We start from the raw sequence: 56478 nt of genomic DNA, 5'->3' as shown, positions 1-56478 counted from the left end.
CGGCGCACGGGGCGCTCGACACCCTCGACGAGGCCGAGAGCGCCACGCTGTACGGCCTGCTGGCCCGCCTGCGCCCGTCGATGGAGAAGGGCTAGTCTCGACCTCCGTGGACACCCTTCAGACGATCGACGACGTGCCCGTCCTGATGTGCGGGGCCGAGGGCGAGACCATCGCGGGTGAACGCGAGGCCCTGGACTGCATCGGCAACGCCTCGTACCAGGGCGCCGAATGGGCCGTCATCCCCGTCGAACGCTTCGACGAGTCGTTCTTCCGGCTGAGCACCCGGGTCGCGGGCGACATCATCCAGAAGTTCGTCCAGTACCGGGTGGGTGTCGTCGTCCTCGGCGACATCTCGCGTCATACGGCGGCCAGTGCGGCGCTGCGGGACTTCGTCCGGGAGTGCAACCGGGGCCGCCAGACGTGGTTCCTCGCCGACACCGAGGAACTGCGCGAGCGGCTGACCAGGGCCGGTACCGGGGCCGGGGCGTGAACGGCGGCGGCGACGTCCGCGTCCTGCGCGCGGCCGGCCGCCCCGCCACGGTGTGGAAGAACGGCGGGGGAGTCACCCGGGAGATCGCCGCGTGGCCCGTCGGGGCCGGCACGGATTCCTTCCGCTGGCGGGCGAGCCTGGCCGAGGTGGCCGGGGACGGCCCCTTCTCGGCCTTCCCCGGCATCGACCGCACCCTCACGCTCGCCGAGGGCACGGGCATGGACCTCGTGGTGGGCGGCGTGCACCGGCTCGTGGACGAACGCTTCGCGCCGCAGGACTTCGCGGGGGACGAGCCGACCGACTGCCGGCTCATCTCCGGCCCGGTCGTGAACTTCAACGTGATGTACCGCCGCGGCGCGGCGACGGCGGAGACCGCCGTCGTCCGGGGCCGGCTCACCGTGGCCGCCGAACCCGGCGAGACCCTGCTGGTGGTCGCCCTGGACGGCGCGGCGGCGCTCGATGCCGCGTGGGGCCCGGGCCATGCGCTGGGCCAGTACGACGCCGCCCTGGTCCGGGGAGCTTTCACCGGCCTCGTCCGCACCGACGGACGCGCCGCCGTGGTGCGACTGCGCTGAGCGCTGTCCCGTAATCCCCGGCGGGCGCACGACGACAGTTACGGCACGGGACTGCGGCGCCCCAGGGGGCGTCTCGCCGACATGCCGGGCTCGCGGCTCAGCGGACGCCGAGCTTGATCCACTTCGCGGTGCTGGGCACGCCCTTCGCGTCGAGCAGGAAGAGCATGTAGTAGCCGGGCGGGGCGTCGGCCGCGCCGGGCGGGGTCCGCAGCCCGATCCGGTCGTCCCGGACGCCGGTGAGCCGCAGGTCCAAGTGCCGCTGGCTGGTGTTCACCGAGTGGGTGACGGTGGTCGGGGCCAGTAGGACGGCGCGCTTGACGTCCTTCGCCGTCGAGCTGGACACCTGGAAGACCGCGTCGTACCGGAGGTCGCCCGCCGGGACCCGGTCGAGAGCCGGACGGGCGCCCCGGTGCAGGTAGGCCGGCTCGTACAGTTCGATGCTGCCGTCCATCCCGTCCTTGATGTCGGGGTCGTTGGCGATCTGCTGGAGTTCGTCGCCGGTGACCATCATCCGGCCGTCCGGGAGGACCAGGGCATTGGAGTGGTAGCCGCGCGGCAGCCGTTGGGCGGGTCCCAGCCGCCAGTGGCCCCGCGCGTCGCGCACCTCGATCTGCCGGTACTTCAGGTCCGCCTCCGGATTGAACGGGCCGTGGCCGTAGTCCCGGGTGTCCAGGGCGCCGTTCACCGTCAGCAGCGTGCCGTCCGGCAGGATCAGGGTGCCGTCCTGGGTCCGGCCGAAGGCCCTCGGCTCCTCGGTGGTCCAGCGCCCGCCGGACAGCCGGTAGGTGTGCGGGTCGCGCGGATCGCCGCCGAGGACCAGGACGGAGTCAGGACCCCGGAAGCCGGCCGGCAGTGGCACGGCCGAGCCGTAGCCGCGGAAGTCGGCGGGCCGCCGCGGCAGGTCGCTGCGTACGTCCCTGACCGGGTCGAAGAGCCACTGCTGGTCGGCGTCGCGGCCGAGGCCGTAGATCATCCCGTCGCGCAGCGAGAAGAGGTGCGGGTAGTCGTTGCGGAAGGGGGCGTCCGCGCGGAGGGGCTCGGCGGGGACGCCGGCCGGGATGTCGTACGGCCGCCAGGGCACGCGGTGTCCGAGCGCGGGGAAGCGCTCGACCACCGGGGTGGGGGTGCCCGTGCCGCGTTCCGACTGGCCGGACATGATGATCTGCCGGCCGTCGGCCCCGGTCACGACGGAGGGGTACCAGCGGCCGACGGCCATGTCGCGGTTGCGGAACCACTTCTCGGTCCACGGGTCGAAGACGAAGGACAGCTTGGCGCCGCTGCCGCCCTTGCCGCCAACGTTGCCGCCGAAGACCCCGACCATCCCGTTGGGCAGGTACGAGTGCCCGGCGCAGAAGAACGGCGCGGGGCGGGGGGAGTAGGTGCCGTCGGGCATCAGCACCACCGGCGGCGGCACGTTCTTGAAGGCCCGGGCCCCGGTCCCCCGGGCGGGGTCCCAGAGCCACGCGCGGCCGGCGTTGGCCCGGCCCACGGTGTTCGTCGGCCCGGTCTCCTTCGTGGGGTCGGCCTCGACGCGTTCGAAGGAGAACAGCAGGACCTTGCCCGTGGGCAGCAGGGCCAGGTGGACGCCGAAGTCGGGTGACGGGAAGAACTGCGCGAAGCGGCCGAAGCGGGCCGCGTCGAAACCGGCGTTGGCCTCGCGCTGGGACTTCTCCAGCGCGGCCAGGCCGGCCGTCCGCTTCGCCTGCGGATACCCCTGGGTGCCCTTGGCGGCTTGGCGCAGCCGGGCGTGGGCGCGTGCGTGGTCCTCGCCGAGCACGGCGGCCTCGTCGCCGGCGTGGTGGACCGCGGCACGCGCCGGTGCGGGCCCGGCCGCCGGTACGGCCAGGGCCGCGGCGAGGGCCAGCACCGACAGGACGGCGGACCGGGACGCGAGGGACATGGGACTCCTCACCGCAGGCGGGCCCGCGCCGAGGCCGGCGCCGGAGCCCGCTGATGACTTGAAGGAACCCGGCGATATTAGGACAAAGCGAAAGCCTGGGCAGGTGTGACCGGCCCGATCGCCGCTTTCTGGAGGTGTCTTGGGGCCGTTCGGCCGGTCGATATGAGGTGATTTATCGTTTCTGCGGTGAATCGTGTCGACCGTCAAGGTGAGACCGCGCACCCGTCGGCCGGTGCCGCCCCCGGCGGACCGCTATCCATGTCGGTGTGATCAAGTCGCTCCGTACCGGATTCACCGCAGCCGCCGTGACCGCAACGCTCGTCACGCTCAGCCCCTCCGCGGGGGCCTCCGCATCGGCCTCGGCCCCCGTCGACCGGGTGACCGTGGACGTCGCCACGGTCAACGGATCGGGCTGCCGTCCCGGCAGTGCCGCCGTCGCCGTGTCACCCGACAACTCGGCCTTCACCGTCACCTACAGCGAGTACCTGGCCCAGGCCGGCGGCGGCGTCCCCGCCGTCGAGGGCCGCAAGAACTGTCTGCTGTCCCTCGTCGTGCACGTCCCGCAGGGCTACACCTACGCCATCGCGCAGGTCGACTACCGGGGCTTCGGAAGCCTCCAGCCGGGCGCGATCGGCACGCAGAAGGCCAGCTACTACTTCCAGGGCATGAGCCAGACCGCCTACCGGACCCACCGGTTCGACGGCGCCCTCGACGACAACTGGCAGGCCACCGACACCACCGGCATCGAGGCCCTGGCCTGGTCGCCCTGCGGCGAGCAGCGCAACTTCAACATCAACACCGAACTGCGTACGGAGGTGGGCACCTCCGACCCGTCGAAGACCAGCTTCATGGCCCTCGACTCCACGGACGGGAGCATCAACAGCGTCTACCACTTCTCCTGGAAGCAGTGCCCCGCGCGCTGACCGGGCGGGACCGGGGCCCGCGCCCGTCGCGCGGGCCCCGCGTCAGGCCGACGCGCGCCGCACCAGAGCCGTCTCGGTTATCACCGGACCCGGCACGTTCCGGCCCTCGCGGCCGTCGCCCAGCCGCTCCATCAGCAGCCGCGCCATCATCCGCCCCATGCCCTCGACGTCCTGACGCACCGTCGTCAGCGGCGGGTCGGCGCTCTCCGCCACCGGCTCGGCGTCGTCGAAGCCCACCACCGCCACGTCACCGGGCACCGTCCGGCCGCGCTCCCGCAGCACGCGCAGCGCACCGGTCGCCATCAGGTCGTTGCCGGCGAACACCGCGTCGATCGAGGGGTCCCGGTCCAGCAGTTCGGCCATGGCGTGCGCCCCGCCCGCCGCGGTGAAGTCCCCCACGGCGACCAGCTCGGGCCCGGCGGCGGGCAGCACGTCGTGGTAGCCGCTCAGCCGGTCGGCCGCCGAAGTCTGGTCGAGCGGGCCGCAGATGTGCGCGATCCGCTGCCGCCCCTGCGCCAGCAGGTGCCGTACGGCCTCCCGGGCGCCCTCGCGGTTGTCCGCGTCGACGTACGTCACCCTGTCCGGCTCGCCGGGCCCGGAGGTCCAGCCGGGGCGGCCGCCGTAGACCATGGGCATGCCGAGGCGGCGGGCGATGGCGGGCAGCGGATCATCGGTGTGCAGGGAGAAGGCGAGCGCCCCGTCGACGTGGCCGCCGGCCAGGTAGCGCTCGATGCGGTCGTAGTCGCAGTGGTCCTCCACCAGCAGCAGCACCAGCTGGGTGTCGTGTGCGGTCAACTCCTTGCTGATGCCGCGTATCTGACGGGAGAAGAAGGGGTCCGAGAAGACCCGGGCCTCGGGCTCGGGGATGATCACCGCGACGGCGCCGGTGCGCCGGGTGACCAGCGTGCGCGCCGCGTGGTTCGGGATGTAACCCAGTTCCTGGATCGCCGTCTGCACCCGGTCGGCCAGATGCGGGCGGACCCCGTCGCCGCCGTTGACCACGCGGGAGACCGTGGCCCTCGACACGCCCGCGAGCGCCGCGACGGCCTCCAGAGTGGGGCGGCTGCCGGAACGCGGTTCGGGCACGTGATTTCCTCCATGGTCAACGGGCGGGCCCGGCACGATCCGAAAGAGTCGGCCCGGCCGAACAGAAGGGTAACGGGTGATCACCGCAAGGCGTCAGGAGGGCAGCGGTGTGTGGTCCGCCGGCACGCTCTCCTCGGCGGAGACCGGCGCGGGCGGGGTGCCGTCGCCGAAGGGCCGGCCGCCGAGCGCCTCGCGGCCGTGGGGTTCGAGCCAGCCGGACAGGTCCGGGCCGGCCGGCACGATCCCGGTCGGGTTGATGTCGTCGTGGACCAGGTAGTAGTGCCGCTTGATGTGGTCGAAGTCCACGGTGTCGCCGAAGCCGGGCGTCTGGAACAGGTCCCGCGCGTACGCCCACAGCACCGGCGTCTCGGACAGCTTCCGCCGGTTGCACTTGAAGTGGCCGTGGTAGACGGCGTCGAAGCGCACCAGGGTGGTGAACAGCCGGACGTCCGCCTCGGTGATGGTGTCGCCCACCAGGTAGCGGGACGCCGCGAGCCGCTCGGCGAGCCGGTCCAGGCGCGCGAACAGACGCTCGTACGCCGACGCGTAGGCCTCCGGGGACCCGGCGAAACCGGCTCGGTAGATGCCGTTGTTCACCTCCTCGTAGACCACCTCGTTCACGGCGTCGATCTCCGGCCGCAGCGCCGGCGGGTAGAGGTCGGGGGCTCCCTCACGGTGGTACGCCGTCCACTCCAGCGACAGGTCGAGCGTGATCCGCGCGAAGTCGTTGGTGACCACCTGCCCGGTCGGCACGTCGACGATCGCCGGCACCGTGATGCCCCGGTCGTAGTCGGGGTCGCGGGCGAGGTAGGCCTCCTGGAGCCGCTCGATGCCGAGCACGGGGTCGCGGCCGCCCGGGTCCAGGTCGAACGTCCAGCTGCGGTCGTCGTGCGTCGGGCCCGCCACCGCCATCGGCAGCGCCTCCTCCAGACCGAGGAGCCGCCGTACGACGACGGCCCGGCTCGCCCACGGGCAGGCCCGGGCCACCACCAGCCGGTAGCGGCCGGGCTCCACGGGGAACCCGTCGCGCCCGTCGGCGGTGATCCGGGTGGTGAGGTAGCGGCTGTCCCGCGCGTACCCCTTGCCGGGGCTCACGTACCTCATGCCCGCCCCTACATGTGGGACTGGCCGTAGTAGTGGCCGAACCGGTCCATGAAGTTCGGCTCGCCGGCGTACTTGGCCTCGTCGTAGTCGGGCGCGTTCTTGATCTGTTCCTTGGTCAGGCCGAGGTAGACCTTCTCCTCGGCCGTGTCGATGCGTTCGATGGTGCCCGCCGGCAGGAGGACGTGCTTGCCGAAGATCCAGACGCCCGTGTCGACGACGATGTGGGAGGCCCGGAAGTCGGCGGAGTGCTTGTCGACCTTGCCGATGTGGCCGTCGGTGGCCTCGACCTTGTAGCCGACGAGATCGATGCCGCTGTGGTGGCCGGCGTCCTCGTGGTAGCCCCAGATGTCCTTCTCGGTCACGGCTCTCGCCTCTCTGTACCCGTACGTGTGCCGGTGCCTGCGCCCGCCCCGGGAGCCGGACGGGAGTGGCACTCAGGCACCTCCCCGCAAAAGACCGGCTCACGCCCAGGATGCCGGAGCGGTCGCGCTCCCGCACGGGCCCGGCCCGCCACGGCCCGCGCATGCGGTGCGGCGGCCCGGGTAGGCGCTCCGCAGGCCCGCAGGCCCGCAGGCCCGCAGGCCCGACCGGCGGGACAGCCCATCGCCCTCCGCAGAGAGGAGCCGACACGATGACGCAGCAGGCACCGGCGGAGAAGAACGCCGACCGCAGAGCCGAACGGCGAGGTGAGGGCGCTCGTGTCGTGGTCGTCGGCGCCACGGGGAACGTCGGGACCAGTGTCGTCCTCGCCCTCGCCGAGGACCCCTCCGTCGAGTCCGTGCTCGGCCTGGCCCGCAGGATGCCCCTGTGGCGGCCGCCGAAGACGCACTGGCACGCCGTGAACGTGGAACCGGGCGGCGGGGACCTGGCCGCGCTCTTCACCGGGGCCGACGCCGTCATCCACCTCGCGTGGAAGTTCCAGCCCACCCACCACCCCGCCGAGACCTGGCGCACCAACGTCCTGGGCAGCATCCGCGTCTTCGAAGCCGTGGCCGCCGCGGGCGTGCCCGCCCTCGTGCACGCGTCGTCGGTCGGCGCCTACTCACCGGGACCGAAGGACCGCACGGTCGACGAGTCCTGGCCCACCCACGGCTGGCCGCAGGCCGCCTACACCCGGGAGAAGGCCTATCTCGAACGGGTCCTCGACACCTACGAACGGGCCCACCCCGACATCCGGGTCGTGCGGATGCGGCCGGGCTTCCTCTTCAAGCGGCAGTCCGCCTCCGAGCAGCGCCGCATCTTCGCGGGCCGGCTGCTCCCGAGCCGGTTCCTGCGCCCCGATCTGCTCCCCGCCGTGCCCGACCTGGCCGGGCTGCGCTTCCAGGCCCTGCACACCGACGACGCGGCCGCCGCCTACCGGGCCGCCGCCGCCCTCCCGGTCCGGGGGCCCTTCAACCTGGCGGCCGATCCGCCGCTGGACGCGGAGGTCCTCTCCGGCGTCCTCGACGCCCGCAGCCTGCCCGTGCCGACGGCCCCCGTGCGGGCCGCACTCGCCGCGGCGTGGCGGCTGCACCTGGTCCCGGCATCACCTGACCTGTTCGACGCCGTCCTGCGGCTCCCGCTGATGGACTCCACCCGGGCGCGGCGCGAGCTGTCCTGGGAACCCCGGCACACCTCGGTCCAGGCCATCGAGGAGTTCCTCGAGGGCCTCCGTACGGGCGCGGGCATGGACACCGCCCCGCTCGCCTCGGACCCGGAGCCCACCCGCCGCTTCGCCCGGTCCCGCGGGCGGATCTGAGACGCCGGGGTCAAGGCCGGGGCCGGCCGGGGCCGGGCCGGCGGGCCGGTCAGGTCGGATCGGTCGGAATCGGGCCGAGCCGCTCAGGTCGGGCCGGTCCTCGGCAGGCCGCGAAGGTGGCCGCGGCGCCACACGGCCTGCGCGGCGTGGGGTGTCGCGGCCCGGCCGCGCGCCTCCCGGGCGAAGAGCTGTGACGCACAGGCGCTGCGCATGGCCTCCAGGGCGCGGATCTGCTGCTCGGACCGCCCGATGAGCTCCTCGACCAGGGAGACGTCGATACGGGGGTCGGTGCGCGCCAGGCTCCGCAGCGACCGCCAGCAGGCCGCCTTGCCCTCCACGCCCAGGCGCATCGCTTCGAGTTCCAGGACGTCGCTGAGCGGGGACCGGGACAGGACGCGGCCGTTCAGTTTGAGCCGGCCCGCCTTCTCCGCGATCCGGCCGAAGGCGGCCCTGGTCCGCATGACGGGCACGTCGAGATCGGCCATCAGGGTGAGCAGGCTCCGCCGGTCCTGGGCCACCTGCTCGCCCAGCGACTCCAGCGAGGTGCCGAGGGCGCCGCCCCGATGGGCCTCTGCGGCCCGGCGGAGCAGCTCGACGACACCGTTCGCGCCCGTCAGGTGGTCATTGAGGTAGATGGCCAGGAACGTGGGCGCGCGGCCCGTGGGCGGCCTGAGGTTCCGGTTCACGCCGGCCTCCTCAGGGCGCTCGCCGGGGGGTGGCCGGCCGGTCGTCGTCCGGCCCCGTCCAGCGGGTGTCCGGTCCGGGCCCGCCGGATTCCACCGGCCGGTCGAGGCGGCTCGCCTCATCCGTGTCCGCGGCCCGGGTGGTCCCCTCGTCCTTGCGCGCCTTCCGGGCACGCGGCCCGGCGTGCGGAGCCCGGCGTCGGGCTTCGTCGTCGTCGTGGTGCAGCGGTACTCCGCCTGCGCCGCCCTGGTCGTCCATGGCAGTTCCTTCCGTCTCTTCTCACACGCTTGCGGTCGTCATCGCCAGGCTGTCGACCACGTCGCTCAGCCTTCCGCGCCGGAGATGGGCGGCGCGCTGTCGGTCCGCCCCGCCGCCCTCTGAGCGCAGCCGGTCGAGCAGGGTGTCCACCAGGTGGAGGTCGCCGGCCGCGGCCAGTCCCGGAGCGGCTCGCTCGCGCAGCAGATCCACCATGTCCCACACCGGCACACGGGCTCCGCCGACCGGATCGAGGCCTTCGCCGCTCAGCCCGTGCACGGCGGCGAGCCGGTGGGCCTCCCGCAGCCGCCCGCACTCCAGGAACGGTGGTGGCCTGCCCTCCTCGCCCTCGGGCAGCAGTACGCCGGCGAGCCCGCGGACGAGCGCGGCCAGCAGGACGACGGTGTCGAGGCGGGCGTTCACGTCGGCGACGCGGATCTCCAGCGTCGGCACGTGCTCGGACGGGCGGGCGTACCAGTAGATCATCCGCCGGTCCAGCAGGGCCCCGCACTGCACCAGGTCGTGGGCGATGCGCTCGTACGAGGCCTCGTCGAGGAAGGGAGCGGGGCCCACCGTGGGCCAGCGGGCGTGTTCCACCGCCCGCCAGCTGGCATGGCCGGTGTCCCTGCCCCGGTCGAAGGGGGAATTGGCGCTGAGGGCCTGGAGGGTGGGCAGCCAGGGCCGGATCCGGTTGGCCAGGTCCAGGGCCTCCGCCCGGGAGGCCACGCCGATGTGGACATGGCAGCCGCAGACCGGCTGGTCGTAGCCCCCCACGGCCGACGCGAAGCGGACCGCCATCCGCCGGTAGCGTTCGTCCGGGGTGATCGTCAGCGGGTGCTCCGGCGGTATCACCGCGGTGCCGGTGCCGACGAGCAGGCAGTCCTGCGCATCCGCCGCCCGGACCAGCTCGGCCCGCAGCCACGCCAGCTCGGCCCGCAGCACGGCCGTGCTCGACGTCGGACTCGTGCACGACTCGACCTGGGCGGTGAAGAACTCCGCCTGGACCAGCGGACCGAGTTTGCCCGAAGCCGCCTCGATGACCCGTGCCGCGCGGCCCACCGGGGCCCTGCTGCGGCGGTCGACGAGCAGGAACTCCTCCTCCACGCCCATGGTCGGCACGACGGCCGCGGCGCAGCTGCCGCTTCCCCGTCCGAAGGGCGCAACCGTCCGGCTCCCGCGACGGGGCGCCGACGTGGACACGGCCAGAGACATCGGGGGTCCTTTCGGTGAGGGTGGCCCGCCGGCAACCGGTTGCGACCGGCCGGCCGAGGCGGTGTTGCCGTCCTTCCAGGCCCTCCTCCTGTGCTTCACCTACCCGCCGGATCCCCCCTCACTCAGGGGCACCGGCCACAGCTGGAACTCCGGCTAGAACTCCGGAATGAATGGGAGGTAGTCCGCGTCCGGACCGGACGGGAGGACCGCGTAGCTGCTCTCGGGGAGCTCGTTCCACACTCCTGGCAGGTCGCCGAGCGGCTCGGAGACCACGATGCGGGTGTCGTCGGACACCTCCCTGAGGTAGTCGATCTCCGGGTAGAGGTGCCGGACCGTGTCGGCCCTGCTGCTGTAGTAGAGGGAGCGCGACTTCCCCTGGCTGGAGTACCGGAAGGCCCAGACGCGCTCGCCGTCGCTCACCGCCACCGTCATCTGCAGCGGCTCCGCCACGCCGTGCTCCTTGCCGAGCCGCTCCACGAGTCCCGCCATCCTCGCCACCGCACCCGGAACGTCCTGGTCGAGCCCGTAGGTGACCGCGAGGTAGAACATCACCTCGGAGTCCGTGGACCCCTCGATGCACGAGAACAGGGCCGGGTCGACGGCCATGCACAGATCGCGCTGGAGCCGGGCGAAGTCCCCGATCGCCCCGTTGTGCATCCACAGCCAGCGACCGTGCCGGAACGGGTGGCAGTTCGTCTGCTGGACGGCCGAACCGGTCGAGGCCCGGACGTGCGCGAAGAACAGGGGCGAGCGGACGTGCGCGGCCAGCTCCTGGAGGTTCCGGTTGTTCCAGGCGGGGCCGATGTCACGGAAGACCGCGGGCGTGCCGTTTCCGTCCGCGCTGTACCAGCCGAGCCCGAAACCGTCGCCGTTGGTCGATTCCACGCCCATCCGGGAACGGAGGCTCTGGTTGATCAGCGAGTGCTCGGGGCGGTAGAGCACGGTGTCGAGCAGGACGGGCGTACCCGAGTAGGCGAGCCACCGACACATGCGCACCATCCCTTTCGCCGCTTGCTCCGAGGGTAACTCCGCGGGCCGTGCCCTTCCCGCGGGGTCGCGGGCGCTCCGGGCCCGCAGTCGGGCGCGTACCCCGCCACCGCCGTGCCATCCTCAAGATATGACGCACGACGTCGTGCCTCCCGACGAAGGTGCCTCACCCGAGGTACTGGCGTTGGCCAAGGTGGTGGCCAGGCTGCGAGCGGAAATCGCGGACCTGCAGGGCATCGCCGCGTCCACCGCCGTCGTGGAGCGCGCCAAGGGCGTGCTGATGGCCCGGACGGGTACATCCGCCGACGCGGCCTACGAGACGCTGCTCGCGCGCGGGACCCGGTGGGGCAGGACCCTCATGGAGGAGTGCTGGCTCACCCTGGGCCAGGTCCGGTCCAGGCCGACGCCCGCGCCCGCCACGTCGGCCGCGGGCGGGACAGGGCGGCGGGAACCGGCGGAGCCGGCCACCGGGACCGGGACCGGGAGCGACGCCGTCGCCGCGCCGGCCGACGACTGCCTGCGCGCACTGCTGCCCCGGCTGGCCGAGGGCCTCGCCGAGACGGACTGCGAGGACGGCATCGCGGAGCTGCTGCGCGTCGTTCTGGGCGCGCCGCTGGGCGTGGACGGCGTGATGATCTACACCGTGACGTCCACCGGCAGCCTGGAGCTGACGGGCCACGCGGGCATCACCGGGTCACTGGCCGATCAATGGCGCCACGTTCCCCCGCTCAGCGGCGTCGCCGCCCTCGAAGCCATTGCCGCGGGGCAGGCCGTATGGCTGGAGGACCCGGCGGCGGACGCCCGCCGCTACCTGCTGATCGGTGAGGCCGCCGGACAGTGGCCGTCCCGCGCCTGGATCCCCGTACCGACCGGTGGACGCGTGCGGAGCGCCGTCGGCTTCTTGCGGAACCGTCCGGGCCCCTTCGACCCCGACACCCGTACCGTGCTGCGCCGGGCCGTCCGGCTGTGCGCAGCCCCGCTGCGCAACGGCGGGCCCGCCGACGCGGGCGCGGCGGCCGTTGCCGTCCCCGACGTCGCATCCGTCCAGACGGTCCTGGACGCGCTGTCCGGGCCCGCGGTGCTGCTCACCCCGCTGCGGTCGCCGACGGGGGAGATCGAGGACTACCGGATCGACGCGGCCACGCCGGAATCCGTGGACGTGGGGGGACGCCGGGGCAAGGAACTCGTGGGTCGACGGGTCCTGGAGACGTACCCCACCGTGGCCGGCACCGCGCTGTGGGAAGGCTACGAGGACACCCTGGCCACCGGGGCCGTGTACGAGGGCGAGCCCTTCACCTATCACGAAGTGGGTGCCGGGTTCCCCCAGGAGTCCGTGTACTCGGTCCGGGCGACGCGGCTGGGAGGGCGCCTGATCGTCTCCTGGGTCCGCCACGACATCAGTGAGCGCGAAGCCCGAAGGCTGACCGACATGCAGCGCCTGGGCAACCTGGGCTGGGCCGGCTGGCAGCTGACGACGGGCGAGGTCGTCTGGTCCGACCAGGTCTACGCCATTTTCGAGCGGGATCCCGCGCTGGGCCCGATCGGGCTGGAGGAGCTGGCCCAGTACGTCCTGCCCGATGACCGCACGCGCACGGCCGCGGTCGTCCACCGGCTGCTGCGACTGGGGCAGCGGGCCGTAGACCACCCGTTCCGGATCACCACGGCCGAGGGCGTCCGGCACGTACGGATGGTCGTCGAGGCCCGCGCGGACGTCGGCGGGAGCCCGGTCGAGGTGCACGGGTTCTTCCAGGACGTCACCGCGCTGCGCGACGCGGAACTCGCCCTGCGCGAGAGCGAGCGGGCCGTCCTGGTCCAGTCCGGCATGCTGCAGGCCGAGCGCGCGCTCGCCGCCCGGCTCCAGGCGACCCTGCTGCCGATACCGGGGCAGTCGGTGGAGCTCGCGGGGCTGTGCGTCGACGTGGCCTACGTCCCGTCGGACAGCGGAGTGAACGTCGGAGGCGACTGGTACAGCGCCGTCGAACTGCCCGACAGGAGTGCCCTCTTCGTCGTCGGGGACGTGGCCGGCCACGGCCTGCCGGCCGTCGGGACCATGGCCCAGCTGAGGTTCACCGCCAAGGGCATGGCCACCACCGGATCGGCCCTCATCGAGGTCCTGCGCCGGCTCAACCATCTGCTGCTGCACTCGGATTCGGAGCCGTCCGCCACCGCGACCATGGTCATCGGCCGCTACCAGCCGGACGTTCGCCGCCTGACCTGGGCGCGGGCCGGACACCTGCCGCCGCTGCTGATCCGGGACGGCCGGGCCGATTTCCTGCCCCAGCCCGACGGCTGCCTCCTGGGCGCCGCCCGCGACTCCGTGTACGGACAGGCCGTCATCGACCTCCGGCCCGGTGACCACCTCCTGCTCTACACCGACGGGCTCGTGGAGCAGCCGGGCGAGGACATAGACCTCGGACTGGGCCGCCTGGCCGAAACCGCCCTGCGGCTGCTGCGGGACGGCGTGGACGGCGAGCTCGCCCGCACACTGGCGGCGCAGCGGGCGGGCAACCTCGACGACATCTGTGTAGTGGACATACACGTCCCGGACGACGCCGAGTGAGGTACGGCGTCGTCCGGGACGTGGTGCTCGGACGTGGTGCTCAGGGGGTGTCCGGTGGTGGTTCCAGGTGTCGACTCACCAGTCGATGTGTCGATTCAGGTGTTGAGGAGCCGGTTGAAGAACGAGCGGTAGTGCTGCAGCGAGACCCGCAGGTCCTCCGTCGCCACCTGCTCACCGCGCCCCCACTGGCCCTCCAGGCCCTGCTTGCGCGTGGAGAAGCTGCCGGCCAGCGCCTGCATGACCTCCGCCACCAGGGTGTCCGCGGACCTCACGGCGTCCTGCGGGTCGTCGACGAACCGGCCCTGGATCTCGCTCCACTTCCTGCGGTACTCCTCGGTCTCCGTCGCGCCGAGCAGCGGCTCCTCCGTGTCGGCGTCGGCCGGACCCCTGGCGTCGGGCCGGTCGGTCGCGGTCGACTCGTCCGCCCCTGCCGCCTCGTCCGCCCCTGTCATCTCTGCCGTCCCTGTCGTCCCGGACGGGTCCTCCGTCCACTCGGAGGTGGCCTCACCCGGGTACGCCGGCGCCTGCCGTTCCTCGGCCGCGCCCGAATTCAGGATGTCTTCCGTGGTCGGACCGGATTCGGTGTCCCGGGCCTCCTGGTCTCCAGGCATACGCATGTCAACGACTCCTCTGATCCGTCAGAAGCTCTTCGAACAGGGCGCGGTAGTGCACCATCGCCCCGCGCAGTTCCTCCGTCGTCGCCCGGCCTCCGCCGCTGCGCACCTTGACGTCGTGCGCGGCCCGGTAGTGGTCGAGGGTGCGCCCGTGCTCGACGGACAGGTCGCGCAGCCGGTCCTCGTATCCCGCAGTGGGGTATCCGCGCTCGTCCAGCAGCCTGGACACGAGCTCGTCCGCTTCCGCCACGGAGTTCTCCGGGCGGTCCACGAAGTGCTCCTGGACCTCGCTCCAGGCCTCGGCGTACTCGCGCCGCCGCTCGGCGGGGAGTTCCTTGATGTCCAGCTGGTCGTGCCGCTGCTCACGGGCCCGCAGGTCGCGCTCGGCGGCCCTCGCGCCGCCCTCCTCCTGCACGGTGCGCTCGTACTCGGGGCCGAACCGTTCGCGCAGGTGCCGTCGCCGTGCTGACAGCCACAGCGTCGCGATGAGCGCGAGCACCACGACCGCCGCGATGACGATCACCACTACGAGTGTGGTTGTAGACATGTCCGCACTCCATTTCCGGGGCCTTCGCCTGTGTGTCTCGCGGCTGCCCGCGCTGCCGCCCGCCAAACCAGGGGCAGCCGTGGCGCGGCCGGGGCCGGGCCCGCCCGGCCCCGGCGGCCCGGCGTGCCCGCCCGGTGCCCGCGGGGCACCCTGGAGGCATGGTCCGAGCCAACGACCAGGTCGAGGCGATGCTCCAGGAGTACGCGGACCTCATCGCGATCCGGGGCGGGGAGGCATTCAAGGCGCGCGCCTACGAAAAGGCCGCCCGCGCCGTCGGGGGCCACCCGCAGGACGTCGCCGCCCTGGACGCCGAGGAGCTGCGCGAGATCCCGGGCGTCGGCCGGTCGGTCGCCGACAAGATCGTCGACTACCTGCGGACCGGCCGCATGTCCGTCGTCGACGAGGCCAGGGCCGCCGTGCCGTCCGGAGTGCGCGAGCTGATCGCCATCCCCGGACTCGGACCGCGCAAGGCCATGGTCCTGTACGACGAGCTGGGCATCACCTCCGTCGACCAGCTGCTCGAAGCCGTCCACCAGGAACGGCTGCGCGACCTCAAGGGCTTCGGCGAGCGGACCGAGGACAACATCCTGCACGGCATCGCACTGCTGCAGAAGGCGGGCGAGGGCCGGATCCTCGTCGGCGCCGCCATGGACGCCGCCGAACAGCTCGTCGCCGAGCTGTCCGCCGTCCGCGGCTGCGTCCGGTGCACGTACGCCGGATCACTGCGCCGCATGCGGGAGACCATCGGCGACCTCGACATCCTGGTGGCGGCGCGCCGGTCGGCGCCGTTCATGGAAGCCCTCACGTCCCTCCCGTACATCGCCGAGGTCATCGCGCGCGGCGAGAAGAAGACCTCCGTACGGACCGCCACGGGCCTCCAGGTGGACCTGCGGGTCCTCCCGCCCGCCTCCTGGGGCGCCGGCCTGCAGTACTTCACCGGGTCCAAGGCGCACAACATCCGCACCCGCGAACTCGCCGTGCGCCAGGGCCTGAAGCTCTCCGAGTACGGGCTCTTCGACGCCGAGAGCGGCGAGAGCGTCACCTCGGAGGCCGAGGAGGCCGTCTACGAACGCCTCGGCCTGCCCTGGATACCCCCGACGCTGCGCGAGGACCGCGGCGAGATCGCGGCCGGTTTGCGCGGCGAACTCCCGGACCTCCTCACGGAGAAGGACATCCGCGGCGACCTGCACACCCACACCGACCTCACGGACGGACTCGCCCCGCTGGAGGACATGGTCGCCGCCGCTGCCGCCCGGGGATACGCGTACTACGCGGTCACCGACCACGCCCCGGACCTCGCCATGCAGCGCATGACCAGCGAGAAGATCCTCGCCCAGCGCGAGCGGGTGCGGGAACTCGACGGCAGGCACCGCAGGATGCGGCTGCTGCACGGCACGGAACTCAACATCGGCCCGGACGGCTCGCTGGACTGGCCCGACGACTTCCTCGCCGGCTTCGACATCTGCGTGGCCTCGGTCCACTCGCACTTCAACCAGAGCCGGCGGGAACTGACCCGCCGCCTGATCCGCGCCTGCGAGAACCCGCACGTCGCCGTGATCGGCCACCCCACGACCCGCCGGATCGGCAAACGGCCGGGCATCGACGCCGACTTCGACGCCGTCTTCGAGGCGTGCGCCCGATCGGGCACCGCTCTGGAGATCAACGCCCACCCCGAGCGGCTCGACCTGTGCGACGAGGACATTCTGCGGGCCAAGCGGTACGGCGTGAAGTTCGCGGTGAACTCCGACGCCCACGCCACCACGCACCTGCCCTACATGCGGTACGGGGTGGGAACGGCTCAGCGCGGCTGGCTGACGGCGGACGACGTCGTCAACGCCTGGCCGCTGACGAGACTGCGCCGCTTCCTGGCCGGGAAGAGCACGTGAGCACCTGTCCTGCGGGCGCGACCGGCCCTGCACCGGCCGCGCCCGGGATCAGCTCGTGTCAGTGGCCGAAGTCGAACCAGTTGACGTTCACGAAGTCGGCCGGCTGGCCGCTGGTGAAAGTCAGGTAGACGTCGTGCGTGCCCGTGACCGCCGTGATGTTCGCCGGTACCGTGCGCCAGCTCTGCCATCCGCCGGTGTTCGCGACCGAGAAGCTGCCGACGGGTGCCGAGGTCCGGCTGTCGAGCCGTACTTCGACGAGCCCGCTGACCCCGGCGGCGGCGCCACTGGCGACCCGGCCGTGGAACTGCCTCGCCGGCGCGGAGCCGAAGTCCACGCCCCGGAAGAGGGCCCAGTCGCCGTTGCCGAGGGCCGCGAGGTTCCGGCCGCCGCCCGAGTCGGTGGAGGCTTCCGTGGCCACGCCCGACTGGCCGTCGTAGGACTCGGCCTGGATCGCGGCGTACGCGTCGCGGTTGCCGGACGGCGGGGTGGTGGGCGGCGTGGTCGGGGGAGTGGTGGGCGGTGTCGTGCCGCCGGTCGACCGCAGTACGGACACGTAGTCGACGACCATGGCGTGGCCCGGCTCGGTGCCGGCGTCGGGCCCGCCACCGAAGGCGTCGGGGAAGCCGCCGCCCATCGCGACGTTCAGGATGATGAAGTAGCCGTGGTTCGTGGCGTTGGTCCAGGTCGTCGCGTCCACCTGATCGGCTCGCACGGTGTGGAAGTTGGCCCCGTCGACGTAGAAGCGCATCTGCTCGACCGCCGTCGAGCGGTCCCACTCGACGGCGTAGGTGTGGAAGCCGGCCTGGCAGCTCGCCCCGGGGCAGACGCGCTGGCCGCCGATGCCGGACGTCTCGTTGCAGGGGCCGCCCGGGCTCGTGCCGCAATGCACGGTCGCCCAGACGGTGTTGAGGCCCTGGACGTTCTCCATGATGTCGATCTCGCCGACTCCCGGCCAGTTCCACCAGTTCCCGCGGTACGGGGTGCCGAGCATCCAGAAGGCGGGCCAGTAGCCCTTGGCGGCGGGTCCCGTGACGTTCGGCATCTGGATGCGCGCCTCGGCGCGGAGCGTACCTCCCGCCGGGGGCTGGAAATCGCCCCGCCGGGTCTCGACACGGCCGGACGTCCAACGGCCCGCCGGATCCCGCCGCGGCGTGATGCGCAGGTGCCCCGCGCCGTCGAGGGAGACGTTGGAGGGGTCGGCGGTCATCGTCTCGATCTCGCCGGTGCCGAAATTGGCCGGTCCGCCGGGGTAACTGGTGCCGGTGGTGTACTGCCAGTCGGTGGTGTTCACCCCCGAGCCGGCGGCCCCGTCGAACTCGTCCAGGAACACCTGGGTCCAGCCCGCCGGTGCGGGGGGAGCCGCGGCGTTCGCGGGCAGCACGACGCCCGCGGCGGCGGCCGCCACCAGGGCCGTCGTGCCGATCGCGGCCAGCACGGCCCGCCGTACGGTCGCTCGTTTCCTGCCGGATGTCTCGCGCATGGGTGCCCTCTCTGAAGCGCGCTGCAAGGCGCGGTGTGGGGGGGAGGTAGAGCCGGGTCCACCGTTCTGAGAGCGCTCTCAGAACGGTGGCCACTGTGCTCTGCGCCCCCCGCGACCGTCAAGGGCCGCAACCGTCAAGAGGCCTGTCAGGCAACGGAATTGCCGGCGCCGGCTCCCCGACGAGTCGGACTCGGCGGGGAGCCGGCGGGCGGTCAGCCGAAGTGGCCGAAGAGGTCGACGACGACGTGGGTGGAGCCCCAGCCGAGGTTGGCGATCTCGACCTTGCCGTCGCCGCCCACGGGTACCGTCACCAGGTTGGCCACGGTCCCTCCGGTCGTCCAGTTGAGGTTGGAGGAGTCGGGGCGGGTGGTGCCGGAGGGCCAGGCGGTCAGGTGTCCGTCTGACTTCGGGTCGGTGACCGTAACGTTCAGCACGACCGCCTTGGCCCGGCGGAGTTCACCGTTTCCGGACAGGTCGAGCACGGTGTTCCCGCGGGCGGGGACCGCCCCGGTGGTCCGGGTGTCGAGTACCCGCTTGGGGCCGGCGGTGTGGAAGGTGGCGCCGGCCTGGTCGCCGGAGTAGTAGCCGAAGACGTCGGCGATCAGGTGGGCGGTGCCCCAGCTCGCGTTGAACAGCTTCACCGTCCCGTCGGCGCCGACCGGGACCACCACGTGGTTGGGCACGGTCTGGCCCGCCGTCCAGTTGAGGCTGGAGGAGTCGGGGCGGGCGCTGCCCGACGGCCACACCGTCAGGTGCCCGGCGTCCTTCGCGTCCGTCACCGTCACGTTCAGCACCACGGCCTTGACGCCGGACTGCGGAACGCCGCCGCGGCCCGCGACCTGCAGCGACACCTCACTGCGGGCGGCCACCGGAGTGGTTCCCGGCCGGCCCACCCCCGCGCGGGAGTCCAGCAGACGGGCCGGCCCCGCCGCGGTGAAAGTGCTGCCCGAGGCGTCCGGAGCGTAGTAGCCGAAGATGTCGGCGATCAGGTGCGCCGTGCCCCAGCCGGCGTTGCGGAGGTTGACCTTGCCGTCGGCCCCCACCGGCACCACGACCTGGTTCGGCACGGTCCGCCCGGTCGTCCAGTTGAGGTTGGAGGAGTCGGGGCGGGTGGTGCCGGAGGGCCAGACGGTCAGGTGTCCGTCGGACTTCGGGTCGGTGACCGTCACGTTCAGCACGACCGCCTTGACACCGGACTGCGGAACCCCGGACCGGCCCGCGACCTGCAGCGACACCTCGCCGCCGGCCGGCACCGGTGCGGTCCCGGCCCGGCCGAGTCCCGCCCGGGTGTCGAGCAGCCGCGCCGGGGACAGCGTGGTGAGGCGGTCACCGGCCTGCGCGGCCGCGATGCCGTTGTTGGCCACGTGGATGCGCTGCCCGTCGGCGTCGGTCCACACGATGTTCGAGCCGGTCCGGTCCACGGCCCAGGACCGGTTCGCGTGGCGCTGGCCCTTCCACTCCTCGCCCTGGGCCAGGGTGCGGACCTGCACGGTGTTCTCGCCGCCGGACGCCTTGATGCCGTCGTGGAAGTCGAGCAGCAGCAGCCGGCCGCCGGCCAGGTCCTGGCGTACCAGGTAACCGTCGCCGAGAAGCGACTCCCGGCCCCAGACGCTGTTGGTCCAGCCAGTGCTCATCACCGGCACCGATAGGGTCTGGCGGGTCGCTGTGTCGTACACCCCGCTGGTGCGCACCGTGCCCTGACTGTCCTGGCAGGCCCAGGAGACGTAGCGGCCGACAGCCTCCAACAGGGTGGCCGGGCAGGGCGTGGTGAAGGTGCCCCGGTCCGCCTCGCCCTTCATGTCACTGGCGTAGACGGTCTTGTCGTCCTGCCGGGAGAGCCAGAGCGTGTCGCCCTGGACCGCGACGCCGGTCGCCTGCGTCTGGAACACCTGGGCGCGCGCGTCGAGATCCCCGACGATGACCAGGTGGTTGGACGTCCAGTTGCCGTACGCGGTCTGCGCGAGTGCGACGTAGCGGCCCGCGGCGTCCGCGGTCCGCAGGCCGTCGACGTTCCCGGTGGGGATCTTGCCGGCCCAGTCGCGGTTGCCGGCCTGGCGGATGGCGGCGGCCTGCCACTTCACCGGGTCGTACTCCAGGTACCGGCCGTCGCCGCTGGACCGGAGGCCGACGCAGCCGGCGCCGTGGCTGAAGCAGTCGCTGATGCTGTGGGTTCCGTCGAGGTACTCGAAGGTCTTGACCGGGGTCGGGTCGTTCGAGATCCGGTAGCTGCGGAACGCTCCGGTGATGTCTCCCGGCTGGAACTGGACGGTGTCCGAGGCGGCGGTGAGCACGCCGCCGCCGATCGACAGGCCGAAGACCGTGGCCGGTGCCGGCGGGACGTCCGCGAGCTTGCCGGCCTGCGGCTTGGCCGCGTCGGCCGCCGTGATCCGCTGGACGGCGACCTGGGGCTGGCTGCCGTACGCGGGGGCCTTGGGGCTGCCGACCGCGAGGAGCGAGCCGTCCGGTGCGGGCAGCAGCTGGCTGTCGGCGAACTCCAGCAGGTACTCGACGGTGCCGGAGGTCGAGCCGATCGGCGTGAAGTGCAGCGGACGGCCCCGGTCGTCGCCCGAGGACCCCTGGACGGAATCGGTGCCGATCAGCCAGTCGCCGAGCAGGCGTAGTTCGCCCGAGACCGGGTTGAGGTAGGTGGAGCTCAGCACGGTCTGCGGCTGCGCCCGGTCCAGTACGTCGACCGAGTTCTGGTCGCCGGTGCGCAGCACCTTGCCCTTGGCCAGCCGGAAGGTGTGCGAGAAGTCGTACTCGCCCTCGTCCGGCAGCGCGGTGGTCGCTCCCGTCACGACGTCAACGAGGACGGAGTGGCTGAGGTCGTCCTGGCGGTGGCGCAGGATCAGCGCGTTCTGGTCGCCGTCGTGCACCGAGGACGCGAGGGCCGCGCCGGCGGGCAGGGCCACCTTGGTGCGGACCGTGGAGGCGCCGTCCAGCCGGTTCAGGAACCAGCCGGTGACCGCGGAGGCGCTGCCCTCGAAGGTCAGCACGGTGCGCCCGTACGTCCCGTAGTAGCTCTGCCCGGTGGGGACGGTGACGGTGCCGAGCGCGACCGGCCTGCCGGTGGCCAGGTCGTACAGGTCGACCTTGGCGGGAGCCTGCGCCGTGGCCGCCGTCGGGACGGCCACGGAGTCGGAGGAGGTTCCGTAGCGGTGGTCGGGGGTACCCCGGTAGCCGCGCGAAGGCCGGCCCTGGTCCAGGCCGCCGTCGACCGGGGCGGGCAGCCGCAGCCCGGTGTCGGTGGTGGCACCGGTGTCGTACCGGGTCCACAGCAGCTGGTCGCCGCCCTCACGGGCGTGCAGGAGGCCGGTGTCACCGGCCACGAACAGCTGGTCCCGGGCCGGGAGTCCGCGCGGGGCGGCGGGCAGCACCAGTTCGGCCGGGGCGCCGGCGGCCGGGGCCGCGACCGCCACGGGCGTGGTCACGTGCAGCAGTGCGGCGCCGGCGACCAGGGCCAGCGTGGCGGCTCCCAGCCCTCGGTGCAGGCGTGACGATCGTCTTACGGTTGGGTCCACAAGCACCCTCTCATGGGCGAACACGGGAGGAAGGGGACACCACCGAGCCGGCCCCGGGCAGCCGCTGTCGCGGGCCGGTCGGCCTGGCTCTCCGTGATCGGCCCCCCTCCGATCGGGTCGGAGCATACCAACGGTGATCAGTTGCTCGCACAGGAGTTCCAGCCGCGCGCTCGATTGAATTCGGTCGTACGTTCGAAAGCTGGCAGGATGCGGGTATGGCGATGGAACGCGAAGCGTGGCCGCGCGGCGGGACGGGGATCCCCGGTGACCTGCTGCGGGCGAGGAAGCTGGCCTACGACCCGGGTGGATTCGCGTGCTCACGGCCGGTGCCCGAGGCGGAGAGCGCCGACTACGGGGCGTGCGGATTCACCGTGGACGGTCTCGCCGTCAGGTTCCGGGTGGCCAGGACGACCCCGACGAAGGCGGGCCAGTTCGTCACGGTGTGGAAGAGGTCCGCGGGCGGGCCGATCCAACCCTTCGACGCCGCGGATCCCGTCGACCTGTTCGTCATCAGTACCCGCGAGGGCGAGCGGTTCGGGCAGTTCGTGTTCCCGCGGGACGTCCTGCGCGAACGGGGCGTCGTGTCGACGAACGGATCCGGAGGCAAGCGGGCGTTCCGCGTCTATCCGCCGTGGGTGACCACCACCGCCCGCCAGGCGCACGGTACGCAGACCTGGCAGGTGGAACACTTCCTCCGGCTGTCCGGGGACGAGCCGGTGGACATGGCCCGTGCGCACGTGCTCTACCACCCCGCGCAGCGCTGATCGGGCCTCGCCGGATCCGGCAGGAGCACTTAATGCGTTGTCGCCGGCAGCCGGGCCGGGAGAGCATCCGGTGCATGGAAACGCCCGCCGAAAGCCTCAGTTCAGACCAGGTCGACCTGCACCGATGGCGCACGAGCCACCTCGACGCCCTGGAACGGGCGATCTACGAGTCGCTGGACCATCTGGTGCCGTGGATGCCCTGGGCGGCCGACCCCGGGCGACAGCAGACCGCGGATTTCCTCACCGGGATGCGGCAGAAGTGGGAGACCGGGGAGGCCTACGGCTACGCGATCACCTCCGACGCCGAAGTGGTCGGCACCTGCGTACTCATGCGCAGGATCGGAGAGGGCGGCCTGGAAATCGGCTACTGGCTCCACCCGGCCCGGACCGGACGGGGCCTGGTCACCATGGCCTGCACGGCTCTCCTCACCCAGGGTTTCCGACTGCCGGGCATCGACCGGATCGAGATCCACCACGACGCCGCCAACCACGCCAGCGGGGCCGTCGCCCGACGCCTGGGTTTCACCGAGGTCGAGCGCGTACCGGCGCCCGAAGGCCCGCTCGCCCCGGGCGAATCGGGGATCGACGTCATCTGGCGGATGGCGGCGGAGCAGTGGCGGGCACGGCCGGCCGGGACCGCCGCCCGGCAGGCCCCGTAAAGTGCCGTTGCCATGACAGACCTTGCGTCCTTCACCTTCGTGCGGCACACCGACGGGCTCCGCCACCTCTTCGAACGCGCCGGCGAGCACAACGGGCGGCCGGCCTACCGTCGGACGGACGGGAAGGTGTGGTGCGTCTGGTCGGCGCCCGACGGTTGGCACTGCGAGATCGCCGGCGGTCTCGTCACCGCCCACCCCGTCGACGGCCGCGCCGACGGACCCGAACCGCCGGCCACCGTCTGGCTCAGCTTCAAGAACGACCGCTCCTACCGCTACGACCTCCGGACCGTGCCCGGACCGTCCCGCGCGTAGACCGCCCAAGAGGGCGCCAGGCCGTGCGGTCCATTCCCAGGCACGGCACCGCCCGGCAACGCCCGTCCGCCGCGGCGGTCCGCGCGGCGGGCGGGACTCACCCGGCCGGTCCAATGCGCCGCCCGTTTCAGCGCGGTGGGCCGAGTACCTCCTCGGCGCCGGGCAGGTCGTGGACGGAGACGCCCCTGCCGGTCAGCGGCAACAGGCCCGCCAGCGGGCACGACACGGGCATCTCATGGTCGACCTCCCACTGCCCGACCTTGTTCCCGCCGGTGTGGTCCGTCGTGCAGACGGCGTACAGATGACCGGCGCACCCCCGGCAGAGCAGGGGCTGGTGGCCCTTCACGAGTGCCCCGCCGGACGGCCCGCCGGGTGCCGGAATCCCGGCGTGCCGCGGCCGCCGGGCGCTTGTACCGTCGGTCGCGACAGGAGTCCTCGAGATCCGACAGGACCCCACAGGCCGGTTCGCGCATGCGGAACACGTCCCGTCAGCGCGCCGAGCCACCCGTGTGCCGCCCGCGCCGACGCCGAGCCGGTCCGCCCCTCGCGACGCGACAGGGCGCACGCGCAGCCCCCGTGAGAGAGGCCGTGCCGATGTCGAAGGATGTTCCGATAACGAGCCTGCTGCGTGTGGAGAAGGGCGTTGCCGCCCCGGAGGAAGTGGCCGCGATCGCGGTCGTCATCGCCTGTTACGCGCACCGCACCGCCATCGAGCGTGACCGTGGCCGCGGCGCGACGGGCGGCGCCGACAGGGGGGCCGGCAGCGGCGCCGGCCGCCGCCGTACCGTCCAGCCCCACGCCGGCTGCTGGGCCGGCTGCTGGACCTGCCGCTGAACCCCGTCCGCCGGCCGCGCGCACGGCCGGCGGACGGGGGGAGTGGGTGGTCACGCCCGGCGCAGCACCGTCGAGAGGACCTCGCGCAGCACCGACGCGGGGTCGGCCACGGCGCCTTCCGAGCGCCAGGCCACGAACCCGTCCGGGCGTACGAGCACGGCGCCGTCGGCGCCCAGCCGGTGGACCTCGGTCCACGGCGCGCCGCCCTCCGGGACGAGGTCCGCACCCGGCCCGGAGCCGATCGTGTACGCGTCCAGCCGCAGCCCCAGCTGTCGGGCCGCCTGCTCCGCGGCAGCCTGCCACGGCGTACCCGCGCCGCTGAGCAGCACGAAGGAACGCTCGTACAGGTCCAGGGTGGAGATCCGCTCACCGGCCCTGGTCAGCCACATGTGCGGGGCCCGGGTCCCGGTGTCTCCCATAGACCGCAGCGTCTCCGGGATGACGGGCCGCGCCGGGTCGCCGCCGACGAGCGCGCCCTGCGTGTAGCAGTAGGCCATCGCCGTCGTGAGGACACCGCTGCCCGGTCCGCCGCCCATGGTGGGCGGAGGCGCGTACCCCGGGTGGCTGTGCTCGGCCGAACGGGCCGACGCACGCTCGCTCGTGGCTCTCGCCACCGGAAGCCGCTCGGCCTGGTAGGTGTCGAGCAGCTCGATGCCCGCCGACCCGTCCAGCACCGCGGCGATCTTCCACGCCAGGTTGTGGGCGTCCTGGATGCCCGTGTTGGAACCGAAGGCCCCGGTGGGCGACATCTCGTGCGCTGCGTCCCCCGCCAGGAACACCCGACCGGACGAATACCGCTCGGCCACCCGTTCGGCCGCGTGCCACGGCGCCTTGCCGCTGATCTCCACGTCCAGGTCGGGTACGCCGACCGCCTCGCGGATCTGGTCCACGCACCGCTCGTCGGTGAAGTCCTCCAGGGTTTCTCCCTGGTCGGGGTGCCAGGGGGCGTGGAAGACCCACTGCGTGTCGTTGTCCACCGGCAGCAGCGCCCCGTCGGCACCCGGGCGCATCAGGTAGCAGACGATGAAGCGCAGGTCGCCCAGCACCTTCACGAGCCGTTCCGAGCGGAAGGTGACGCTCACGTTGTGGAACAGCTCGCCGTTACCCGTCTGGGGGATCCGCAGCTGTTCGCGGACGGGGCTGCGCGGTCCGTCCGCCGCGATCAGGAAGTCCGCGCGCACCGTGATGTGCTCGCCCGTCGTGCGGTTCTTCACGACGGCGTTCACCCCGGTGGAGTCCTGGTCGAAGCTCATCAGCTCGTTGCCGAAGCGGATGTCGGCGCCCTGAGCACGACTCTGCTCGGCCAGCACGGGCTCGACGTTGTTCTGGCTGCACAGGCACCACCCCGTCGGGCTGAAACGCGCCAGCGCTCCGGACGGGTCGATCGACTTGATCAGCCAGTTGTGGTCGGCGGTGTCGGTCAACGACCGCGCCTGCAGAATGCCCTGGATGCCCTCCAGCACGGACGCCGCCCGGCGGATCGCGTGCTCCGCCCCTGCCGTACGGAAGAGCTCCATCGTCCGGGCGTTGATGCCGCGGCCGCGCGGGTGCACGGAGGTATCGGAGTGCTTCTCGACCAGCAGGTGCCTCACTCCGTGGCGGCTCAGGAAAAGTGAGGTGGACAGGCCCACGAGGGAGCCGCCCACGACGAGAACCGGTACGCGAACATCGGCGTTGTCTTCCATCAGCTGCGGGCTCCTGTTTTCTGTGTGGGGGAGTGGACTCTTTATGCCCCCGATCCGCGATGAGGCCCAGTTGATTCGCCGGTTGTCACCCGCTTGATCCCGACATGTAGCGGTACGCCCCTACCCGGATGACGATGAGCGACAGCGGCTCCCCCTGAGACGCGCCGGCCTGTCGTTCCCGAGAGGGCGGCCGCCGGCCCGGGCGGACGCCACCGGTGACGGACGAGGGGTCCGTACGCGATGGATCTCCACCCCCTCATGAAGGAGTGAGTAGATGACAACCACCCTCTCCGAACGGGTGTCGCAGTCAGCCTTCGACGGCTCCATGCTCCGGGTCGTCCTTCTGATGGATCTCCACGAGGGGACCCAGCAGCAGTTCTTCGAGGCGTACGAAAAGCTCCGCAACGACATCGCGTCGGTCCCGGGCCACATCAGCGACCAGCTGTGCCAGTCCTTCGAGAACCCCTCGCAGTGGCTGATCACGAGCGAGTGGGAGAGCGCCCCGCAATACCTCGCCTGGGTCAACAGCGAGCACCACGCCGAACAGGTGCGGCCGCTGGGTGCGTGCGCGCGCTCCATGCGCCCGCTCAAGTTCACCGTCCTGCGCGAGACCGGACGGGGCTACGACCAGGCGGCCCGCCCGCCCACGGCGCGCCTGCAGTCCACGCCCCGCCTGGGCGCCGGCATCGTGCGCCACGCCCTCACCTTCACGGTCAAGCCGGGCAGCGAGAAGGACGTCGCGTCCATCCTCTCCAGCTACGCCTCCCCGGCGGCCCGCGTCGACGACCACACCCGCCTGTGCCGCACCTCGCTGTTCATGCACGGCAACCGGGTGGTACGGACGGTCGAGGTCCAGGGCGACCTGATGGCGGCCCTGAGGCACGTCTCGGAACAGCCCGAGGTGCGCGCCGTCGAGGAGGCCATCAACCCCTACCTCGAACAGGACCGCGACCTCGGCGACCCGGAATCGGCCCGCATGTTCTTCATGCGCGCCGCCGTCCCGGCCGTCCACCACATCGCCGCACCGGAGCCCGAGTCCGCCGAGGTGCAGCGGCACGCGGTCTTCTACCCGGCGAAGCCCGGCTGCGGCCAGGCACTCGCCAGGTTCCTGGCCCGGCAGGACGAGGAGGCCGCACGCCGGCCCCGGAGCCCCGTTCGGAGCAGCAGCATCTTCCAGCGCGACGACATCGTCGTCCGGCTGATCGACGTACACGGCCCGCTGGAGGCCGACCCCGAGACCGTCTACGGCATCTCGGGCCCCCGGAAGGCCGCGGTGCTCGACCGGCTGACGCTCGCGCCCGACGGGCGGGGCCGCGCCGCACACCACACCATGAAGCTGATCACCGACCGCCGGGCACCCGCGCAGTCCTGATCCTCCCCGGGGCCCTCCTTCCGGCCGGCCCCACTGCGGCCCCCGGCCCCCACCGACCCCACACCCCCACCCCGATCTCCGTCGAGGCTCTCCCCACACGCCAGGAGGCACCCACCATGACCCAACAGCGCCCACGCATCGTGGACCTGAGCGAGACGCCGCCCAACCGCCGGCGCGGTGGCGACCTGCGGGCCGTTCTCACCCCGACCTCGGTGGGTTCGACCAGCGGCTTCATGGGCCTGGCCATCATGGCCCCCGGAGAGTCGATCGCCGAGCACTACCACCCGTACTCGGAGGAGTTCGTGTACGTCGTCAGCGGCCGGCTGGAGGTCGACCTCGACGGGGAGCCCCACCCGCTGCGCACCGACCAGGGGCTGCTCGTGCCCCTGAACACGCGCCACCGCTTCCGCAACGTCGGGGACACCGAAGCCCGCATGGTCTTCCACCTCGGCCCCCTCGCCCCGCGCCCCGAACTGGGACACGTGGACACCGAGCAGGCCCCGAACCCGGAGGGAACCGCATGGGAGCAGCCGCCGGACCGTACAGGAGCGGTCTCGTGACCCGCCGGCGGGTGGCCGTCACCGGAGTGGGCGTCGTCGCGCCCGGCGGCATCGGAGTCCGCGACTTCTGGGACCTGCTGGCCAACGGGCGTACGGCGACACGGGGCATCAGTCTCTTCGACCCGACGGGCTTCCGCTCACGGATAGCCGCCGAGGTCGACTTCGACCCCGCCGAGCACGGCCTCGACGAGGAGGAGGCGGCCCGCGCGGACCGGTACATCCAGTTCGCCCTGGTCGCCGCCCGCGAGGCGGTGCGCGACGCCGGACTCGACCTCACCGCGGACGAGGCCTGGCGGACCGGCGTCTCCCTCGGCACCGCCGTCGGCGGCACCACCCGTCTGGAGCACGACTACGTCGCCGTGAGCCAGTCCGGCTCCTGGTGGGACGTGGACCACAAGCTGGCCGGCCCGCACCTGCACCGGGCGTTCACACCGGCCACCCTCGCCTCCGCCGTCGCGGAGCAGACGGGAGCACGCGGCCCCGTCCAGACCGTCTCCACCGGCTGCACCTCGGGACTCGACGCCATCGGGTACGCCGTGCACGCCATCGCGGAGGGCCGGATGGACGTCTGCATCGCCGGGGCCTCGGACTCGCCCATATCGCCGATCACCGTGGCCTGCTTCGACGCCATCAAGGCGACCTCGCCGAACAACGACGACCCGGCCCACGCCTCACGGCCGTTCGACGCCGACCGGGACGGATTCGTCCTCGGCGAGGGCGGCGCCGTCCTCGTACTCGAAGAGCTGGAACGCGCCCGCGCCCGCGGCGCGACCGTCTACTGCGAGATCGGCGGCTACGCCACCTTCGGCAACGCCCACCACATGACCGGGCTGACCACCGAAGGCCTGGAGATGGCCCGGGCCATCGAAACCGCCCTCGCCCAGGCCGGAGTCGCCGCCGACGAGATCGACTACGTCAACGCGCACGGCTCGGGCACCAAGCAGAACGACCGCCACGAGACCGCGGCGGTCAAGAAGGTCCTGGGCGCGCACGCCTACAGGACGCCGATGACCTCCATCAAATCCATGGTGGGACACTCCCTCGGCGCCATCGGGGCCATCGAACTCGCCGCCTGCGTCCTCGCCATGGTCCACCAGGTGGTCCCGCCGACCGCCAACTACGAGACGCCCGACCCCGAATGCGACCTGGACTACGTGCCCAAGGTGGCCCGGGACCGGAAACTGCGCAGCGTGCTCTCCGTGGGCAGCGGCTTCGGCGGCTTCCAGTCCGCCGTGGTCATGACCCGGCCGAAGGAGGAGGTCTCGTGACCAGCCGTACGGTCATCACGGGCATCGGGGTCGTCGCCCCCAACGGCGTCGGCGCCGACGTCTTCTGGAAGGCCACCCAGTCCGGCGCCAGCGTCCTGGACCGCGTCACCAGGGCGGGCTGCGAGCACCTGCCGCTGCGCGTCGCGGGAGAGGTCAGGGGCTTCGACCCCGGCGCGCTGGTCGAGGACCGCTTCCTCGTCCAGACCGACCGGTTCACCCACCACGCGCTCGCCGCGGCCGACCTCGCCCTGGAGGACGCCAGGCTCGGCCGTGCCGACTACGAGCGCGACCCCTTCTCCTTCGGCGTCGTCACCGCAGCCGGCTCCGGCGGCGGTGAGTTCGGCCAGCGCGAACTGCAGCACCTCTGGGAGCAGGGGCCGCGCTTCGTGGGGCCGTACCAGTCGATCGCCTGGTTCTACGCCGCGAGCACGGGCCAGATCTCCATCCGCCGCGGGCTGAAGGGGCCTTGCGGGGTCGTCTGCAGCGACGAGGCGGGCGGGCTCGACGCCTTCGCGCACGCCGTCCGGGCGATCCGCCAGGGCAGCCGGGCCATGCTCGTCGGAGCGACGGAGGCGCCCCTCGCGCCGTACTCCATCGTCTGCCAGCTGGAGTACGAGGGGCTGAGCACGCGGGACGACCCGGAGCGCGCCTACCGGCCGTTCACCGACCAGGCCTGCGGCTTCGTCCCTGCCGAGGGCGGCGCCATGTTCGTCGTCGAGGACGAGGCCGAAGCCCGCCGCCGCGGCGCCAGCGTACGCGCCGTACTGGCGGGCCACGCCGCGACCTTCAGCGGCACCCGGCGGCGCGACGAGGCCGGCGAGGGGCTGGCCCACGCCGTCCGCGGCGCCCTCCGGGAAGCCGGCTGCGCCCCCGAGGACATCGACGTGGTCTTCGCCGACGCCCTCGGGACCCCCGAGGCCGACGCGGCCGAAGCGGCCGCGATCGTCCACGCACTGGGCGACCACGGACACAAGGTGCCGGTCACGGCGCCCAAGTCCGGTACCGGCCGGGCGTACTGCGCGGCTCCCGCCCTCGACACCGCGGCCGCGGTCCTGGCGCTGGAACACGGCGTCGTCCCGCCGACCCCGAACGTCTACGACGTGTGCCACGACCTCGACGTGGTGACGGGCAGCGCCCGGCCGGCGGAGCTGCGCACGGCGCTCGTGCTCAGCCGCGGCCGGATGGGGTCGAACTCCGCGCTCGTCGTCCGCAAGGGCTCCCCGACGGACTCCTAGCCCGCCGGGACCCGAGCGGTACCCCCAAGGAAAAGAGCATCCACATGTCCGACCGACTGACCGTGGAGGAGCTGGCGGCCCTGATGAAGACCGCCGGTATCACCGTCGACCCCATCGAGATGGCGAGACGTCCGGACGCGCCCTTCCACGAGTACGGCCTCGATTCGCTGGGCCTGCTCGGCATCGTCGGTGAGCTGGAGAACCGGCGCGGACGGGCCCTGCCCACCGAGGCCGACCGCTGCAAGACCCCCGGGGAATTCCTCGACCTCGTCAACAACAGCCTGATGACCGGAGCCTGACATGCCAGGACACACCGAGAACGAGATCACCGTCAACGCGCCCGTGGAGCTCGTCTGGGAGATGACCAACGACCTCCCCAACTGGCCCCAGCTGTTCAGCGAGTACGCCTCGCTGGAGATCCTCGAGCAGAAGGGGGACACGACCACGTTCCGCCTGACCATGCACCCCGACGAGAACGGCAAGGTGTGGAGCTGGGTCTCGGAGCGGACCGTCGACCGCGAGGGCCTCACGGTCCGCGCCCGGCGGGTGGAGACGGGCCCCTTCGCCCACATGGACATCCACTGGCAGTACTTCAAGGTGCCCGGCGGCACCCGGATGAAGTGGACGCAGGACTTCGCGATGAAGCCCGACGCGCCCGTGGACGACGCCTGGATGACCGACAACATCAACCGCAACTCCCCGATCCAGATGGCACTCATCCGGGACAAGATCGAGCAGCGCGAACGCGAGAGCCGCACCCCCGCCGTCAGCCGTCTCTGACGTCTCCGACGTCTCTGAAACGAAAGGCAAGCAGTCGGATGAACGACACGCACCGCGCTCTCATCGTCGCCCGCATGGCGCCGGGATCGGGCCCCGACATCGCCGAGCTCTTCGCGGACTCGGACGCGGGTGAACTGCCGCACCTGGTAGGGGTCACACGCCGGAGCCTCTTCCAGTTCGGCGACGTCTACATGCACTTCATCGAGGCGGACCGGCCGCCCGGTCCGGCCATCGCCAAGGTCACCGACCACCCGGAGTTCCGCAGGCTGAGCGACCGGCTCACGGCGTACATCAGCCCGCACGACCCGGAGACCTGGCGCAGCCCGAAGGACGCGATGGCCCACGAGTTCTACCGCTGGGAGAACCCCGGCGCGAAGTGACCCGGCGGCCCGGACGGGACCCGCACACCGGCGTGTGCGGGTCCCGCCGCGCGTCGCCCGCCGGGCGTCCGCAGGCCCGGGAACAGAGAACCGAGAGCCGAGCCGAGAAGCCGAGCCGAGAGCAGAGGGCAGGAAACGGCATGAACCCGACAGACCCCGACCACTTCCCGACGGATCCGGGCCGTCCGCACGACGGGGAGCACCCCCGTACCTCGCTGCGCGCCCTCGTCCTGTCCGGGTCCTCCCGTACCGGCTCGGTCAACGTCCGGCTCGCGGCCCTCGTAGCCGAGATGGTGCGCGAGGCCGGGGCAGTGGCGGAACCCGTCACCCTCCGCGACTTCCCCATGCCCCCGTACGACGGCGACGCGGAAGCCGGCGAAGGGCTGCCCGAGGGCGCCCTGGCCCTGTGCGAGCGGATCGAGGCCGCGCAGGCGCTGATCATCGCCTCGCCCGAGTACAACGCCTCCGTGCCGGGCGTCCTGAAGAACGCCGTCGACTGGGTGTCCCGCTACCGGCCGCAGCCCTTCAAGGACAAGCAGACCCTGCTGGTGTCGGCCTCGCCCTCGATGGTCGGCGGCAACCGCGGACTGTGGGCCCTGCGCGTACCCCTCGAACACCTCGGCGCCCGCGTCTACCCCGACATGTTCAGCCTGGCCGGTGCCCACCACGCCTTCGCCGAGGACGGCGGCCTCACCGATCCGGGTCTCGGCGAGCGGCTGGCCGCGACGATCGGCTCGTTCCTCGACCTCGTCGAGGCGGACACGCGCTACCTGTGCCTGCAGCGACGCTGGTACGAGTTCCTGGGCGACCGCACCGACGCCCCGGTCACCTCCCGCGCCCAGGACTGATCATCATCGGCCACGAGGGGTGAGCTATGTTTGAGCGCGAGTGACGTGAGAAGGAGGCCCTCCGGTGTCATCGGGGCAGCAGGCACGCGCACAAGCGGCTGCGATCACGCCGAGCGGTCAGTCGGCCGAGGAGCCGGTCCGCCCTCCGGCCGACCGGCTCCTCGCGCTCTTCGACGGCCGCCGCCTGTCCCCGGGCCAGCGGCGCATCGCCCAGTACCTGATCGACCACCTCACCGAGGCCGCTTTCCTCTCGATCACCGAGCTCGCCGAACGGGTGGGCGTCAGCCAGCCCTCCGTGACCCGCTTCGCGTCCTCCCTCGGCTTCAGCGGCTACCCGGCCCTGCGCGACGTGCTCCAGCCGATCGCGCTCAGCGCCGTGGCCGGCGCGCCGGACACCCGCGAGCAGATCCGACGCAACGAACTCCAGGCCGCCGTCGACGCGGAGATCGAGAACCTGGAGAACGTGCGCCGGCTGCTCGCCGACACCAACCAGGTCCTGGACATCGGCCGCGAGCTGGCCGCCTCGGTGCCGCTGACCGTCCTCGGGCTGCGGATCTCGGTCTCCCTGGCGGAGTACTTCGCCTACGCCGCGAGGCGCATCCACCCCGACGTACGCCTCGTGACGCGCGGCGGCAGCGTCGCCTTCGACGCACTGCTCCAGTCCAGGGCGGCCGGCGGGACCTGGGTCCTCGCGTTCGCCATGCCGCGGCACGCCAAGGAGACCCTCTCCGCGGTCCGGGCCGCCCGCAGTACGGGGCTGCGCGTGGTCCTGATCACGGATCCCACCCTCGGGCCCCTGGTGGACGAGGCGGACGTGGCCCTGACGGCGGCTACCGGTTCCCGCCTGGTGTTCGACTCCTACGCGGCGCCCGGGATGCTGTCGGCGGCCCTGCTGCAGGCGATGGCGGACGCGGATCCCGAGCGCACCCAGGCCCGTCTGGAGGACTACGAGCACGTGGCCGACCAGCACGGCTTCTTCCTGTAGCGCTTCCCAGACCCCTCGGGCCCGCTTCACCAGGCGATATTCAGCCTTCGAGGTGCATGAAATTTTTCATACTCTTGCTTACTCGACGGTATATATGTTTACTGGCGACGGCGCTCCTGATCCACCAGATGCCAAGGAGGACGACCCCACGTCCTCTCGAACGCACCGCGGTACGACGAACCTCCTCCTCACGTCGCGACCGCGGGTCGAGTCCAGGCTTTCGGATCCCGCAGAGCGCCCATGGCGGCCTCGGTCAACCCCTGGGCCGAGGCCGCCCCTCAAACGTCTCGACAGAACGTCTCGATCAGAGCTTCGACACCCCTCGGAAGTGACGAGAATGCCCCAGACGGCCATGTTTACGCTCAGCCCGGACTGGCCCATGCAGGTCAAGGCGCCCGGTACGCACGACTGGGAGCGCACGGCCACCCGATGGCTGCGGGACCTGCTCCCGGCCCGCTACGGCGGGTACCTGACGCTGACCCGTCACCACGCACTCCTCGCCCGGCACGTCCAGCTCCAGCTCCAGCACGAGATGCGGGCGGTACGCGCGGCCCTGCAGACCAGCCGCGCCGAGCTGCCCATGATGGGCATAGCCGAGTCGGTCATCGAGAACTCGATCAGGATGTACGCCCTGGAGCTCGAACAGCTGAGCCGCCTCGCCCGTGGCGCGCGGCTCGTCTCGGACGCGCTCCTGGTGGGCACCCCCGCCCAGCGCCGGCGCTGACCGGCGCCGGGGGAACCGCCCCGGGCCGCCCTCAGGCCGGCTGCCACGAGCGCAGCCGGGCGGCGACGTCGAAGACGCTGACGCGCAGCATGCGGATGTCGGTGACGAGGTCGCGCCACTGCTCGTAGGGGGCCTCCACCGCCTTCCCGGAGGCCTCGATGTAGGCGACGGCGACCCCGTAGGCGAAGTACTCGTTCGAGGTGGGCAGCGGTCGGAGCAGCACGATCGCGTCGAGCAGGGCGGCCGCGCGCCAGTAGGCGTCGGGTGCGTCCACCTCCAGGCTGGGCGTGTTGACCCGGTGCCGGGCCACGGCGGCGACCAGGGCGGAGTGGTCGGCCACCTCCACGTCCTTGAACAGCGCCTCCTGCCGCTCCAGCAGCCAGCGGTGATCGATGTGCAGTTCCACCCGTCCGAGTATCCCCGCCGCGCGCCCGGCCGTGGGGCTTTTCGGAACGGGCGACCGAAGGCGTACGCGGCACTGCGCCTCCGCACCGGAGCACGTCCCGCGAGATATGACCGCGCAGAGAGGTTCCGCAGAGGGACTTTGCCTCCTACGGTCTGTGCAGCACAGTTCCGGGACCAGGAGGCAGCGTGAAGCGCGAGATCGACATCGACATCGACCAGCTGGTGACGGCGATGCAGGCGGTCGACGAGGCGGGGCGGCTCTTCGAGGAGGCGCTCGCCGTGTACGAGACGCGCGGCCTCAAGCGCACCGGCGACGATTTCAAAGTGGCGGGCGGGACCGTACAGACGCTCCAGGGCGCCGAGGAGATGGCCCTCGGCACCCGGAAGTTCCTCGCCGAACTCGCGCTGATCCTCGGCTACGCGACCGCGGGCGTCGAGGACCGCGTGGCCGCCCGCCCGGCGATCGCCCGGGCCGGTTTCGCCGGCATCGGCGGAGGCGGGGCACGGATGGCGCGCCCGCTGCTGGACCCCACGCTGCGGGGACTGCAACTGCTCCTCGGCGTCGACTTCTTCGAGCCTGCCTTCAAGGCCGAGATAGAAGAGGTCGTCCGGGCCGAGAAGGCGACCTACCCCGACCCCTCCACGTTCCGCATCCGTGCGTCGGCCGACCGCGCCGCCACCGTCGGTCGAACGCGCTGACTCCCGGGATGCCGGAGCGGGCCGGTCCGGCGAGGCTGGGGGGTATGCATCATGCGCCCGTCGTCGTGCACCGGATCTTCCCGTCGGGAGGCCGGCAGGTGACCCTGCGGACCGCCAACCGGGAGGAGCCCCTCGGCCTGGCCCGCTCGGACGAGGACCTCATCGAGTTCCTGCGACGGGCGGGCATGCCGGACCCCGACGAGGTCGTCCTCGGCGGCACCGAACTGGTGGAGTGGGAGTCGGACACCCCGCACGTCTACGAGGCCGACCCGCCGACCGAAGACCTTCCCTGAGCCCGTCGCCCCACCGGAACCGGGTCGGCCGAACGGGCCGGGATGGGCATCACCCCGGCCCGCCCAGCGCCCGTGCGTACAGCGGCACCGCCTGACCGGCGACGGTCATGCCGTTCCGTCCTTGAGAGGTGGCCGAACCGCTCGTCCAGGACGTACGGCAGTGCCGCCACGGGGGACCCGGGCGTTCGCGCAGTTCACCCGTACGGCCGCCCTGTGCCGCACCCGCCGTCACCCGCGTCACCCCGGCGTAGCGTTTCCGGGGTACTCCGCCCGGAGTACCCGCACGACGTCCCTCGGCTTCGCCGGCCCCGACCGGCCCCGACCGGCGCCGGCGGCCTCCACCGGGGCCGCAGGCACGGGGGCGTCGGGGAGGAACCGGATATTCCGTCCCTCGCGCCGACGCGTTGGCGTACTGACGTACATTGTCCAACGGCCCGCCGGGCCGGGACGGACAAATAGGGCGAGTGTGGGCAGGAGTGGCCGGGACATGGCGCGACGCGGACGTGACGGAGCGGACCTCGGAGTCACCTCCGTCGAGCCCGCCGTCCCCGGCCCCGAGATAGCCGCGGCGGCCGACGCCGGGCACCTGGCCCCGGGTTGGCTGCGCCTCGGACGGGACGGGCGGCTGACCGCCTACGCGAGCTGCGCCGAGGGTCTGGTGCGCTGGACCGAGTCGGCGCCCGGCTCGGACGTGTGGCACGGGCCCGACCTCTTCCCCGTGGAGGGGTGGGCCGGCCGGTTCACGCTCGCCCAGGACTCCAGCGGTTTCGTCTGGTTCGTCGGCACCCGCCACCGCGAGGGTGCGCCGAACGGCCGCGAGCTGGTCCTGGCGGCCCAGTACCAGACCGGCCGGCCGCTCGGGGACTGGCGGCCCGTGGGCAACCCGTTCCCGGAGAAGGAGGAGGAGCCCCAGCCTCCGTACGGCGACCCGATCGTGCTGCCCGACGGCGCCGGAGCGCTCCATGTGCTCGCCACCCGCTTCGGCATCGGCGTGCGGGGCCGGACGCGTCGCGCGGACGGCATTTGGGACAATTGGCAGGATTATCAGGGCAAGTGGGTGCGCGGAGGCGTCGCCCCCCTCGTGACGGCCCAGGGGCGTGCCGAGTTCCTCGCACCCTTCCGCGGCGGAGCGTCGTACTGGGGTCAGGGCGGGCCGGGGGCCGGCTTCAAATGGCTCGGGCGCATGGAGGCCGACGCCGTCGAGGGGACCTACAGCTCCTGTGAGACGAGCCCCGGATCCGGCACCTACTTCTGGCGTCACCCGGCGGACGGCGGTGTCATCGCCTACCGCCCGCAGGCCCCTGCCGGAGCCCCGCACATGCTCATGCCGCTGGGCGGCGCCGGCGGCGTCGGCCCCGTGGGTGTCACCCGTACCCGTATCAACGGCTACGACTGCACGGTCCTGCTCCAGCGGGGTGCCGAGGGACACCCCGAAATCGCCGCCTACCCTACGGAGGGTGAGCAGTACGGCGCGTGGTGGGCGCCGGTGGGGGACCGCTGTGCGGGGGTGCCGGCAATCGCCCGTGACGCTCGCGGCGCGGTCACGATCGCGATGCTCGACACGGGCGGCGGACTGCGGATCGCCCGGCAGGACCTGGCGGACGCGGGCCTCTCCTTCGGGCCCTGGTGTCACGTGGGGTGACCTACCTCACCGGGCGCCGGGGCGCTCCAGCGCCGGAATCACTTCCCCCGCATACGCTCCCCCGACCGGTGGGTAGTTGACGCGTCCAGCACAGGTCGGATGTCATCACTCGTTCGCTTGAGTGAAGGTTTGGGCGGCTTGAGCGCTTGTGAATAGTTGCCCGGCGCTGAACAGTTGGCCTACGCTGCGCACACCCTGTGAAGGTCGGATAAATGTACGGTCACAGGCTGTGGGGAGGGTCGAGCGTGCGGGGAGCGGTGGTGACCAGATTCTGGGGCGGGTCTGGCGGCATGCCGCAGCAACTCCCAACACGCCGTGAGAAGTGTGTCTACCGAGGAGTTTGCTGAGTGGCAGGTATGCCCCGCCTGAGCGTCGTCGTGCCCTTTCAGGACGTCGAGATCTATCTCCGGGAGTGCCTGGAATCGATAGCCAGGCAGACGTTCCGCGACCTTGAGGTGATCATGGTCGACGACGGCTCGACCGACTCCTCGACCGCGATAGCCGCCGACTTCGCCCGCCGCGACCCGCGCTTCCGGCTGCTGCGACAGCAGTCGATGGGGCCCGGCCACGCCCGTAACGTCGGCATCCGCGCCGCCCACCCCCAGGCGGAGTTCCTCGCTTTCGTCGACGGCGACGACGTCATACCCGAATACGCCTACGAGTTGCTCGTGCAGACCCTCGAAGCCTCCGGCTCCGACTTCGTCTCCGGCAACGTGCAGATGATGAACTCCACCAGGAGATGGCAGTCCCCGCTGCACAAGGCGCCCATGCGGGCCAACAAGCGCGGCACGCACATCACCAAGCTGCCCGACCTCATCTACGACCGCACGGTGTGGAACAAGTTGTTCCGGCGGTCCTTCTGGGACTACCACTACATCGCCTTCCCCGAAGGCGTCATGTACGAGGACTCCTGGGTCAACATGTTCGCCCACTTCCGGGCCGCCAAGGTCGACATCCTCACGGACATCGTCTACTTCTGGCGCAGGCGCGAAGGCGGTGCCGCACCGTCCATCACCCAGCGGCACACCGAGTTCAGCAACCTCCAGGACCGCGTCGCCGCCGTGCAGTCGGTCAGCCGCTTCCTCGCCGGCCACCGGGCGAGGTCCTACTCCGACCACAAGCGCAAGTACGATCTCGCGTGTCTGAAGTCGGACCTGATGCTGCACCTGAAGGTGCTCCCCGACGCCGACGAGGAGTACCGCGACGCCTTCATGCGGTGGGCGAACGACTTCCTGGACGAGGCCGACGCCGACATCATCCACGAGCTGCCCGCCGACGCCCGCGTCAAGTGGCTGCTCGTACGCGAGGGCCGCCTCAAGGAACTGCTCGACGTCGTCGAGTTCGAGCGCAAGGGCGGGCCGATGCCCGTCCAGCGCCGCTTCCACCGCTACCTCAACTACCCCTATCTCGGGGACCGTTCGGTGGGCATCGACAAGAGCGCCTACCGACTGGACAAGGAGCTCTCGCTGCACGGCTCGCTGAGCGGCGCGCAGTGGGACGACACCGACCACCTGATCCTCGAAGGGTCCGCGTACGTCCGCTTCATCAACGTGCACAAGCGGCACATGTCGATGAAGGCGATCGCGCTGCGCAACAAGAAGCAGGGCCGCGTGGTCGTCGCCAAGGCGAAGACCACCTACTACCCGCAGGCCACCGAGTACTCGAACCAGAGCCGGTACTGCTACGACTGGTCCGGATTCCAGGTCCGCTTCGACCCGACCCGCCTCAAGCGCAAGGGAGAATGGGTCGAGGGGACTTGGGACGTGGCGGCCGGCGTGCTGAGCCGCGGCCTGTTCCGCTACAAGGGGATCGTCCGGGGCGGAGCCGGAAGCGCGGCCAACCCGCCCTACCGGTACGTGGAGAAGAACACCCGCGTGGTGCCCCTCTTCATCCAGGGGAAGCTCAAACTCCGCGTCGAGCGGGTCCGTTGCCGCATCACCCAGCACCGGATGGTCGGCGACCACCTCGAACTCCGCGGTGTCTACCTCGGCCCCAAGCTTCCCGAATGGGGCAAGTTCCGTGTGGCCAGCATGGGAGGCGCCGGCCGGCACGACGCGTGGGTGCAGTTCCAGCAGGGCGGCGAGGGCTGGTACGGCTTCGTGACCCGCATCCCGGCCAAGGCCCTCGTCCCCGGCCACCGTACGAACTCCTCCGACGGTGTTCCGGAGGCCTGGAACACCGGCGCCAACGGCTGGAAGACCACCCTGCACGTCGAGGGACGCAAGGCCCCCATCTACCCCGTCATGGCGGAGGAGGCCCCCGACGGCCACTACCGGGTGCCCGCCCGGCTGCAGACCGAGGGCGGGGACCGCGAGGTCTTCGTGCACCGCAACGGCTCCGGCTACGTCGTGCTGTTCGAACGCGACACCCTGCCGCTGGCCAAGTCCGCGACCTGGCGCCAGGACGGCTCGCTGGAGGTCGTCGTCGGCTACGCCGCGCAGGACAGGCTCGACGCCTCCGAGTACGCCACGGCGCACGTCGTCATACGCTCCCGTGCCCACGGTGCCGAGCGCGTCGTGCCCATCACCTGGCAGGGCAACGACTTCACCTTCGTCGTCACACCCGCCGCGATGCGCACCCTGGCCGGGGACATACCGCTCGCCGCCGGCCGCTGGGACTTCTTCCTGCGCCGCCAGGACCCTTCGGCCGTCGACCCCGAGGACCGCTCCGGCGACCTCATGGTCAAGATGACGCAGGACCTGATCCCCACGCTGCCCCGCGACATGAGCAGCAACGAGCGGCGCTACGAACTCCAGGCGGAGGCCTACGACCGGCTCTCGCTCCTGGTCCACTCGGCGATGCCGGACGAGGCCCGCGGCCCGTACCGGCAGAAGCTGATGCGCACCAAGACCTACCCCGAAGCCCGGCGCAAGCCGGTCACCGCGGCCGTGCTCTTCGACGCCTTCAAGGGCACCCAGTACTCCGACAGCCCGCGGGCCCTGCACGAGGAGATGGTCCGCCGCGGCACGGACCTGGAGCACCTGTGGGTGGTGCGCGACGACCAGGTCGCGGTCCCGCCCACCGCCCGCCCCGTCCGCATGTGGTCCCCCGACTGGTACGAGGCCATGGGCCGGGCGAAGTACATCGTCGCCAACAACCACCTGCCCGACTGGTTCGAGAAGCGCGACGGGCAGGTCGTCGTCCAGACCTGGCACGGCACCCCGCTCAAGCGGATCGGCCACGACATCGAAGCCGTGCACTTCGCCGACAAGCGGTACCTGGAGCGCGTGGAGAAGGAGGTGCAGAACTGGGACATGCTGGTGTCCCCGAACAGCTTCAGCACCCCGATCCTCCAGCGGGCCTTCCAGTTCCCGGGCGAGATGGTCGAGAGCGGCTACCCGCGCAACGACATCCTGCGCCGGGCGGAGCCCGGCCGTGCCGCGCAAGTGCGCCGCCGCATCGGCCTGCCGCCGGGCAAGAAGGTCATCATGTACGCGCCGACCTGGCGCGACGACCAGTTCTACGCACCCGGCAAGTACAAGCTCGACTTCCGCATCGACCTCGACGACGCCAGGGCGCGGCTCGGCCACGACCACGTCCTACTCGTGCGGCGCCACCCCAACGTGGTGGACCCGGTGCCCGGCGCGGGCGACGGCTTCGTCTTCGACGTGTCCGACTACCCCGACATGGCGGACCTGTCCCTCATCGCCGACGTGATGATCACGGACTACTCCTCCCTGATGTTCGACTTCGTCAACACCGGGCGGCCGATCCTGTTCTTCACCTACGACCTGGACCACTACCGGGACACCCTGCGTGGCTTCTACTTCGACTTCGAGCAGTCCGCGCCGGGCCCGCTGGTGTTCACGTCCCCCGAACTGATCGGGGCGATCCGCAACATCGACAGCATCCAGCACGGGTACGCCGCCCGCTACCGCTGGTTCCAGCAGGAGTTCTGCGACCTCGACGACGGCTACGCCTCGGCCAGGCTGACCGACCGCATCCTCGTCGCGGGCGGGGACCTCGACCCGGCGCGGGCCCAGGCGCCCGCCGTCGGCATGGCCGGCGTCCGCGCGCCGGGCCACCCGGGCCATGCAGGTCACCCCGGTCACGGCCATGCAGGCCAAGCAGGCCACCCGGGCCATGCAGGCCACGCGGGCCACCCCGGTCACGGCCATGCAGGCCACCCGGGCCATGCAGGCCACGCGGGCCACCCCGCCGGCCAGGCCGGCCCCTGGAACGGAGGCACCCTCGGCCAGGTGCCGCGCCAGCCGGTGAGAAGGATGGATTCCGAGCATGTCTGAGGCAGCCCAGAAAGCGCGCCGCGTCTTCAGCGGCGTGGACTCCTCCGGGCCGCTGCCCATCGAGTACAGGTTCTCCCACGCGCGGGGCGGCAACCGCCACCTGGTCGTCGTCTTCGCGAACCGCCACGCGACCGGGGGATACGGCTGGGCGGACGGGCAGCTCGGGGAGCTGCGGTCGAACATCCTGTGGGTGCGGGACCTGCTCGACGGCGCGAACACCTACCACCTGTGCAGGGGCATGGACTTCTCCCTGGAGCAGTCCGTCGCCGGCCTCGTCTCGCGCGTCATGAACGCACTGGCCCTCTCACCGGACCAGGTGACCGCGTTCGGCACCTCCGAGGGGGGCAGCGCGGCCCTCTTCTTCGGGCTGAAGTACGGCTTCAGGAACATCGTGGCCGGCTCGCCGCAGTTCCGCATCGGCACCCGCGTCAAGGAGGGCAACCCCGACGCGGCACGGGTGATGATGGGGGAGCCGACGGACCAGAACGTCCACATCCTCGACTCGGTCCTGCCCGACCTCGTGGGCAGCGGGGCCAACCCGTCGGCCAACGTCTACGTCCTCACCTCCCCCCGGGACCCGCAGTACCAGCAACAGGTGGAGCCGTTCCTCGGGCACTTCCAGGGACGCGAGAACTTCAACTTCGTCTACAACGAGTCCCCCCTCATCACCGACGCCGGGAAGGTCACCCGGCACAACCTCCCCGCCCTCATGGGGCTGCTGAACCTCCTCGTCGACGGAATCGCCCCACGGATCGGGATGGTGCGCAACGGCTTCGAACAGCCGAAGCGGGACACATCCGCCATCGACACCTACCTCAAGCAGACCTCCCAGGTGCGGGGCGACTCCTTCCCCAAGCCGGTCGTGCACACGCCCGCACCGGGGGAACGGGTCCCGGCGAACGCCGTCCGCTTCACCGGCACCGCCGTCGGCGCCGTGCGCGTCAGCTTCTGGGAGGACGGCAAGTACCGCGGCACCGCCCCCGTCGCTCCCGACGGCACGTGGATCTGGGAGCGCACCGACCCCTGGCCCAAGGGGAAGCACGTCGTCCGGCTCTTCGCCGCGGACGCGAACAACTACCAGACCAAGCGCTCCGAAGTGGCCTTCGTCGCAGGGGAGCACGCGGAGCGCACCTACGCGGCCACTCCCGCGTACGAGCAGGCCGCCCAGCCGTCGATGCCGGCACAGCACCTCGCCCTGACGGTGACCGCGCCCTCGCCGCACCAGCAGGTGCCCGGTCCCGCCGTCGGCTTCGCCGGGTACGCTCCCGGCGCCGTACGCGTGGACTTCCACGAGGGCGGAGCGGCCCTGGGCGCGTGCGAGGTGCGGCCCGACGGCAGCTGGATGTGGGAGCCGGGCTGGCCCTGGAACGACGGCGACCACTTCGTCGAGGCCATCGCGGTGGACGCCGTCGGCAACGTGTCCCCGTGGGCGGCCGTCCCCTTCACCACGCTGGGCGCGTACCCCGTTCCCGCCCAGGGCGTCTACTTCAACTCGGCGTACTGACCCCGGGAACGGCGGGGGCCGTTTCCGTGGGGCGGCTCACCCGCATCACCAGGGGCCGGTGGTCCGACGCCTTGGTGTCCACCACCTCGCAGCCGGTGCGGGGGAGCGCGGTGAACAGGTAGTCGATCTTCGTGCCGTCCGTGTGGGTGGGGCGCGCCTTCCGGGAGCCGCCCTTCTGGTCGCACTCGCGGTATGTGGTGTACGCCTCCGGCGGCCAGATCCAGGCGGCCGTGTTCTCCTGGCCCGGCGGAGGGGAGTTGAAGTCCCCGCCGACGACCGTGCGCTCGTCCGTCGAGGCGGCGGCGAACAGCGAGCTCAGCTGGTCGTCACGGAAGTCCCAGTCCGGGTGCTCGTCGTCGCTGTCACGCAACGAGAGGTGCGCGTTGCACACCCGCAGTCCCTGGGCCGGGACGCGGGCGCACAGGACGCCCCGGTGCAGTCCCACCGTCGGCTGCTCGGTCGGGATCACCTCCACGTCCGTCAGCCGGGACGCGGCCAGCAGCGCGAAGCCGGCCCGCCCGCGTCCGCCGTCGGTGCACTGGATCGCGGTACGGGCGCCCGCCGCGTCCACGTTCGCGTACGGCTCGAAGACCGACTGCCACTCCGGGCCCAGGCGCAGCGCCGAGGACGACAGGTCGTCCGAGCACACCTCCTGCAGGAGCAGCACGCGCACCCCGGAGTCGCCGATCAGGTCGCGCAACTGCTGGAACTTGTCCTTCGGACCGCCCGTGTGCTCACAGCTCCACTGCCGCACACCGCACATGTTCCAGGTCGCGACCGAGACCTCGTCCGGCTTCCCCGGGCCCAAGCCCGCGCCGGCGATCGAGGCCGGCGCCTGGGCCGACGTACAGGCCACCGACGTCAACAGGCCGAGGGCCGTCACCGTGCGGCCGAACCGGCGGCGGATCGATCGCCACCCGGTCTCCTTCTGCTTCTGCATTCCGACATCATTGGGTATCCGCCGGTCAGCCGCCGAATCGCCCCCCGTCCGAAGCGTTCCGGATCACGACCAGGTGGCCGTCGCGGGTGCGGCGGGCGAGGGTGCCGGTGCGGAAGTAGCCGTCGCCGGTGAAGGAACGGGCGTTGTGCTCGGGCGCCCGGTAGTAGCCGCGCACGGTGTAGGGCCCGCGGGCGAGGAGCTCACCGGGCCCCCCGTCGGGCACGTCCCTGCCGCCGGCGTCGACGATGCGTATCTCGTCGTCGGGAGAGAGCGGGCGGCCCTGCGTGGCGAACACGGCCTCGTCCGGGTCCGCGGGCCGAGTGAGGGTGAGCAGCCCCTCGGCCATCCCGAAGAGCTGTTGCGGGCGGCAGCCCAGCACGGACGCGAGCCGCTCGGTGAGCCCCCGGTCCGGCGGCGCGCCGACGACCTGCACGAGACGCAGACTGCCCAGGCCGGTGGGCGCGGCCGCGGCCGCGAGCGCGTCGAGCCAGCGCCGGGCGACGGCGGGCACCACCGACGTGACGGTGACCCGCTCCCGGGCGACGGCCGCGATGCACACCTCGGGTCCCGGGTCCTCGGCCAGGACGACGGTGCCGCCGACCGAGAGGGTGCCGACGATGCCGGGACCGCCGAGGGTCAGGTCGGACTCGGCGGGCAGCGCGGCGAGGTACACGTCGTCCCCGGTGAGCGACACGGCCTCGGCGGCCGCCCCCGCCTGGTAGGCGTAGTCGTTGTGGGTGCGCGGCACGAGCAGGGGCGGCGCGGCCGTCCCGGCGGCGTCGCGTCCGGCGGCGCCGCTTCCGGCGGAGAGCAGGAAGAAGGCCACCTGGCCGGCGCTCAGGGGAGCGCCGGCGCGGGCGGGGCGTCGAGGGAGTCCAGCGGGAAGTAGTGACAGCCCGACGGGTCGGTCGTGCGCCCGCCGTACGGGGACGAGGTGCCCGGCGCCTCCGGGGTGAACACCCGGCGCAGGAAAGGGCTGCGGGCCGCGATGTCCGCCGCCATCGCGGTGTGGTCGAAGCCCTCGTACGTCGAGGGGCCGACGTAGCCGACGGCCTGGGTGGCCTGCACCAGGTGCGACACCTCGGGCTCGCGGGACGAGAGCGGGCACAGTACGGGGACCGCTCCGGCGCGCATCAGCGCGAAGACGGTGACGACGAACCCGGGCACGTTCGGCAGCTGGACGACGACCCGCTGCCCGGGCCGGAGGGCGAGCAGCCGCAGGCCCGCCGCCATGCGGTCCACGCGCCGGTTCAGGGCCGCGTACGTGATGCGCGTGCCGCCGGCCACGAGGGCGGTGCGCGGTCCGTGCTGCAGGGCCCGGCCGCGCAGCAGGCTGTCCAGCGTGGTGCCCGCGCCAGTGGCCGGCCGCCCAGTAGCGGTCGACGAACCCCTCGGGCCAGGGCGTGCAGCCGTCGAGCATGGATGTCATGCGCCTCCTTCTGTACCGGTGACGTGCCGGGCCGGCACGACGTCGGCCTGCTCGAAGCCAAACCGGCAGCACGGGCGCACACAATGGGCTGTACGAACCAGGGGCGCCCCTTGCCCTCGGCAGAACCCCCAACGAACCCTGCTGACCTGTGGGAACAGCCTACGCCGGGGTGCCGGTGGCGGCGTTTCAGCCCACCGTCCAGGGCACCCGGCAGGTGTGCGGAGCCGATCCCTGCGGACACAGGGCAGTCAGTACGGCCTTGCGGACGGCCCGCCAAGTCCGCAGGGAACAACCCAAGTGGAAGACCAGTTCCACCGGTTGCCGTGATCCGGGGCTCTGGTCCGGATGTTCCGTGGCCCACTGCTCCGCGAGGAAGTCCAGCGAGTCGTCGGCCGTGTGCGCGACGGTCCCGTCGACGATCCGGGCGGTGCGGGAGCCCACGGCGTCCTCGACGAGGCCCATGACCCAGGCCAGCCCCTGCTCGTCCGCGTACAGGCCGAGCCTCAGGCGTCGCCTCCTCATCGCACCGCCCCTTCGCGACGGCTGCCGACGCCGGGGGCGAAGGCGGTGGTGAACCAGGGCCGGAGAGGAGCGAGGGTGGGGGAGACCGGCCAGCCGTTGACCGTCGCGAGGAGCCGCCAGTAGCGCGCGGCGTCCGGGTCGGCGGTCGTCCGGAGGCGGGCCAGGAGCCAGCGGCGCAGGTCGCCTCCGCCGGCCCGCGCGAACGCGTCGGCGTAGAGGGCGGCCGGCACGTCGGTACGGGGCGCGCCTTCGGCGGCGGCGGGCAGGAGGCCGGCGGAGACGGCTTCGTCCATGCGTTCGGCCATTGCCCGGTTGAGAGCGTCGTGCAGCGCGCCGACGTCCTGCCGGGACGGCTCCGCCGCCTGCTCCTCGGCCGTACGGCGCATCGTGGCACGGAAGTCCGCGTCCTGGCAGAGCGCGGCGAGCTCCACCCAGGCCTCGATCTGCTCGGGCGTGGGGTCGTCGGGGAGCTCGGGCACCGCGGAGCGCATCAGCGCCACGAACTCGGGGTTGGTGTCGAGACCTTCGAACGCGTCGTCGAGGAAGTCGGACACCAGTCGGCGTCGTTCGGCCCCGGAGAGCGTGGCGAGTCGGTGCATGAGGTCCATCTCCATGGTGGTGGGGCCGCTTCGGGCGACGGCGCGGAGCACCGCCCGGCGCAGGCGGAGGGTGCGTATCTGTACGTCCAGGGCGTCGGCGTGTGCTTCCGTGACCTCGGCCACGGACGCCTCCCGGTCCAGCACCCTGCGTACGGTCTCCAGATCGAACCCGAGATCGCGCAGTGTGCGGGCCAGCTGCAGGCGGGCGAGTGCATCGGGGCCGTAGAGTCGGTAGCCGGCCGGGCTCCGGGCGGTGGGCGGGACGATGCCCCGGTCCGAATAGAACCGGATGGTCTTCACCGTCAGGCCGGTCCGGCGGGAGAGTTCTCCGATGGAGCGGAGTGTGTCGCTGTCCATGCCCCCAGCTTGGAGTCTCCCCCTACAGGAGACTCAACCGGGCACCCCATAGGGTGGCGGCGTGACGAACGAGGGTGTGGGTAGGGGCGGCGACGGCCGGGTGCTGTACGGGTGCATGGGCCTCGGCGGGAGCTGGGACCCCGGGCCGTACGGGTCCGGCGACATCGACGCCGCCGAGGCGGCCGTCGCGGCCGCCCTCGACAGCGGGATCACGGTCTTCGACCACGCCGACATCTACCGGCACGGCAAGTCCGAGGCCGTCTTCGGCGAGGTCCTCGCGCGGACTCCCGGCCTGCGCGAACGCATCACGATCCAGACCAAGTGCGGGATCCGGCTCGGCGACGAGGACCGCCCGGGCATGTACGACCTGCGCGGGGAGACCGTCACGCGACGGGTGGAGGAGAGCCTCACCCGGCTGCGGACCGACGTCATCGACGTCCTGCTGCTGCACCGTCCCGACCCGCTGGCGGACGTGGACTCCCTCGCGTCGGCGCTGACCTCCCTGCACCGGCAGGGCCTCGTACGGCGCTTCGGCGTGTCCAACATGGGCGCCGCGCAGATCGCCCACCTCCAGGCACGGCTGGACCAGCCGCTCGTCGCCAACCAGTTGGAGATGAGCCTGCACAGCCGCGACTGGGTCGAGGCCGGGGTCCTCCTCAACACCCCCGCGTCCGGGGCCAACGGGTTTCCGTTCGGCACGCTGGAACACTGCCGCGACCACGGCATCCGCCTCCAGGCCTGGGGCGCGCTGGCGCAGGGCCGGTTCACCGGCCGACAGCAGACCCCGGCCGAGCGGGCCACCGCCGAGCTGCTGGCCGGGCTGGCCCGGCGCAAGGAGACGACGCCGGAAACGGTCCTGCTGTGGTGGCTCATGCGGCACCCGTCGCGGATCGCACCGGTCATCGGAACCGCCCGCCCCGACCGGATCCGTGCCTGCCGGGACGCGGCCGTGCGGGAACCCGACCTCACGCACGAGGAGTGGTACGAGCTCTGGGTCACGGCCCGCGGCGTACCCCTCCCCTGAACGGCACCCGCCACACCGGCAAGCCGCGTCCGCGGTAAGGGGGTTGACCCCACCACGGCCCGACCGGCCTGCCGGATGGGAGCCCGGTGCGGGAGCGACGAGGCTTGCGCCATGACGACCTACCCGAAGAAGGCCCTGCTCCTCGCCCTCGCCGCGGCCACCGTCGCCGCGGGCCCGACCGCGACCGCCGGCCCGGCCGCCGCCCGGCCGGCCACCGCCGCGGTGCCGAAGCTCGACTGGAAGCCCTGCACCCGACCGGGCGGCCCCACCGCCCAGGAGTGCGCCGTACTGCCCGTCCCGCTCGACTATGCCGACCCCGGCGGCCGGCAGATCCATGTGGCCGTCTCCCGCCTCCTCAGCGACCGCCCCTCGGCCCGCCGCGGCACGCTCGTCGTGATACCCGGCGGGCCGGGCGGATCCGGGGTGCAGCGCCTGACCCTGAAGGGCGCCGCCCTCCAGCGGGAGCTGGCCGGCGCCTACGACCTCGTCGCCTTCGACCCGCGCGGGGTGGGCGCCAGCACCACCGCGAGCTGCGGCCTCGACCCCGAGGACCGGTACCTGACCAGCCTGCGGTCCTGGCCCGGCCCGGACGGCGACATCACGGAGAACGTCGCGCGCTCCCGGCGCATCGCCGAGGCCTGCGACCGCAACGGCGGCCCCGAACTGCGCAGTTTCACCACCGCCAACCAGGTTCGGGACATGGACCGCCTCCGCGAGGCCCTCGGCGAACGCAGGCTCTCCGCCTGGGCGACCTCGTACGGGACGTACGTGGCGGCCCAGTACGCGCAGAAGCACCCCCGGCGCACCGACCGCTGGGTCCTCGACAGCAGCGGCGACCCCGACCCCCGGCGGGTCGCCCGCGGCTGGCTGGCGAACATGTCGCGGGGCGCCGACGAGCGCTTCCCCGACTTCGCTGCGTGGGCGGCCCGTCCCGACCGGGACGGGGAGGGCCTGCGCCTGGCCGCACGGGCGGAGGACGTCGAGCCGCTGGTCGTCGCACTCGCGGCCCGGCTCGACAGGGAACCTCGCCCGTCGACCACCCCCGGGGTGCCGCTGACCGGCAACGGGCTGCGCCAGGCCCTCCAGAACGCCCTCTACGCCGACGCCGCCTTCCCCTCCTTGGCGCGGCTGGTCAAGGCCGCTCAGGACCCGGCGGGAACCCCCGTGCTCCCGCCCGAGCTGGCGCGGCCGGTCCGGGACGAGGACGCCGCCGTCATGGTGGGCGTCATCTGCAACGACGTCGCCTGGCCGGGAACGTCCACGGCCGCCTACCGGGCCGCGGTGGCGGAGGACCGCGCCCGGTACCCGCTCACGGCCGGCATGCCCGTCAACGTGCTGCCCTGCTCCTTCTGGAAGACCGCCCCCGCGCAGGAGCCCACCCCGATCACCGGCGACGGCCCGTCCGGCGTCCTCATGCTCCAGAGCCGCCGGGATCCGGCGACGCCGCTGTTCGGAGCCCTGAAGATGCGCGAGGCCCTGGGCGGCCGCGCCCGCATGGTGACCGTCGAGCAGGGCGGCCACGGGCTCTACCTCGGCAACGGCAACGCGTGCGGCGACCGGGCCGTCACCGACTACCTCACCACCGGCCGGCGCCCCGCCCGGGACACGTACTGCGCGAACTGATCCCACCGCCGGCCGGCGCCGGCCGGCACCGCCGCCCACGCGCGGGGACACCCGGACGGCGCCACGATGGAGGGAGGACCCGAACCCCGCAGAGCAGTGGAGATCGCCATGAGCACGCACAAGGTGGGACCGGAGACCACCGTCCTCGCGGACTGCATCGAGGTTCCGGGCATCGGATTCCTCCCGGTCAACGCGTTCGTGCTGCACGCCGGGCAGCCGGTGGTCGTGGACACCGGCCTCGGCCTGCCCGACCGGGACTTCCTGGAGGTGCTCGGTTCGGTGATCGACCCCGCCGACGTGCGGTGGATCTGGCTGACCCATCCCGACCGCGACCACACCGGGGGGCTCTTCGCCCTGCTCGAAGCCGCTCCCGAGGCCCGCCTGGTGACGACGTTCCTCGGCGCCGGGATCATGTCCACCGAGCGGCCGCTGCCCATGGACCGGCTGTACTTCCTCAACCCCGGCCAGACCCTGGACGTGGGCGACCGTACGCTCCACGCCTTCAGGCCGCCGCTGTTCGACAACCCGGCCACCGTCGGCTTCTACGACGACCGCTCCCGGACTTGTTTCAGCTCCGACTGCTTCGGCGGCCCCATGCCCACCGCGGACCTGGCGGTGAGCACGGACGTCACGCAGCTGCCGGCCGATGAGCTGAGGGCGTCCCAGCGGCTGTGGGCGAGCGTGGACAGCCCCTGGGTGCAGCTGGTGGACCCGGACCGGTTCCTGGCCACCGTGGATCCGCTGCGGACGATGGATCCGCAGACCGTCCTGTGCACGCACCTCCCACCCGCGGTGGGCCTCACCCCGCAGCTCCTCGACACCATCGCCGCGGTCCCGGGGCTCGACCCGTTCACGGGGCCGGACCAGGCCGCCCTGGCCCAGATGCTCGCGACCTTCGAACCCTGATCCGCCGGACACCCCCCGCCCCCGTCAGCACGGTGGCGCCGGGCGACCCGTACGACGTCGTTCGCCCCTGCGGGGTGACGGCGGCCGCCCGGGGGCGGCTCCCCGTCGGCGTTCCACCGATCTTCCCGCGCGGGCTCGTCACCCAATACCCATCCGTACTTGCGGGTACTGCGGCCGAATGGCGCCGGATTTGATAGTTCTGGACAGGTCCGGTGTGAGAAACCTGCGGGAAGGACTGGGCATGTTCGATCTACTACGCCCGGAGACCGTCATGTGCCCCTTCTGCAAGGCCACCGCCGCCGACGGCGCTGTGCGCACGCTGCGGACGGGGGCGGCCTCCCTCTCGGTGACCTGGCACGCCCTGAACTGCCCGCACTACGCGGCCGACCGGATCCTCGCGGAGAAGGAGGGCTGACAGAGCCCGCACCGGGCCCGCGTCACACGGGCTCCGCCTCCCGCGCGGCCCGGCGGCGCAGCGCGTCCTCGTCGGTGTCCGCGTCGTACGAGATCAGCTTCGGCAGCAGCGCGGCCAGCACCGCGACCGAGACCACGCAGGCCAGACCGCCGCTCCAGAAGGCCGGGCGGGTTCCCGTCCAGCCGGCCATGGTGCCCGCCCGCACCTGGCCGAGCTGCGGGCCCACGCTGTACGAGAGCACCTCGATGCCCGCGAGCCGGCCGCGCAGTTCCTCGGGGATCGTCTGGTTCCAGATCGTGGCGCGGCCCAGCCCGCTCAGCATGTCGGCCGCGCCCGCCACGGCGAGGCAGAGCAGCACCGGCCAGATGCCGGGCGACACGCCGGCCGCCGCGATCGCCAGACCCCAGACCGTGGCCCCGAGGACCACCAGCAGCCCGTGCCGGCGTACCCGGGACACCCAGCCGCTGGTCAGTCCCAGCACCATCGAGCCCACCGCCCCGGCCGCGTACATCAGACCCAGCGCCCACACGGCGTCCAGCTCGTCCGCGAGGAAGGGGAAGATCGTGTTCGGGAAGGCGAAGAACATCGCCGCGAGGTCCACGGCGTACGTGCCCAGCAGCACCGGCCGGCTCCACGCGTAGCGCGCGCCCTCGGCGATCCCGCGCAGCGACGGACGCTCCGCGCCCGCGACGGGCGGGGCCGGACTGAGCCGCGAGCACAGCACCACGGAGCCGAGGAAACCCGCCACGGTGACGGCATAGGCCGAGGCGTGACCGGCGTAGGCGACGACCAGGCCGGCCAGCGCGGGACCGACGATCGCGCCGAACTGGTAGCGCAGCCCGTTGAGCGCCGCGGCGGCGGTCAGCTGGTCGTGCGGCACGATCCGCGCCATCAGCGAGTCCAGGGCCGGCCGCTGCAGCCCGGCCAGGGCCGACACACCCGCGGCGACCACGTACAGCGGCCACAGCAGCGGGTCCGGCAGCAGCGCGTTCACCAGGAGGACCAGGGCCAGCACCCCGAGCCCCGCTTCGGTCAACAGGATCATCCGCCGCCGGTCGACCGCGTCCGCGAGCGCGCCCCCGTACAGTCCGAAGACGACCAGCGGGACCAGCTCCACCGCGCCCATCGCACCGACGGCCAGCGGCGAGTCCGTCAGGTGCTTGATCTGCAGCGGCAGCGCGATCATCGCCATGAAGGAGCCGAAGTACGTCACGGTCCCCTGGTAGAAGAGGAGCCGGAAGTCACGGCTGGAACGCCACGGGGCGAGGTCGGGCAGTACGGCGGTCAGTCGGGAGGTGCTCACGGAAGGCCATCGTGCGCGGCCGCCCCGATCCCGGCAAAGGATTTTTCCCGGCCCGTGCCGACCCCCCACCGGCCCGTGCCGCACTCCTTCCGGTCCCGTGCCGCCCCCCACCGGCCGGTGCCGGGTTCCACCGGCCCGGTGCCGGACACCCACCGGTCCCGTGCCGGACGCCGGCTCCGGACGTCGGCTTCGGGCTCCGCCCCGGACGGGCGAATCCGGGGCTCGGGGCGTGGCATCGCGCGCCCGCCGTGGCACCCATGGTCCATGCCGCCGGTGTCACCGTTCCTGCGTACGGCCGCGTCGTACGCCTGGCGCCTGCTGGTCGTCGGCGCCGCCGTCTACGTGGTCTTCGCCCTGCTGGGCCGGTTCCACGAGATCGCCGTCGCGGTCTTCCTCGGCCTCGTCGTCACCGCGCTGCTCTGGGTGCCCACCCGGCGCCTCGCCACGGCCGTGCCCCGCACGATCGCCGTCGCCCTGACCCTCCTCGGCAGCGCGCTGCTCCTGCTGGGCGTGCTGACCCTGGTCGGCGAGGCGGTGGCGGGGGAGAGCACGACCCTGGCCCGGGAGTTCCGCGAGGGACTCGCCAGCATCGAGACGTGGCTGGAGAAGCCGCCCTTCCGGCTGAACCCGGACGCGCTCTCCGACGTCCAGTTCCGGATCGGCGAATACCTCTCCAGCCACCGCTCCACCGTCCTCAGCCAGGCGGTCAGCGGAGCCGGCCGGCTCGTCCACGTCCTCACCGTCCTCGCCCTCGCGGTCTTCTGCTCCTTCTTCTTCCTCCACGGCGGCGACCGGCAGTGGGCGTGGTTCTGCGACCAGCTGCCCGAGACCGCGCGGGAACGCGTGACGATCGCCGGACGCGCGGGCTGGCGCACCTTCACCGGGTACACCCACGGGATCGTCGTGGTCGCGGCGACGAACGCGGTCCTCGTCGGGCTGGCGCTGTACTTCCTCGGGGTCCCGCTGGCCGTTCCGCTGGCGCTGCTGGAGTTCTTCGCGGCCTTCGTCCCCCTCATCGGGTCACCGGTCGCGCTGGCGGTCGCCGCGGTCGTCGCCCTCGCCGCGAAGGGGCCGGTCGTCGCGGCGATCGTCGTCGCGCTGATCGTGATCATCGGCCAGATCGAGGGTCACCTGCTGCACCCGCTGGTGATGAGCCGGGCGGTCCGCCTGCATCCGCTGGTCGTGGCGATCTCGGTGGTCGCGGGCGCGATCGCCGCCGGCGTCGTCGGTGCCGTGGTCGCGGTCCCGCTGGTCTCCGTCGTCTGGTCGGTCCACTCGGCCCTGCGCGAGGCCCGCCGCACGGCAGCGCGCACGGCGGACGAGTGACCGACGGCGGTCCCGCCCGGGCCGTCGCGGCCGGCGGGCCGACTCGGGCGGCGGGACGGCGGGACGGCGGAGGGGCGGGACGGCGGGACGGCGGACACCCGCCGGTCGCTTCCTGCACAATCGCCTGATGAGCGATGAAGACCCCTACCTGTGGCTGGAAGACGTATCCGGCGAGACCGCCCTCGCCTGGGTCCGGGAGCGCAACGCCGAGACCGTGGACGCGCTGACCGGCGACCCCGGCTTCAAGGTGCTCGAACAGGAGATGCGCGAGGTGCTGGACGACGACGGCCGGATCCCGTACGTCGTCCGCCGCGGCCGCCACCTCTACAACTTCTGGCAGGACGCCGACCACGTACGCGGCCTGTGGCGGCGGACCACCCTGGAGGAGTACCGCACGGACCGCCCGGCCTGGGAGGTCCTGCTGGACCTCGACGCGCTGGCCGACGCCGAAGGGGAGAAGTGGGCCTGGGCTGGCAGCCGGGTCCTGGCGCCCGCGCACCGGCACGCCCTGGTCCTGCTCTCCAGGGACGGCGCCGACGCCTGCGTCGTGCGCGAGTTCGACCTGGAGACCCTGGAATTCGTCACGGACGGGTTCACGGTCGCCGAGGCCAAGACGCGGATCGGGTGGATCGACCATGAGCGGGTCTGGATCGGGACGGACTTCGGCCCCGGTTCGATGTCCGCCTCCGGTTACCCGCTCCAGGTCCGCCGCTGGCGCCGCGGCACCCCCCTCGTAGACGCCGAGCTCGTCTACGAGGGCCGCCCGTCGGACCTGTCCGCCTCGGGCTGGCACGACGACACCCCCGGCTTCGAGCGGGACTTCGTCCACCGACAGATCGACTTCTGGCACCAGCAGCTGTTCCTCCTGCCCGAGGACGCCGCCGGCTCGCCCGCGAAGATCGACGTACCGGACGACGCGAGCGCCTCGGTCCACCGGGAGTGGCTGACCGTCACCACCAGGACGCCCTGGCTCGGCCACCCCGCGGGCAGCCTGCTCGCCTTCGACTTCACCGCGTTCCAGGAGGGGGCGCGGGACGCCGAGGTCCTGTTCACCCCGGACGAGCGCACCGCGCTCGCCGGATACAGCTGGACCCGCAACCACCTCATCCTCAGCACCCGCGCGGACGTCTCCTCCGCCATGGAGCTGCTCACGCCCGGCCCGGACGGCTGGAGCCGCGCACCGCTGCCGGGCCTGCCGCCCCTGTCCACCGCCTCGGTCACCTGCACCGACCCGGACGTCGGCGACGAGTACTTCCACCACGTCTCCGGCTTCCTGCAGCCCTCCACCCTCTACCGGGGCACGGCGGGCGGCGAGGACGACAGCGAGCCCGTCAAGCAGAGCCCGGCGCTCTTCGACACCGCCGGTCTCACCGTGAGCCAGTTCTTCGCGACCTCCGCCGACGGCACCCGGGTGCCCTACTTCGTCGTCGGACCCGAGGAGCGGTCCGCACCCGGACCCACCCTGCTCTACGGCTACGGCGGCTTCGAGGTCTCCATGGTCCCCTCCTACAGCGCGGTCACCGGCCGCGCCTGGCTCGCGCGCGGCGGCACCTACGCCGTCGCCGGCATCAGGGGCGGCCACGAGTACGGGCCCGGCTGGCACCGGGCGGCGCTCGGCGCGAACCGGATCCGGGCGTACGAGGACTTCGCGGCCGTCGCCCGGGACCTCGTATCCCGGGACATCACCACCGCGGCCCAGCTGGGCATCGAGGGCGGCAGCAACGGCGGCCTTCTGATGGGCGCGATGCTCACCCGCGAACCGGATCTCTTCGGCGCGGTCGTCGCGCACGTGCCGCTGCTGGACATGCTCCGCTTCCACAAGCTGCTCGCCGGCGCCAGCTGGATCGCCGAGTACGGCGATCCCGACGACCCGGCGGACCGGCCCCACCTGGAGGACATCTCCCCGTACCACCGGATCCGGACGGACGGGCCCGCGTACCCGCCGCTGCTCCTGCTCACGTCGACCCGCGACGACCGGGTCCATCCGGGGCACGCCCGCAAGATGGCCGCGCGGCTGCGCGAGGCCGGGCATCCCGTGCTCTTCCACGAGCACATCGGCGGCGGCCACGCGGGTGCCACCGACCACCGGCAGACGGCCTTCAACGAGGCCCTGGTCCACACCTTCCTGTGGGAGCGGCTGACCCCGTCGAAGTGAGCGGCCGCCGGGCACGCGCGCGGCGCGCCCGGCCCGTTTCACTCGGGTCCCCGCGGTGGCGCGGCGGCGGTGTCCGGGGTCCGGCCCGGGGGGAGGACACCTCTCCGGCGGCCGGCGCCGGCGCGCCGCCATCGCCCGGGCGCTCGTGGTCGAACCCGCCGTCCTCGTGCTCGACGAGGCGGTGTCCGCCCTCGACCCGTCCGTCCGGGCGCAGGTCCTCAACCTGCTGTCGGACATCCGGCGCGACACCGGCATCGGGCCGGTCTTCGTCAGCCACGCCCTGGCGGTGGTCCGCCACATCTGCGGCAAGGCCCTGGTGACGTACCGGGGCGGACCCTGGAGCACAGCCCGGTCGCCGAGCTGCTCGCGGCGCCCCAGGGCCCCTACACCCGGCTGCTGCCGGCGTCCGTGCCCCCCGGGCCGGGATCCCGGCCCGATCGGCTCGCGCCGGCGGAGCCTCGAACCCAGGCGTCCGCCGGCGCAGGCGGCCCGCCCGACGAGGTACGGCGCACGAACGCCGGGGAAACACCGGATGACGGGAGAAAGGCGTCCCGGGGCGCCGCGCAGACATCCGTTCGGGGGATTCGGGACGCCAGTCGCCGCCGAATCCGGTTTCGTGCCCCACGATCGGCGGGTGCACCACCGGAGGGAGGACCCCATGAGCACCCCGTTCGCGTCCGCCGCCCCCTACTACGCCCGCTACCGGCCCCCGTACCCGCGGGAGCTCCACACCCTGCTGGTGGACCGCTTCGCGCTCGACGGCTCCCAGACCGTCCTGGACCTCGGCGCCGGCCCCGGCACGCTCAGCCTGCCCCTGGCCCCCCTGTCCGACCACGTGTACGCCGTCGACCCGGAGCCGGCGATGCTCGCCGAGGGGGCCCGGCTGGCCGAGGAGCGGGGCCTCACGAACATCTCGTGGCTGCGGGGCGACGACGCCGCCGTCACCCGGCTGTGCCTGCCCAGGATCGACCTGTGCGTCATCGGCAGGGCCTTCCACCGGATGGACCGCGGGCGGGTGCCGGCCGATCTGGACGAGGTGCTCGCACCCCGGGGCGGGATCGCCGTCGTCACCTCCCTGCACCGGCCCGGTGATCCGCGGCCGGCCTGGCTCACCGTCGTCGAGG

General features: G+C 72.5%; 54 protein-coding genes and 1 pseudogene (2 of these 55 cut by a window edge). 34 read left to right on the top strand and 21 right to left on the bottom strand.

Annotated elements, in window-relative coordinates:
* The 3 genes in view from AB0F82_RS04235 to AB0F82_RS04225 are tightly spaced (at most 11 nt apart) and all read left to right on the top strand, a layout consistent with a single transcriptional unit that may run on beyond the window.
* On the top strand, window positions 1–95 hold the end of the coding sequence (locus AB0F82_RS04235; protein WP_356815832.1) for a MarR family winged helix-turn-helix transcriptional regulator. It extends 343 nt beyond the left edge of the window; only the last 95 of its 438 coding nucleotides appear in the window; its start codon lies beyond the left edge, outside the window; it ends in the stop codon at window positions 93–95.
* 11 nt (window positions 96–106) lie between these two features.
* On the top strand, window positions 107–490 hold the full coding sequence (locus tag AB0F82_RS04230) for a DUF4180 domain-containing protein (protein ID WP_356815834.1): 384 nt from the start codon (window positions 107–109) through the stop codon (window positions 488–490).
* On the top strand, window positions 487–1065 hold the full coding sequence (locus AB0F82_RS04225) for a HutD/Ves family protein (RefSeq protein ID WP_362623805.1): 579 nt from the start codon (window positions 487–489) through the stop codon (window positions 1063–1065). Before AB0F82_RS04230 ends, AB0F82_RS04225 begins: the two co-directional genes overlap by 4 nt.
* A 97-nt stretch (window positions 1066–1162) precedes the next feature.
* Here AB0F82_RS04225 and AB0F82_RS04220 read toward each other — a convergent pair whose 3' ends face one another.
* Window positions 1163–2965, bottom strand: a complete 1803-nt coding sequence (locus AB0F82_RS04220) for a galactose oxidase-like domain-containing protein (protein ID WP_362623800.1) — start codon at window positions 2963–2965, stop codon at window positions 1163–1165.
* Between the two features lie 266 nt (window positions 2966–3231).
* Here AB0F82_RS04220 and AB0F82_RS04215 point away from each other — a divergent pair, with 266 nt between their 5' ends.
* On the top strand, window positions 3232–3888 hold the full coding sequence (locus AB0F82_RS04215; RefSeq protein WP_436842031.1) for a DUF4360 domain-containing protein: 657 nt from the start codon (window positions 3232–3234) through the stop codon (window positions 3886–3888).
* A 42-nt stretch (window positions 3889–3930) separates the two neighbouring features.
* On the opposite strand, the gene AB0F82_RS04210 is transcribed toward AB0F82_RS04215, so the two are convergent.
* The 3 genes from AB0F82_RS04210 to AB0F82_RS04200 form a co-directional block, all read right to left on the bottom strand.
* The gene (locus AB0F82_RS04210) at window positions 3931–4974 is read right to left on the bottom strand and encodes a LacI family DNA-binding transcriptional regulator (RefSeq protein ID WP_362623794.1); all 1044 of its coding nucleotides are present in this window, start codon (window positions 4972–4974) and stop codon (window positions 3931–3933) included.
* Window positions 4975–5067: 93 nt separating this feature from the next.
* Window positions 5068–6078: a glutathione S-transferase family protein gene (locus AB0F82_RS04205; RefSeq protein WP_362623791.1), complete on the bottom strand. Its 1011-nt coding sequence runs from the start codon at window positions 6076–6078 to the stop codon at window positions 5068–5070.
* 8 nt (window positions 6079–6086) lie between these two features.
* On the bottom strand, window positions 6087–6440 hold the full coding sequence (locus AB0F82_RS04200) for a PRC-barrel domain containing protein (protein ID WP_356815843.1): 354 nt from the start codon (window positions 6438–6440) through the stop codon (window positions 6087–6089).
* 269 nt (window positions 6441–6709) lie between these two features.
* Between AB0F82_RS04200 and AB0F82_RS04195 the strand changes: the two genes are divergently transcribed.
* Window positions 6710–7816, top strand: a complete 1107-nt coding sequence (locus AB0F82_RS04195; RefSeq protein WP_362623788.1) for an NAD-dependent epimerase/dehydratase family protein — start codon at window positions 6710–6712, stop codon at window positions 7814–7816.
* An 83-nt stretch (window positions 7817–7899) separates the two neighbouring features.
* Here AB0F82_RS04195 and AB0F82_RS04190 read toward each other — a convergent pair whose 3' ends face one another.
* The 4 genes from AB0F82_RS04190 to AB0F82_RS04175 form a co-directional block, all read right to left on the bottom strand.
* Entirely contained in the window at window positions 7900–8502 is a 603-nt protein-coding gene (locus AB0F82_RS04190; RefSeq protein WP_362623785.1) for a hypothetical protein, read from the bottom strand.
* A gap of 10 nt (window positions 8503–8512) precedes the next feature.
* On the bottom strand, window positions 8513–8758 hold the full coding sequence (locus AB0F82_RS04185) for a hypothetical protein (protein ID WP_356815968.1): 246 nt from the start codon (window positions 8756–8758) through the stop codon (window positions 8513–8515).
* Window positions 8759–8779: 21 nt separating this feature from the next.
* Window positions 8780–9967 (bottom strand): carboxylate-amine ligase, encoded by a 1188-nt coding sequence (locus AB0F82_RS04180; protein WP_362623782.1) that lies wholly within the window; start codon window positions 9965–9967, stop codon window positions 8780–8782.
* A gap of 153 nt (window positions 9968–10120) precedes the next feature.
* Window positions 10121–10957, bottom strand: a complete 837-nt coding sequence (locus AB0F82_RS04175) for a class II glutamine amidotransferase (protein ID WP_356815970.1) — start codon at window positions 10955–10957, stop codon at window positions 10121–10123.
* Window positions 10958–11084: 127 nt separating this feature from the next.
* Between AB0F82_RS04175 and AB0F82_RS04170 the strand changes: the two genes are divergently transcribed.
* A complete protein-coding gene (locus AB0F82_RS04170; protein WP_362623779.1) occupies window positions 11085–13514 on the top strand; it encodes a SpoIIE family protein phosphatase in 2430 nt (809 codons plus the stop codon).
* 95 nt (window positions 13515–13609) lie between these two features.
* Here AB0F82_RS04170 and AB0F82_RS04165 read toward each other — a convergent pair whose 3' ends face one another.
* Window positions 13610–14131: a hypothetical protein gene (locus tag AB0F82_RS04165; RefSeq protein ID WP_362623776.1), complete on the bottom strand. Its 522-nt coding sequence runs from the start codon at window positions 14129–14131 to the stop codon at window positions 13610–13612.
* A 1-nt stretch (window position 14132) separates the two neighbouring features.
* Entirely contained in the window at window positions 14133–14675 is a 543-nt protein-coding gene (locus AB0F82_RS04160; protein ID WP_356816057.1) for a hypothetical protein, read from the bottom strand.
* 158 nt (window positions 14676–14833) lie between these two features.
* On the opposite strand from AB0F82_RS04160, the gene polX reads away from it, so the two are divergent.
* A complete protein-coding gene (polX, locus tag AB0F82_RS04155) occupies window positions 14834–16561 on the top strand; it encodes a DNA polymerase/3'-5' exonuclease PolX (RefSeq protein ID WP_362623773.1) in 1728 nt (575 codons plus the stop codon).
* A 58-nt stretch (window positions 16562–16619) separates the two neighbouring features.
* Here the strand turns inward: polX and AB0F82_RS04150 are convergent, their stop codons facing one another.
* Window positions 16620–18041: a glycoside hydrolase family 16 protein gene (locus tag AB0F82_RS04150; protein ID WP_356816012.1), complete on the bottom strand. Its 1422-nt coding sequence runs from the start codon at window positions 18039–18041 to the stop codon at window positions 16620–16622.
* Window positions 18042–18253: 212 nt separating this feature from the next.
* The gene (locus AB0F82_RS04145; RefSeq protein WP_362623770.1) at window positions 18254–21562 is read right to left on the bottom strand and encodes a hypothetical protein; all 3309 of its coding nucleotides are present in this window, start codon (window positions 21560–21562) and stop codon (window positions 18254–18256) included.
* Between the two features lie 215 nt (window positions 21563–21777).
* Here AB0F82_RS04145 and AB0F82_RS04140 point away from each other — a divergent pair, with 215 nt between their 5' ends.
* From AB0F82_RS04140 to AB0F82_RS04130, 3 genes are all read left to right on the top strand, one after another.
* Window positions 21778–22326, top strand: coding sequence for a MepB family protein (locus tag AB0F82_RS04140; protein WP_362623767.1), 549 nt, complete (start codon window positions 21778–21780; stop codon window positions 22324–22326).
* A gap of 74 nt (window positions 22327–22400) precedes the next feature.
* Window positions 22401–22985 (top strand): GNAT family N-acetyltransferase, encoded by a 585-nt coding sequence (locus AB0F82_RS04135; protein WP_362623764.1) that lies wholly within the window; start codon window positions 22401–22403, stop codon window positions 22983–22985.
* 12 nt (window positions 22986–22997) lie between these two features.
* Entirely contained in the window at window positions 22998–23297 is a 300-nt protein-coding gene (locus AB0F82_RS04130; protein WP_356815975.1) for a hypothetical protein, read from the top strand.
* Between the two features lie 127 nt (window positions 23298–23424).
* Here AB0F82_RS04130 and AB0F82_RS04125 read toward each other — a convergent pair whose 3' ends face one another.
* Window positions 23425–23643 carry a hypothetical protein gene (locus AB0F82_RS04125; RefSeq protein ID WP_030818030.1) on the bottom strand — a complete coding sequence of 73 codons (219 nt, stop codon included), beginning with the start codon at window positions 23641–23643 and terminating at the stop codon, window positions 23425–23427.
* Between the two features lie 248 nt (window positions 23644–23891).
* On the opposite strand from AB0F82_RS04125, the gene AB0F82_RS04120 reads away from it, so the two are divergent.
* The gene (locus tag AB0F82_RS04120; RefSeq protein WP_362623761.1) at window positions 23892–24131 is read left to right on the top strand and encodes an acyl-CoA carboxylase epsilon subunit; all 240 of its coding nucleotides are present in this window, start codon (window positions 23892–23894) and stop codon (window positions 24129–24131) included.
* A 50-nt stretch (window positions 24132–24181) separates the two neighbouring features.
* On the opposite strand, the gene AB0F82_RS04115 is transcribed toward AB0F82_RS04120, so the two are convergent.
* A complete protein-coding gene (locus tag AB0F82_RS04115) occupies window positions 24182–25816 on the bottom strand; it encodes an FAD-dependent oxidoreductase (RefSeq protein ID WP_362623758.1) in 1635 nt (544 codons plus the stop codon).
* Between the two features lie 274 nt (window positions 25817–26090).
* On the opposite strand from AB0F82_RS04115, the gene AB0F82_RS04110 reads away from it, so the two are divergent.
* The 10 genes from AB0F82_RS04110 (at window position 26091) to AB0F82_RS04065 (ending at window position 33968) form a co-directional block, all read left to right on the top strand.
* On the top strand, window positions 26091–27188 hold the full coding sequence (locus AB0F82_RS04110) for a SchA/CurD-like domain-containing protein (RefSeq protein WP_356816059.1): 1098 nt from the start codon (window positions 26091–26093) through the stop codon (window positions 27186–27188).
* 116 nt (window positions 27189–27304) lie between these two features.
* Window positions 27305–27748 carry a cupin domain-containing protein gene (locus AB0F82_RS04105; RefSeq protein ID WP_030965476.1) on the top strand — a complete coding sequence of 148 codons (444 nt, stop codon included), beginning with the start codon at window positions 27305–27307 and terminating at the stop codon, window positions 27746–27748.
* Window positions 27745–29016: a beta-ketoacyl-[acyl-carrier-protein] synthase family protein gene (locus tag AB0F82_RS04100; protein ID WP_362623754.1), complete on the top strand. Its 1272-nt coding sequence runs from the start codon at window positions 27745–27747 to the stop codon at window positions 29014–29016. The genes AB0F82_RS04105 and AB0F82_RS04100 overlap by 4 nt, the downstream gene beginning before the upstream one ends.
* On the top strand, window positions 29013–30251 hold the full coding sequence (locus AB0F82_RS04095; RefSeq protein WP_362623752.1) for a beta-ketoacyl synthase N-terminal-like domain-containing protein: 1239 nt from the start codon (window positions 29013–29015) through the stop codon (window positions 30249–30251). Before AB0F82_RS04100 ends, AB0F82_RS04095 begins: the two co-directional genes overlap by 4 nt.
* 44 nt (window positions 30252–30295) lie before the next feature.
* Window positions 30296–30550, top strand: a complete 255-nt coding sequence (locus AB0F82_RS04090; RefSeq protein WP_362623750.1) for an acyl carrier protein — start codon at window positions 30296–30298, stop codon at window positions 30548–30550.
* A gap of 1 nt (window position 30551) precedes the next feature.
* Window positions 30552–31031 (top strand): SRPBCC family protein, encoded by a 480-nt coding sequence (locus tag AB0F82_RS04085; protein ID WP_362623747.1) that lies wholly within the window; start codon window positions 30552–30554, stop codon window positions 31029–31031.
* Between the two features lie 38 nt (window positions 31032–31069).
* The gene (locus AB0F82_RS04080) at window positions 31070–31411 is read left to right on the top strand and encodes a TcmI family type II polyketide cyclase (RefSeq protein WP_362623744.1); all 342 of its coding nucleotides are present in this window, start codon (window positions 31070–31072) and stop codon (window positions 31409–31411) included.
* A gap of 215 nt (window positions 31412–31626) precedes the next feature.
* The gene (locus AB0F82_RS04075) at window positions 31627–32259 is read left to right on the top strand and encodes an NADPH-dependent FMN reductase (protein ID WP_362624392.1); all 633 of its coding nucleotides are present in this window, start codon (window positions 31627–31629) and stop codon (window positions 32257–32259) included.
* A 64-nt stretch (window positions 32260–32323) separates the two neighbouring features.
* Window positions 32324–33244, top strand: coding sequence for a MurR/RpiR family transcriptional regulator (locus AB0F82_RS04070; RefSeq protein ID WP_030654469.1), 921 nt, complete (start codon window positions 32324–32326; stop codon window positions 33242–33244).
* Window positions 33245–33596: 352 nt separating this feature from the next.
* Window positions 33597–33968, top strand: a complete 372-nt coding sequence (locus tag AB0F82_RS04065) for a hypothetical protein (RefSeq protein WP_362623741.1) — start codon at window positions 33597–33599, stop codon at window positions 33966–33968.
* Window positions 33969–33999: 31 nt separating this feature from the next.
* On the opposite strand, the gene AB0F82_RS04060 is transcribed toward AB0F82_RS04065, so the two are convergent.
* The gene (locus AB0F82_RS04060) at window positions 34000–34374 is read right to left on the bottom strand and encodes a toxin Doc (RefSeq protein ID WP_362623738.1); all 375 of its coding nucleotides are present in this window, start codon (window positions 34372–34374) and stop codon (window positions 34000–34002) included.
* 185 nt (window positions 34375–34559) lie between these two features.
* Between AB0F82_RS04060 and AB0F82_RS04055 the strand changes: the two genes are divergently transcribed.
* The 5 genes from AB0F82_RS04055 (at window position 34560) to AB0F82_RS04035 (ending at window position 42755) form a co-directional block, all read left to right on the top strand.
* Window positions 34560–35072: a hypothetical protein gene (locus AB0F82_RS04055; protein ID WP_362623735.1), complete on the top strand. Its 513-nt coding sequence runs from the start codon at window positions 34560–34562 to the stop codon at window positions 35070–35072.
* A gap of 44 nt (window positions 35073–35116) precedes the next feature.
* On the top strand, window positions 35117–35365 hold the full coding sequence (locus AB0F82_RS04050) for a hypothetical protein (protein WP_362623732.1): 249 nt from the start codon (window positions 35117–35119) through the stop codon (window positions 35363–35365).
* Window positions 35366–35852: 487 nt separating this feature from the next.
* Window positions 35853–37007: a hypothetical protein gene (locus AB0F82_RS04045; RefSeq protein WP_362623729.1), complete on the top strand. Its 1155-nt coding sequence runs from the start codon at window positions 35853–35855 to the stop codon at window positions 37005–37007.
* Window positions 37008–37363: 356 nt separating this feature from the next.
* Entirely contained in the window at window positions 37364–41251 is a 3888-nt protein-coding gene (locus tag AB0F82_RS04040) for a bifunctional glycosyltransferase/CDP-glycerol:glycerophosphate glycerophosphotransferase (protein WP_362624390.1), read from the top strand.
* A complete protein-coding gene (locus AB0F82_RS04035) occupies window positions 41244–42755 on the top strand; it encodes a hypothetical protein (protein ID WP_362623726.1) in 1512 nt (503 codons plus the stop codon). Before AB0F82_RS04040 ends, AB0F82_RS04035 begins: the two co-directional genes overlap by 8 nt.
* On the opposite strand, the gene AB0F82_RS04030 is transcribed toward AB0F82_RS04035, so the two are convergent.
* The 5 genes from AB0F82_RS04030 to AB0F82_RS04010 form a co-directional block, all read right to left on the bottom strand.
* On the bottom strand, window positions 42739–43695 hold the full coding sequence (locus tag AB0F82_RS04030; RefSeq protein ID WP_362623724.1) for an endonuclease/exonuclease/phosphatase family protein: 957 nt from the start codon (window positions 43693–43695) through the stop codon (window positions 42739–42741). The genes AB0F82_RS04035 and AB0F82_RS04030 overlap by 17 nt on opposite strands.
* Window positions 43696–43720: 25 nt before the next feature.
* Window positions 43721–44521, bottom strand: a complete 801-nt coding sequence (locus tag AB0F82_RS04025) for an AMP-binding protein (RefSeq protein WP_362623721.1) — start codon at window positions 44519–44521, stop codon at window positions 43721–43723.
* An 11-nt stretch (window positions 44522–44532) separates the two neighbouring features.
* Window positions 44533–44982: an AMP-binding protein gene (locus tag AB0F82_RS04020; protein ID WP_362623718.1), complete on the bottom strand. Its 450-nt coding sequence runs from the start codon at window positions 44980–44982 to the stop codon at window positions 44533–44535.
* Window positions 44983–45310: 328 nt separating this feature from the next.
* Entirely contained in the window at window positions 45311–45646 is a 336-nt protein-coding gene (locus tag AB0F82_RS04015; RefSeq protein ID WP_362623716.1) for a hypothetical protein, read from the bottom strand.
* Window positions 45643–46602 (bottom strand): MerR family transcriptional regulator, encoded by a 960-nt coding sequence (locus AB0F82_RS04010; RefSeq protein ID WP_362623713.1) that lies wholly within the window; start codon window positions 46600–46602, stop codon window positions 45643–45645. Before AB0F82_RS04010 ends, AB0F82_RS04015 begins: the two co-directional genes overlap by 4 nt.
* Before the next feature lie 61 nt (window positions 46603–46663).
* Here AB0F82_RS04010 and AB0F82_RS04005 point away from each other — a divergent pair, with 61 nt between their 5' ends.
* From AB0F82_RS04005 to AB0F82_RS03990, 4 genes are all read left to right on the top strand, one after another.
* A complete protein-coding gene (locus AB0F82_RS04005; RefSeq protein WP_362623711.1) occupies window positions 46664–47626 on the top strand; it encodes an aldo/keto reductase in 963 nt (320 codons plus the stop codon).
* A 111-nt stretch (window positions 47627–47737) separates the two neighbouring features.
* Complete coding sequence (locus tag AB0F82_RS04000) at window positions 47738–49249, top strand: alpha/beta hydrolase (RefSeq protein ID WP_362623709.1); 1512 nt, start codon at window positions 47738–47740, stop codon at window positions 49247–49249.
* 108 nt (window positions 49250–49357) lie between these two features.
* Window positions 49358–50155, top strand: coding sequence for an MBL fold metallo-hydrolase (locus tag AB0F82_RS03995; RefSeq protein ID WP_362623706.1), 798 nt, complete (start codon window positions 49358–49360; stop codon window positions 50153–50155).
* A gap of 241 nt (window positions 50156–50396) precedes the next feature.
* Entirely contained in the window at window positions 50397–50570 is a 174-nt protein-coding gene (locus AB0F82_RS03990; protein ID WP_362623704.1) for a hypothetical protein, read from the top strand.
* Window positions 50571–50592: 22 nt separating this feature from the next.
* Here AB0F82_RS03990 and AB0F82_RS03985 read toward each other — a convergent pair whose 3' ends face one another.
* The gene (locus AB0F82_RS03985; protein WP_362623701.1) at window positions 50593–51873 is read right to left on the bottom strand and encodes an MFS transporter; all 1281 of its coding nucleotides are present in this window, start codon (window positions 51871–51873) and stop codon (window positions 50593–50595) included.
* 264 nt (window positions 51874–52137) lie between these two features.
* On the opposite strand from AB0F82_RS03985, the gene AB0F82_RS03980 reads away from it, so the two are divergent.
* The 4 genes and pseudogenes from AB0F82_RS03980 to AB0F82_RS03965 all read left to right on the top strand — a co-directional run.
* Window positions 52138–53199 (top strand): AI-2E family transporter, encoded by a 1062-nt coding sequence (locus AB0F82_RS03980; protein WP_362623698.1) that lies wholly within the window; start codon window positions 52138–52140, stop codon window positions 53197–53199.
* 127 nt (window positions 53200–53326) lie between these two features.
* Window positions 53327–55354, top strand: a complete 2028-nt coding sequence (locus AB0F82_RS03975) for a prolyl oligopeptidase family serine peptidase (protein ID WP_362623695.1) — start codon at window positions 53327–53329, stop codon at window positions 55352–55354.
* Window positions 55355–55409: 55 nt separating this feature from the next.
* Window positions 55410–55496 (top strand): annotated as a pseudogene (locus AB0F82_RS03970) (hypothetical protein); the annotation flags it as partial.
* Window positions 55497–56012: 516 nt separating this feature from the next.
* Window positions 56013–56478, top strand: partial view of a class I SAM-dependent methyltransferase gene (locus tag AB0F82_RS03965; RefSeq protein ID WP_362624388.1) — the 5' portion only. 320 nt of this gene lie beyond the right edge of the window; only the first 466 of its 786 coding nucleotides appear in the window; it begins with the start codon at window positions 56013–56015; its stop codon lies off the right edge, out of view.

Source organism: Streptomyces virginiae, from assembly GCF_040638905.1.
GTDB classification, from domain to species: domain Bacteria; phylum Actinomycetota; class Actinomycetes; order Streptomycetales; family Streptomycetaceae; genus Streptomyces; species Streptomyces virginiae_B.
The sequence above is the reverse complement of the archived record's forward strand: the minus strand, read 5'-3'. Positions and strand labels throughout refer to the sequence as shown.

Bases quoted from the DNA above. Each gene is read 5' to 3' on its own strand.
- AB0F82_RS04165 (WP_362623776.1), bottom strand. From the start codon at position 14,131: ATGCGTATGCCTGGAGACCAGGAGGCCCGGGACACCGAATCCGGTCCG.
- AB0F82_RS04085 (WP_362623747.1), top strand. From the start codon at position 30,552: ATGCCAGGACACACCGAGAACGAGATCACCGTCAACGCGCCCGTGGAG.
- AB0F82_RS04065 (WP_362623741.1), top strand. From the start codon at position 33,597: ATGTTTACGCTCAGCCCGGACTGGCCCATGCAGGTCAAGGCGCCCGGT.
- AB0F82_RS04135 (WP_362623764.1), top strand. From the start codon at position 22,401: ATGGAAACGCCCGCCGAAAGCCTCAGTTCAGACCAGGTCGACCTGCAC.
- AB0F82_RS04120 (WP_362623761.1), top strand. From the start codon at position 23,892: ATGTCGAAGGATGTTCCGATAACGAGCCTGCTGCGTGTGGAGAAGGGC.
- polX (WP_362623773.1), top strand. From the start codon at position 14,834: ATGGTCCGAGCCAACGACCAGGTCGAGGCGATGCTCCAGGAGTACGCG.
- AB0F82_RS04030 (WP_362623724.1), bottom strand. From the start codon at position 43,695: ATGCAGAAGCAGAAGGAGACCGGGTGGCGATCGATCCGCCGCCGGTTC.
- AB0F82_RS04035 (WP_362623726.1), top strand. From the start codon at position 41,244: ATGTCTGAGGCAGCCCAGAAAGCGCGCCGCGTCTTCAGCGGCGTGGAC.
- AB0F82_RS04045 (WP_362623729.1), top strand. From the start codon at position 35,853: ATGGCGCGACGCGGACGTGACGGAGCGGACCTCGGAGTCACCTCCGTC.
- AB0F82_RS04140 (WP_362623767.1), top strand. From the start codon at position 21,778: ATGGCGATGGAACGCGAAGCGTGGCCGCGCGGCGGGACGGGGATCCCC.
- AB0F82_RS04170 (WP_362623779.1), top strand. From the start codon at position 11,085: ATGACGCACGACGTCGTGCCTCCCGACGAAGGTGCCTCACCCGAGGTA.
- AB0F82_RS04175 (WP_356815970.1), bottom strand. From the start codon at position 10,957: ATGTGTCGGTGGCTCGCCTACTCGGGTACGCCCGTCCTGCTCGACACC.
- AB0F82_RS04090 (WP_362623750.1), top strand. From the start codon at position 30,296: ATGTCCGACCGACTGACCGTGGAGGAGCTGGCGGCCCTGATGAAGACC.
- AB0F82_RS04160 (WP_356816057.1), bottom strand. From the start codon at position 14,675: ATGTCTACAACCACACTCGTAGTGGTGATCGTCATCGCGGCGGTCGTG.
- AB0F82_RS04015 (WP_362623716.1), bottom strand. From the start codon at position 45,646: ATGAGGAGGCGACGCCTGAGGCTCGGCCTGTACGCGGACGAGCAGGGG.
- AB0F82_RS04115 (WP_362623758.1), bottom strand. From the start codon at position 25,816: ATGGAAGACAACGCCGATGTTCGCGTACCGGTTCTCGTCGTGGGCGGC.
- AB0F82_RS04220 (WP_362623800.1), bottom strand. From the start codon at position 2,965: ATGTCCCTCGCGTCCCGGTCCGCCGTCCTGTCGGTGCTGGCCCTCGCC.
- AB0F82_RS04185 (WP_356815968.1), bottom strand. From the start codon at position 8,758: ATGGACGACCAGGGCGGCGCAGGCGGAGTACCGCTGCACCACGACGAC.
- AB0F82_RS04205 (WP_362623791.1), bottom strand. From the start codon at position 6,078: ATGAGGTACGTGAGCCCCGGCAAGGGGTACGCGCGGGACAGCCGCTAC.
- AB0F82_RS04050 (WP_362623732.1), top strand. From the start codon at position 35,117: ATGCATCATGCGCCCGTCGTCGTGCACCGGATCTTCCCGTCGGGAGGC.
- AB0F82_RS03995 (WP_362623706.1), top strand. From the start codon at position 49,358: ATGAGCACGCACAAGGTGGGACCGGAGACCACCGTCCTCGCGGACTGC.
- AB0F82_RS04080 (WP_362623744.1), top strand. From the start codon at position 31,070: ATGAACGACACGCACCGCGCTCTCATCGTCGCCCGCATGGCGCCGGGA.
- AB0F82_RS04010 (WP_362623713.1), bottom strand. From the start codon at position 46,602: ATGGACAGCGACACACTCCGCTCCATCGGAGAACTCTCCCGCCGGACC.
- AB0F82_RS03990 (WP_362623704.1), top strand. From the start codon at position 50,397: ATGTTCGATCTACTACGCCCGGAGACCGTCATGTGCCCCTTCTGCAAG.
- AB0F82_RS04105 (WP_030965476.1), top strand. From the start codon at position 27,305: ATGACCCAACAGCGCCCACGCATCGTGGACCTGAGCGAGACGCCGCCC.
- AB0F82_RS04195 (WP_362623788.1), top strand. From the start codon at position 6,710: ATGACGCAGCAGGCACCGGCGGAGAAGAACGCCGACCGCAGAGCCGAA.
- AB0F82_RS03975 (WP_362623695.1), top strand. From the start codon at position 53,327: ATGAGCGATGAAGACCCCTACCTGTGGCTGGAAGACGTATCCGGCGAG.
- AB0F82_RS04130 (WP_356815975.1), top strand. From the start codon at position 22,998: ATGACAGACCTTGCGTCCTTCACCTTCGTGCGGCACACCGACGGGCTC.
- AB0F82_RS04040 (WP_362624390.1), top strand. From the start codon at position 37,364: ATGCCCCGCCTGAGCGTCGTCGTGCCCTTTCAGGACGTCGAGATCTAT.
- AB0F82_RS04150 (WP_356816012.1), bottom strand. From the start codon at position 18,041: ATGCGCGAGACATCCGGCAGGAAACGAGCGACCGTACGGCGGGCCGTG.
- AB0F82_RS04000 (WP_362623709.1), top strand. From the start codon at position 47,738: ATGACGACCTACCCGAAGAAGGCCCTGCTCCTCGCCCTCGCCGCGGCC.
- AB0F82_RS03980 (WP_362623698.1), top strand. From the start codon at position 52,138: ATGCCGCCGGTGTCACCGTTCCTGCGTACGGCCGCGTCGTACGCCTGG.
- AB0F82_RS04110 (WP_356816059.1), top strand. From the start codon at position 26,091: ATGACAACCACCCTCTCCGAACGGGTGTCGCAGTCAGCCTTCGACGGC.
- AB0F82_RS04180 (WP_362623782.1), bottom strand. From the start codon at position 9,967: ATGTCTCTGGCCGTGTCCACGTCGGCGCCCCGTCGCGGGAGCCGGACG.